The sequence below is a fragment of the Mesorhizobium sp. M0145 genome (assembly GCF_040322355.1).
Lineage (GTDB): Bacteria > Pseudomonadota > Alphaproteobacteria > Rhizobiales > Rhizobiaceae > Mesorhizobium.
In genome coordinates, this window is record NZ_JAMYTK010000005.1 from 225,573 (window position 1) to 275,386 (window position 49,814).

The window sequence follows — 49,814 nt, forward strand, 5'->3', positions numbered from 1 at the left end:
TCTCGCGCGGGCGCGGCGGCAAGGCTGGACCTCGGCCATCGGTCAACTCGGCACGATGGTGCTGACGCGCCTCGGCAAGCGCTTCTTCGCCGGCCACGCAGCACGGCTTGCCGCCGGGCAGAAGCTGCAAACCGAACCGAAGCCTGGGCAAAAGATCATTTATGTCTCGTCGGCCAACGCGCCGGAGTGCCTGCAGGCGATCGCGGAAATCCAGCCGGGTGTGGTGCTGCTCGCCGGCTGCCGCTTGCTGTCGCGGCAGACGCTGGCGAAAATCCCTTGCCCGGTCCTCAACTACCACGCCGGCATCGCCCCGAAATATCGCGGCATGAACGGCGGCTACTGGGCGCTGGCTTCAGGCGATGCGGAGAACTTCGGCACCACCGTACATCTGGTCGACGCCGGCGTCGACACTGGCGGCGTGCTGCGGCAGACGCGTGGCAAACCGCAGCCGGGCGACACAATTTCAAGCTACGCGTTGCGGCAGGCGGCCTTCTCGCGCGACATCTGCGTCGAAGCGGTCAGGGATGCGCTGGCCGGCAAGGTCGGCACGGTGGATCCCGGCCTGCCTTCGAAACAATGGTATCATCCGACGGTATGGTTTTATCTCTGGACGGGGATAAGGAACGGCGTCTGGTGACGCGCCGATTTACCGGACAGCCACCCGCCACTAACATTGCATCATGAGCGACATCGACCACCGCACCATCATTGCCGGCCTTTCGGTCGAGGACCGTCGCGACCTCACCGCCAGGGTTGACCGGCCAGGCATTGTCCGGCTGGCGGTCCATGCCGGGCTGGTTATCCTGCTAGGCGCGCTGATCGCCGCCCGCATCCCGTTCTGGCCGCTGCTCGTCTTGCCGCAGGGAATCCTGATCGTCTTCTTCTTCACGCTGTTGCACGAGACCATCCATGAAACGGCGTTCAGGACGGCGTGGCTCAATCGCGCTGTTGCCGCCGTGGCCGGCTTCCTGATCCTGCTGCCGCCGGAATGGTTCCGCTATTTCCATTTCGCCCATCACCGCCATACGCACGACCCGGACAACGACCCCGAACTGATGGCCCCGAAGCCGGAGACCATCAGCCAATATCTGCGCTATCTGTCAGGCGGCCCCTATTGGATCGCCATGGGCCGTGTGATCGCAACCAATGCGGCGGGCCGCAACCGCGACGGCTTTGTGCCGGAAAAGGGCCGCGGCAAGGTGGTTGCCGAAGCACGGCTGTTCCTGATCGGCCATGCGGCATTGCTGGCCGCATCGCTCGCCGCGCAGTCGGCGCTGCTGTTGTGGGTCTGGATCTTGCCGGTGCTGGTCGGACAGCCGTTTTTGCGTGCCTACCTGCTGGCCGAGCACGCGTTGTGCCCGCATGTCGCCAACATGCTCGAGAACACCCGCACCACCTTCACCACAAGGCTGGTGCGCTTCGTGGCTTGGAACATGCCGTACCATTCCGAGCACCATTCCTATCCGGCCGTTCCCTTCCACCGCCTGCCGCGCTTCCATGACATCGTCGCGGAGCATTTACGCACGACCGAACGAGGTTACGTGCGCTTCCACAGGAAGCTGGTCGGCAGCTACGATGGCCGCGCCGGCTGACCAGTGCTGGAAGAAACTCCGCTTTCAACCGCGGCCGTCGATTGCGTCGCTTTTGAAGGCCCCCGCGTCGTCCCATAACAAGCAGCCCAACAGCGCTTCCGGCAATGCTCGAAACCACTGCATTGGCCAAAAGATCGGAATCGATCTTCGGAGAGCACGATGCAGCGGAGTTAAATGGTAGAGCATCGTTTGTGCGTCCGATTGGACGCACGGCGCTCTGCAGGAGCAGGAAATTATGGCCGATCTGATCGTCGTCTACTGGCGCGACATCCCCGCCCAGGTCATCGTCAAGAAGGGCCGGCAGAACGCCAAGCGCGAACTGCCGCTGCGCTTCACCGAGGCGATCGACATGTGCGCCATGCGCACCGGCGCTGGCGGCACCGACGACTATCTTGCCGAATGGCGCAAGGCAGAACCCCTCCCGGTCAGTGACGATCTTGAAGCCGAGGCCGAGAAGGCTCTTCAGGAACTTGATGCGAAATACGACCGTGAGCGGCTGGTCGCTCTGGTCAAGGCGGGGGGCAAAGAAAATGTCTGATCCCCAATCAATGCCGGCGACGACGGCTCAAGCCGGCGTGACCCAGGCGACCATCGTCAAGAAGGCGGCGCCGAAATCCGACTACAAGCCGGCCGACGTGTCGCCACAGCGGCGTGTGCAGCGCTCTTTCGCGGTGCGCCTTTGGTCTGTGCGGCATTCGCGGCTGCTCGAATGGTTCTATGGCAAATTCGCCGACATGTTCCTGCTCCTCCATCCGCTGTGGAAGGGCATCGGCTACAGCCGTGTCGAAGGGCCTGTGAAATTCGTCGAAAAGCGCGTCAAGGGTTTCATGTTCGACTGCCGCATGTGCGGCCAGTGCATCCTTTCCTCGACCGGCATGTCGTGCCCAATGAACTGCCCCAAGCAATTGCGCAACGGCCCTTGCGGCGGTGTCCGCGCCAACGGCAATTGCGAGGTCGAGCCTGACATGCCTTGCGTCTGGGTCAAAGCCTGGGAAGGTTCGCGGAACATGGTGCATGGCGACAAGATTTTGGAAGTGCAGAAGCCGGTGGATCAGTCCTTGCGCGAAACCTCCGCGTGGCTGCGGGTCACCGCGCAGGCCGCGGCCGCCCGCAATGCGGCCCGGAATACTACGAAGACCGGAGCGTCGGCATGATCGGCCGTCAGCCAGACGAGAATCCGGCCGGCATCCATTTGCCGCTCGATCCCCTGCCCGGCCACACCTCGCGTGGCCGGCTGGAACGCGTCCTCAGGCGCGGCGAGTTCGCAGTGACGACCGAGCTCAATCCGCCTGACAGCGCCGATCCGGAAGACGTCTACAACCGCGCCAGGATTTTCGACGGTTGGGTCGACGCCATCAATGCCGTCGACGCTTCCGGCGCCAACTGCCACATGTCGTCGGTCGGCATCTGCGCGCTGCTGACCCGCATGGGCTATGCCCCGATCATGCAGATCGCCTGCCGCGACCGGAACCGCATCGCCATCCAGGGCGACGTGCTTGGGGGTGCTGCGATGGGCGTCGCCAACATGCTGTGCCTGACCGGCGACGGCGTGCAGGCCGGCGACCAGCCCGGCGCCAAGCCGGTGTTCGATCTCGACTGCATGTCGCTGCTCGAAACCTGCCGCGTTATGCGCGATAACGGCAAATTCCTGTCCGGCCGAAAACTCACGACGCCGCCGCAGCTTTTCCTTGGCGCGGCCATCAACCCGTTCGCGCCGCCGATCGATTTCCGGCCCTATCGGCTGGGCAAGAAGATCGCCGCCGGGGCACAGTTCGTGCAGAGCCAGTACTGCTTCGACGTACCGATGTTCCGCACCTACATGCAGAAGGTCCGCGATCTCGGCTATACCGAGAAATGTTTCATCCTGTGCGGCGTCGGGCCGCTGGCCTCGGCCAAGACGGCCAAATGGATCCGCTCCAACGTACCGGGCATTCACATTCCCGATCAGATCGTCAAGCGCCTGGAAGGCGCCCAGGATCAGAAGAAGGAAGGCAAGCAGCTCTGCATCGACATCATCAATGAGGTGAAGGAAATTCCCGGTGTATCCGGCGTCCATGTGATGGCCTACCGCCAGGAAGAATACGTCGCCGAGATCGTCGACGAATCCGGCGTGCTGAAGGGTCGCCGGCCGTGGAAACGCGAAATCCGCCGCGACGACCAGCTCGTTGCCGACCGGCTCGACCACATACTGCATGACGACCTCACTGAAACCCAGGTCGACATGGTCAAGACCGCGCATTGACAGCGCGAATCGTCAGCATTCGCTTGATCAGAAACAGATAACGATATAAAGAACTCTTTATATCACGATGGAGAGATTTCATGACCCGGACCATCGTCGCCTCGGCGACACGAGAAATCATCATCGGCTTCGATCAGCCCTTCTGCGTGATCGGCGAGCGCATCAACCCGACCGGCCGTAAGAAACTGGCCGCCGAAATGATCGCCGGCAATTTTGAGACCGTCATCAAGGATGCGCTGGAGCAGGCCGCCTGTGGGGCGACCATGCTCGACGTCAATGCCGGCGTCACTGCAGTCGATCCCAACGCCACCGAGCCGGCGCTGCTGGTGCAGACGCTGGAGATCGTGCAAGGCCTGGTCGACCTGCCGTTGTCGATCGACTCCTCCGTGACTGCGGCAATCGAAGCGGCGCTGAAGGTCGCCAAGGGCCGGCCGCTGGTCAATTCCGTCACCGGCGAGGAGGAAAAGCTCGAAGCCATCCTGCCGTTGATCAAGAAATACAACGTTCCCGTCGTCGCCATTTCCAACGACGAGACCGGTATTTCGATGGACCCCGATGTGCGCTTCGCCGTCGCCAAGAAGATCGTTCAGCGCTGTGCCGACTTCGGCATTCCGGCGCATGATGTGGTCGTCGACCCGCTGGTCATGCCGATCGGCGCGCTGGGCGATGCCGGCCGCCAGGTATTTGCCCTGCTACGCCGGCTGCGCGAGGAGCTCAAGGTCAACACCACCTGCGGCCTCTCCAACATCTCGTTCGGCCTGCCGCACCGTCATGGCATCAACGCCGCCTTCATCCCGATGGTGATCGGCGCCGGCATGACCTCGGCGATCATGAACCCGGTGCGGCCGCAGGAAATGGAAGCGGTGCGCGGCGCCAACGTGCTGAACGGCACCGACGAGAACTGCACCAACTGGATCAGGACCTACAAGGACTACAAGCCTGCTGAAGGCGGCCAGGCCGTTGCCGCCCGGACGCAGGTCAACGCGCCGGGCGATGGCAATGGCAATGGCGGACGCAGGCGCGGCGGCCGCGAAGCGCGTATGGCGCGGGGTTGAGCCAGGTCTTGGCCGACACGATATGGGGCCTAGGACTGGGGAGGAACCGAGACACAGCGGCATCGCTGCCGTGGCCAAGACCCGAGCTGCGTAGAAAGTAAAGTCTGGAACGTATGAACTCTCCCGTCAACATCACCGATCCGCTCGTGCTGTTCATGCCGTCGGGCAAGCGCGGGCGGTTTCCGGTCGGCACGCCGGTTCTGGATGCCGCGCGCCAGCTCGGTGTCTATGTCGAGAGCGTGTGCGGCGGGCGTGCCACTTGCGGGCGTTGCCAGATCGAGGTGCAGGAAGGCAATTTCGCCAAGCACAAGATCGTTTCCTCCAACGATCACCTCTCGCCCAAGGGCGCCAAGGAAGAGCGCTACGAGCGCGTACGCGGCCTGCCCGAGCGCCGCCGGCTGTCCTGCTCGGCGCAGATTCTCGGCGATCTCGTCGTCGACGTGCCGCAGGACACCGTCATCAACGCGCAGACCATCCGCAAGGACGCCGACACCAGGGTCATCGCCCGCGATGCGGCAATCCGCATGTGCTATGTCGAGATCGAAGAACCCGACATGCACAAGCCGCTCGGCGACCTCGACCGTCTGAAGATCGCGCTGATGAAGGACTGGGGCCTCAAGAGCCTCGATTTCGACTTCCATCTGTTGCCGCAGGTGCAAGGTATTTTGCGCAAAGGCAACTGGACCGCGACCGCCGCCATCCACAAGGACACCGACAGCGAGACCGCACGGGTCATCGCTTTGTGGCCCGGCCTCAAGAACGAGGCGTACGGACTTGCCTGCGATATCGGCTCGACCACGATCGCCATGCATCTGGTGTCGTTGCTGTCGGGCCGCGTCGCCGCCTCGTCGGGCACATCCAATCCGCAGATCCGCTTCGGCGAGGATCTGATGAGCCGTGTCTCGTACGTGATGATGAACCCGGACGGCCGTGAAGGTATGACGGTCGCCGTGCGCGAGGCCATTTCGGGGCTTGTGGACAAAGTCTGCACCGAAGGCAACGTCCAACGCAACGACATCCTGGATTCCGTGTTCGTCGGCAATCCGATCATGCACCATCTGTTCCTCGGCATCGATCCGACCGAGCTCGGCGGCGCCCCCTTCGCGCTAGCCGTCTCCGGCGCCGTGCACATCAAGGCATCGGATATCGGTTTGAAGCTCAACCAGGGCGCCAGGCTCTATATGCTTCCTTGCATTGCCGGCCATGTCGGCGCGGACGCTGCCGCAGTGACGCTGTCGGAAGGGCCGCACCGCCAGGACGAGATGATGCTGATCGTCGATGTCGGCACCAATGCCGAGATCGTGCTCGGCAATCGCCACCGGGTCGTGGCGGCCTCATCGCCAACTGGCCCGGCCTTCGAAGGTGCGGAAATCTCCGGTGGCCAGCGCGCCGCACCGGGTGCCATCGAGCGCGTCCGCATCGATCCTGAAACGCTGGAACCGAAATACCGCGTCATCGGCTCGGAACTCTGGTCCGACGAGCCGGGCTTCCTCGACAGCGTGCAGGCGACCGGCGTCACCGGTATTTGCGGCTCCGGCATCATCGAGGTGGTCGCCGAGATGTATCTCGCCGGCATCATCTCCGAGGACGGCGTCGTCGATGGATCGCTGAGCGGCCACTCGCCTCGCGTCGTCGCCAATGGCCGCACCTTCTCGTATGTGCTGAAGGAAGGCGAGCCCAAGATCACCATCACCCAGACTGATGTGCGCGCTATCCAGCTTGCCAAGGCCGCCCTTTATGCCGGCACCAAGCTTTTGATGGAAAAGCAGCACACCGATCATGTCGACCGCATCCACTTCGCCGGCGCATTCGGCTCGTTCATCGACCCGAAATACGCAATGGTGCTGGGCCTGATTCCGGATTGCGACCTCGACAAGGTCTCGGCCGTTGGCAATGCGGCCGGCGCCGGCGCCCGCATGGCGCTGTTGAACCGTGGCTATCGCCGCGAGATCGAGGAAACCGTTAGCAAGATCGAGAAGATCGAGACGGCGCTGGAGCCGAAATTCCAGGAACATTTCGTTTATGCCATGGCGCTCCCGAACAAGATCGACCCGTTTCCCAAGCTGTCGGCGGCGGTGAAACTGCCGCCGCGCAAGACGGTGAGCGAAGACGGCATTGCCGGCGACGCTGCCCCGCGGCGGCGTTCGCGCGAAGGCCACGCCGCGCGGCGCGGGCGGGGATGACTCGCCTCCGATAGGCCGTCAGACCTTCCATTTTTCATTTGTATGCAAATGTTTCCAGGTCGCGCCGATCTGGAAACGAAATTGCGTTTTCGTGAAATCCGCCAGATACATAGGCGGAGCATTTAACCGACATCGAACGGCAGGCGGAAACAGTTTTCGGCCACCGCAACGCTCCAAGGAGATCAAGATGTCGATGTTCGAAAGCCTCGGCCGCTATGGTGCGGCCTTCAAGAAAACACGCGAAGCGCGCAAGTCGCTGCGCATCCTCAACAGCTTGCCGCCTGAGATCCAAAAGGACATTGGCTGGCCGGTGTCGCCGCGTTCGAGCGAAAGGCAGCTTTCGGTCGGATGGGGCATGCAGCGCGGATGAAATTCATCGACAAATGCAAGCTGCTCGGTATTCGCCGGAGCCGCAATGCGGCTCCGGCTGCACCCAGCAATTGGCTGCGCGCCGCGTTGCTGCCGCGGCGTTGAGCTGCGCCGGTAGGCCAGAGACTTCATGGCCGGACGCTTTGTCGACAGCTGGGATCAAACGACCGTGTTGAGATTGCATCAATCTTGACTTTTTTGGTGGCGACACAATCTTCGAAATAGTCGGGGGTTCTCTTAATCGGCTCAGCCGAAGTCCGTGTATCTGCATGCCCAGTCTCAAAAGCCACGTCGTGTCGTTCGTCCTCAGGTACAGCCGCAAGAAGGCGTTTTCCAGCCCCGAGAACCTGCAGCGCTGGATCGCCTATGCGCGCAAGACGGAAAACCATCAGCCGCCTGCGTCGCTGCGGTCACGCCTGGAGATCACAACCCGCACGATCAACGGCTTTCCCGTCTACGAGATCGCGCCCAAGGCTGGCGAGCGGAAGCGGATTCTCTACCTGCACGGCGGCGCTTACGTCTTCGAAATCACCCCCTATCATTGGCGGCTGATCGCCGACATGGCCGACCGTCTCGGGTTCGGTATCACTGTGCCGATCTATCCCATTGCTCCCGAACACGATTTCCACGCCATGTTTGGTATGGTCGGCGCTGTCTACCGCCTGATGTTCGGCGAAACCAGCGCGAACGACATCATCTTCATGGGCGATTCCGCCGGCGGAAACATGGCCGTCGTGCTGACGATGATGGCTGCGCAAAATGGCCTGCCCTTGCCATCACGCCACGTGCTGATTTCGCCCGGTCTCGACGTGTCGCTCGCCAACCCAGAAATGTATGAGGCCGAACGCAACGATCCGTGGCTGGGCATTGCCGGCGGCCGCGAGGCGATCCGACTTTACAGCGCCGGCATAGATCCCACCGACTGGCGGATCAGCCCGGTTTACGGCGACCTGTCGGTGCTGCCCAAAACGCTGCTGCTGACCGGTTCACGCGATCTGCTCACCCCCGACAATCTGATCTTCGCGGAAAAGGCGCGCGCGGCCGGCGTCGAAATTGAGATCGTCCACGAGCAAGGCATGTTCCATGTCTGGCCGTTGATCGACATGCCGGAGGCGCGACGCGCGCGGGACAGTATAGTGGCCTTCTTGACCAACGAAACTGACAGTTACCATGCCAAGGCAGGAGAGTTGTCGCTGCAGAGGACAGACCGCGACGGAACCCCTCGCGATCTGGTTGCGCCGCTCAGGTCGTAGTTTGGGTCAGAACTTCCCAGTTTCCCTGAACATCTCAAACGTCGCGCGGATATGATCGGCGACTGCCTTCACCGGCGCGCTAGCGTCCGGCGTCACCACCATGGCCAGATTGTAGGTGCCGATGTCAGGCATGCCGTCCTTCGGGCACAGCTCGACCATGTCGCTGCCGAGGAACGATTTCGGCAGCGGCGCGACTGCAAGATCCGCCATGATCGCGGCGCGCTGGCCGGCCGTGTGTGCGCTCATATAGGCGATACGGTAGTTGCGGCCCTCGCGGCCAAGCGCCTCCAATGCCCCTGCCCGCCAGGCACACCCCTCTTCCCACAATGAGACCGGCAGCGGCTCACGCAGATGCGCGCAACCGCCCTTGGCACCGGCCCAGACGATCGGCTCGGTGAGCAGCACTTCGGCGCCAATCGCGCTGGTCTTGTAGGAGTTGGTGAGCAGCGTGATGTCGAGCGCCCGGTCGTCCATGCGCCGGCGCAGATTGACGCTCTGGTCGATGGTGACGTCGACCGCGATCGATGGATGCGACTGTGCGAACCGCTTCAGCACATGCGGCAGCACACGTTCGCCGTAATCGTCCGGCGAGCCGAGCCGCACCACCCCGACAATGTCTGGAATGATGAACTTCGACACCACCTCGCGATTGATCGACAGCAGCCGGCGCGCATAGCCGAGCAGCATCTCGCCATCGGTGGTCAGCGTCACCGAACGGGCGTCGCGCGCGAACACCGAGCGGCCGAGAATGTCCTCCAGCTTCTTGATCTGCATGGAGACGGCCGACGGCGTGCGGAAGACCGCATTGGCCGCAGTGGTGAAGCTGCCGGTCTCGGCGATTGCGACGAAAGTGCGCAAAACATCGAGATCGAGCAGCGGCAGCGGATGATTGAGTGGGGCGTTCATGGCAAGTGACCTTCAATTTTTCTGATGCAAACCATCATTCCATTTCGTTTGATTGAACATCAGTTTGGGAGGATAGTCAACTCCATCGAAGGCAGGACGCATCGAAGTGGTCCCGAAACAACCATGACACGGACCTGCAATCGACACGAAATGAAGCTGAAACAAACCCGGTGTACCGCCTGACGCTGCAAGCGCCGGGACAACCCGGCCCAACGCGAAGGAGAATGAGATGTCTATCCTGTCATCCATCGGTCGGATCGCGACCGAGTTCAGCGAGGCCCGTGCCCGCTACCAGACGGAACGCGCCATTCGCGCGCTGCCGATTGAACTGCAGAAGGATATCGGCTGGCCCGAAGCTGCCGATGCCAAGGCCGGCACTCGCCATGGTGTGGGATCCTGGGCTGGAGCAAAGTAAACCGTGTGTATCAACAGCTGAAGGCCTGCCGCGCAGATCAGCCCGGCAGGCCTTTTTGTTTGTACTCCAATGATTTTCCCGAGCCATGTCGCCGTCGCATGCCGCATATGAGCAAGTCGCATAGCAGCCCGCACTGGCAATCAACACATTGTAAATAATCGAAAATCCTGGGCAGAATGCCCAAATTTGTCGCATTCCGTGTCGCTTTTCATATCAAGTGCTTCGCTTTTGCGATTTAGTTTCCCCTCACGTAAGCCTATATCATCATCAACAAACGAGCTGCCCCACTCCATCAAGCGAAGGCGACCCGTCTGAGCAACCGAATGGAGATGATCATGAAGCTTTTTGCCCGCCTCTTTGCCCGTCGCGAAATGAACCTGACGACCGCGCTCGAGCGCCAGCGCCTGGCCAACACCATGCCTGGCCAGACCGGTGCCATGGCTGCCGCGCGCCTCGGCTTCGTCGCCTGAGACGCGGCAATCCCGGCGGAAGCAGCCTAGCGCTGCTTCGAAATCGATCCAGCGCCGCTTCGGTTTTGCCGACGCGGCGTTTTCGTGTGCGCAGACTGCGTAGGCTCGTTTGCTCGATCCGGCGGCATGTCGCGTCCTTCGCCGCATAGCGATTGCCCATTTGCGACCCGTGTCGCAAATAAAGTCGCTCCGTTGCCATCTAGCCAATTGACAGGAAACGTCTTTCCTGATGTCGCTATGCTAATCGCGACATCCTGTTCGCGCCATTGCAGCGTGAGGATCTACCCGTGAACGTCGTAAAGCACCCGATTCGGCGATCGTTCGTATTCTTCCTGGTCCCCGATTTCACCATGATCGCCTTCGCGACGGCGCTCGATCCGTTGCGTTCGGCCAACCGCATGCTCGGCTATGAAGCCTATCGCTGGCGGCTCGCCAGCATCGACGGCAAGCCGGTGCGCGCCTCGAACGGCGTCGAATGCGCCGTCAACACCTCGCTGGAGGAAGAGCGCAAGAAAATGTCCGGACCGGACCGGCCGAACATGGCCATCGTCTGCAGCGGCATCAATGTCGAGCGCTACCAGAACAAATCGGCCTTTGCCTGGTTGCGCGAGGAGTACAATCGCGGCGTTGCCGTCGGCGGCCTGTGCACCGGCGCGCATATCCTGGCCGCCGCAGGCCTGCTGTCCAACAAGCGCTGCGCCATCCATTGGGAGAACCTGCCGGGCTTTTCCGAGGCGTTCCCCAAGGCCAATGTCTTCGCCGACCTCTTCGAGATCGACCAGAACATCTACACCTGCGCCGGCGGCACCGCCGCGCTCGACATGATGCTGAAGCTGATCGGCGACGATTTCGACGAAAGCCTCGTCAACCGCGTCTGCGAGCAGGTGCTGACTGATCGCGTGCGCAGCCCGACCGACCGCCAGCGCCTGCCGCTGCGCGCCCGCCTTGGCGTGCAGAATTCCAAGGTTCTGACCATTATCGAGCTGATGGAAGCCAATCTCTCCGAGCCGCTCTCGCTGATCGAGGTCGCTGACCATGTCGACCTGTCGCGCCGGCAGATTGAGCGCCTGTTCCGCACCGAGATGGGGCGCTCCCCTGCCCGTTACTATCTGGAGATCCGCCTCGACCGCGCCCGGCACCTGCTGATCCAGTCGTCGTTGCCGGTGGTCGAAGTGGCGGTCGCCTGCGGCTTTGTTTCCGCCTCGCATTTCTCCAAATGCTATCGCGAGTTGTACGCCCGCTCGCCGCAACAGGAACGCGTCGACCGCAAGCAGCTTCTAGCGGCTTGATCCAGCACGTTTCGCGGGCGCGGCCGCATTGTCATGACATTGTCTGGCGTGGTATCCTTCAATCGAGAGGTACCAATGACCAGAACCACCAGATCGGAAAAACTGGACTTGCGCCTTACCCCCCAGGCAAAGCGTACACTCGCAACCGCCGCCGCGACTGAACGCCGTTCGCTCAGCGATTTCGTGCTTGAAAGCGCGCTTGCGCGAGCCGAAGAAACATTAGCCGACCGGCGCAGCTTCCATCTCGACGCCGAAAAATGGGTCGCGTTCATGGCAGCGCTCGACGCGCCAACGCGTGATCTCCCCCGCCTCAAGCACCTATTGAACGAACCAAGCATCTTTTCCGGTCGCGATCCAGCGTGAGCGAATTCCAGATCGAGAAACTGGCCCGCACGCATTTGGTGGACATGTTCGACTGCGGTGAAGAACCGCTCAATCGCTTTCTCGTACGCTATGCATTCCAAAACCAGCAAGCCAATGCTTCGCAGACCTACATTGGTCTCTCTGGCGAAGATGTGATCGGCTTTTATACCCTGGTCGTTGGTGAAGTTAAATATGAGGGTGCGCCCGAGCGATTGACGAAAGGTCTCGCACGCCATCCGGTGCCTGTAATGCTGCTGGCGCGTCTTGCGGTCAGTCTGGACTGGCAAGGCAAAGGCGTCGGCGGCGGACTGTTGCGCGATGCCGTCCTGCGCAGTTTGCAGGCGGCGGATATTGCAGGTATCCGCGCGGTCGTCGTCCACGCCAAGAACGACGGCGCCCGCACGTTTTACGAGCGCTACGGATTCGCGCAATCGCCGACGGACCCGCTGCATCTTTACGTGCTTATCAAGGACTTACGAAGTCTCTGAGCCGTTCAGGCGCCTTGCTGACCCGACTATATCTGCGCCGTGCGCATCGCCTCGACGCGGATATCTTCCGTCAGCCGCGCCTTCAGTGCCGAAAACTCCGGGCTGGTCTTCAGCGTGTAGTGGCGCGGATGCGGCAGGTCGACGGCAACGTCCGATTTGATGCGGCCCGGCCGTGCCGTCATCACGACCACGCGCGACGCCATGAAGATCGCCTCCTCGATGTCGTGGGTGACGAACAGCACCGTTTTTTGCCGCCGCTCCCAGATGCCGAGAAGCAGTTCCTGCATCAGCCCGCGGGTCTGGTTGTCGAGTGCGCCGAACGGCTCGTCGAGCAACAGAATCTCCGGATCGTTGGCCAGTGCCCGGGCAATCGCGGTGCGCTGCTGCATGCCGCCGGAAAGCTGCTTCGGCCAATGGTTTTCAAAACCTCTCAGCCCGACGAGATCGACGTAAGAAGCGACGATTTCGCTGCGCTCGTGCTCGGCCATTCCACGTTCGCGCAGGCCGAAGGCGATGTTCTCGGCAACCGTCAGCCACGGAAACAGCGTATAGGACTGGAAAACCATGCCGCGGTCTGGACCGGGCCGGTCCACCACCCTGCCGTCGAGCAGAACACGTCCCCCACTCGGCGCTTCGAGGCCGGCGACGATCCTGAGCAGCGTCGACTTTCCACAGCCGGATGGCCCCAGGATGGTGATGAAGTCGTTGGCGGCAACCGCCAGATCGATCGGCATCAGCGCCTTGACCGGCTGCCCACCGCCGACACCGGCGAAGGTGCGCGAGACGCCTTCGATGAGCAGCTTGCTCACGCCAGGCTCCATGGAAACAGCCAACGGTTGAGCGCCTTGAATGCGAAATCGGACAACAGCCCGATCAGGCCGATGACGATGATGCCGAAGATGATCTGCCCTGTCGCCAGCCGCGACTGGCTGTTGATGATCATGTAGCCGATGCCCGACGACGAGCCGATCAGCTCGGCGACGATGACATAGGTCCAGGCCCAGCCGAGCACCAGCCGCAGGGTCTCGGCAATCTCCGGCGCATTGGCCGGCATGATCACGCGCCGCACGATGCCGTTGTCGGACGAGCCAAGCGTGTAGGCCGCCTCGACCAGGTCGCGCCGTGTGCCGCCGACCTTGACCGCGATGATCAGGATGATCTGGAACACCGAGCCGACGAAGATCACCAGCAGTTTTTCGAGCTCGCCAACGCCCGCCCACAGGATGAGCAGCGGGATGAAGGCCGATGCCGGCAGATAGCGGGCGAAGGAGACGAACGGCTCCAGGAACGCCTCCACGGGCTTCCAGGCACCCATCACGATGCCGAGCGGCACGGCAACGATGGCCGCCATCAGGAACCCGCCGAAGACGCGCCAGATGGTGATAAGGATGTCGAGCCAGAAGCGGTCCTCGACCAGCAGCCGCCAACCGTCTCTCACCATCGACAGCGGATCGGCAAGGAAAATGCGATTGACGTGGCCGCCAAGCGTGATCCACGCCCAGAACGCCACGAACAGCACGAAGAACGAAATGCCGAGCACGGTTCGAATGCCCGGCGAGACCGGATGCAAGGGGCGCGGCATCTTCGACCGTCCTCTGATCTGAATGAAAAAGCGGCGGCGCACGCGCCGCCGCCGGGCGACAATCCTGCCGGTTAGTCGGCGACGGCGCTGGTGTCGGCCAATGTCGAGACGTCAGGCGCTTCCTTGATCAAACCCATCTGCAGCAGAAGCTCGCCGGCGGTCTTGGAAAAGTCCTGGAATTCCTTGGTGAAGAACTGCTTGTTTTCAGCCTTGTCGGCCCATTTCAGGTATTTGGCCGATTCTTCGAATTCCTTGGCCGACTGCTTCACGTCGGCACCCATCGTCTCATAGGATTTCGCCGGATCGCTCTTGATCAGGTCGAGTGCCTCGAAATAGCTGTCGGCAAGCGCCTTGCCCGCATCCGGATTGGCCTTGAGGAACTCCGGCGTGCAGCCGACCGTATCGAGCACCATCGGATAGTCGAGAGTGGTCACAAGGATATGGCCCTGGTCGGACTTTTCGCGCACCGCCGAGATGAACGGCTCATAGGTGACCGCCGCATCGTTCTGGCCGGCGAGAAACGCCTGCGCCGCCGCATCCGGCTCCAGGTTGACGACCGTCACGTCCTTGGTCGACATGCCGTTCTTGTTGAGCACCCAGGCCAGCATGAAATAGGGCGAGGTGCCCGGCGCCGAAGACGCGACCGACTTACCTTTGAGATCGGCGACGGTCTTGATGTCGTTGCGGGCGACGATGCCGTCGGCGCCGTAGGATTTGTCGAGCTGGAATATCTGCTTGGTCGTCACGCCATTGGCGTTCCAGACCAGCCAGGTCTCGACCGTGGTGGCGGCGCATTGCAGGTCGCCGCTGGCGATGGCGAGCGGCCGGCTGGCTTGCGGCACCTTCTTCAAGGTGACGTCGAGGCCGTGCTTTTCGAAGATGCCGGCCTGCTTGGCGAGCGTCAGCGGCGCAAAGCCGGTCCATCCACTGATGCCGATGCTGACCGATGTGGCGGCCATCGCCGGCGCGGACAATCCGACGGCAAGCGTCAAGCTTGCGGCAAGAATTCCGATCCTGTTCATGTCGGTTCCCCTTTTATGTGTTCGGATGGGGAATTGTGTCACAGACGCCCGCAGGCTTGTCAATGAAGCAGATGCTGCACTGCGGTATGTCACCATCGACAGCAAACTCCGCCATCAGCGGCTGTTGTACATCCAGCTGCGGTCGCGCCACATTTTTTCACCGACCAGGCAGTCGGTGACGGGGATGTCCTGTGCCAGCACCAATGGCGGATGCGCCGCCTCTTCCGCCGCTCGCTGCGGCGAGGCCGGACCGGCAAGCTCCAGCACCAGCTTGCGGCGGATGGCCTCCGGAAACTGCGTCCAGTCATTGACCGGGATCATGAAGGATCCCGGCCCGCCGATGACGCAGTCGCTGTAGTAGCGGTCGAGATTGTTGACATCGTAAGCGCTGCTGAACCCGCCCCTGGTCATCAGCGGCAGGCCGTTGACGGTGATGCCTTGCTTGATCACGGCGTCGCGGGTGATATCGACAGGTGCGCCCTGGTTGTTGGGGCCGTCACCCGAAATGTCGATCACCCGCTTGACGCCCTGGAAGCCGCTTTCAGCAAAGAGATCGCTGGCGAATTCCAGCGCGCCGGAGATCGAGGTGCGCCTGGCACTGGCCGGCGGATGAGCGGAAAGCTGCGCTGCCAGCCGCTCGGCGTCGGCACGATTGGCGATCACCGTCCACGGCACGACGACCTGCTGCCAGGTCGCGCCAGCCCATTCGACATAGGTGACGGCAATCTTGCCATGAGCGCCTTCGCCGATTGCCTGCAGGACATCGTCATGCGTCAGCGCCGCCGCATAGCCATGACGCTGGATTTCGAGCTCGTCCGGCGACATGGACAGCGAAACGTCGACTGCCAGCACCAGTTCGACGTCGACCGGCTCGGCGGCGCGGGAGTTTGCAGTCAGCCATAGCACCGACGCCAGCGCGGCGGCACCCGAGACGAGATGTCTTGCACGGGCAAAACCAGACATGCCGCACGGTAAGCGAAAATCGCCGATCGACAAAGAGAAAAGCCCGGTGGAGAGCCGGTCTCATTCGGTCACATTTTTGCGAACCGCCGGAAAACGAATTTCATTCGTGGATGCGGTGCCCGCCCCGCCCCCACCACTCCACGGCCTTCTCGACATCCGTCTCGGAGGATGGGTCCGGCTTCGGTTTTCTAGCACCGACCCCGCGCGCTGCCCTCCAGTTCGGCTTGAATGACGGCGGAAGCCACAACAGAATACCCGCGGCAGGCAAGATGATCGCAAAACGCAGAATTGAAAGTACGATGCCGCAGATGCCGACGATCTGCGCGGCCCGGCGGACGCCGAAGCGTCTCAGGAACAAATGTCTTGCAATCACGCCGCCATCCAGATCGAAGGCGGGCAGGATGTTGAGAATGATAAGTGACACGTTCAACAATGCGCCAATCCAAAGCGTCCATTCCAGAGGACCGGCCGACCTTGACGGCAGCCACCCGAATGGCCCTTCGGGCGCAAGTGGGATGAGTTCTCCAAAAACCAGATAATAGGCCGCATCGAAAAACGCGGCGAGCGCGACGTTCGCCAGGGGACCCGCTATCGCAATCCGCGCCCAGGCAGGCGATGGCGCTGCGGCGCGTTTGAAACGCGTGAGCCCGCCGAAGAGATATAATTCTATCATGTCGGTGGCGACGCCTTGTCGGCGTCCGATCCAGGCGTGTGCCAGTTCGTGCAGAAATATCGACGCAAACAGAAGCGCTGCAAAGATAGAGGTATGGATCAGTGCATCCTTGGGTCGGCTCGCCCACTCGTTCAGGAAGGGCAGCACAATGGGAATTGCGAAGGTCCAGCTGACGCGAACCGGGATATTCCGGTTCAGCTGAAACACAAGCGCATCGTTTTTTCTGTCCCAGCCGATCCGCCGCAAAGGCACCCCCCAATCGCAGCGCGACGGTAAGCGAGAATCATCGCTCCACAAAGCGAAAAGCCCGACGATGAATCGGGCTTCTGCATTCAGGTCCTGCTGGCACTGCTCGGCTTGCCTGTGTGGAGAATCGGCAGGCAAGCAACGCTTAGCTGCGCGGATTGAGGTTCTCCGGGTCGTAGAGCGGCCTGTAGCCGACGGCGGCCACTTCGACCGGGTACTTCTCGCCGAAATATTCGACGCTCAGCTTGCGGCCCTCCTGGCAATACGCCCAGGGCAGGTGGGCGAGCGCGATGTTCTTGCCGAGGGTCGGACCATAGGCCACCGAGGTCGTGAAGGAGCGGCGGCCGAGCTCGTCGACGAGCGTCTCACCGGTTTGCGGGTCCATCACCGGCATCGTGCCAACCGGATAGCGGGGAACACCATTCGAATCTGTATTGTCCGTCATGATAAGCGTGCAAAGCATGGCCGGCTGATGCACCCGGGCGCGATATTCCAGATGCTTTGCCTTGCCGCAGAAATCGGCCTCCTTGACTTTCGGACGGGCAAGGTCGGCTTCCAGCAGATTGTATTCGGTCAAGAGGTCCGCGTTTTGCAGGCGCAGGCTCTTCTCCATGCGGCGGCTGTTGGCATAGGTCTCGACGCCAAAGGCCATCACGCCGGTCGACCGCAGCGCGTCCCAGACAGCCAGGCCGTCCTCGTAGCGCATATGCAGTTCCCAGCCTTGCTCGCCGACATAGGAGATGCGGAAGGCGGTCACGTCCTTGCCGGCGATCCTGACGGGCTTGATCGCGGCAAAGGGAAAATTCTCAAGCGTCAGTCCGTCGGGGTTTTCCACGACCTTGCCCAATGTTGCCCGCGCATTCGGACCCCAGATGCCGACGGTCACATATCTCTCGGTCACATCGGTGACGGTAACGTCGAAGCCTTTGTCCTCTGCCGTCCGGCGCATGTACTGGAAGTCGCGCGGCCCGGCATCGGCGCCGTCGATGACGCGGCAGCGGTCGGCCATGCGGATGACGGTCAGGTCGGCGCGCACCATGCCTTCCTCGTCGAGGAAATGGGTATAGATGCCCTTGCCGATATTGCCGTCACCGCCGATCTTTGCCGCGCACAGCCATTCCATCAGCGCGACATGGTCCGGGCCTTCCACGTCGTACATGGCGAAATGCGACAGGTTGACGATGCCGCAATCCTCGCTCATCGCGAGATGCTCGGCGTTCGAGACGCGCCAGAAGTGGCGGTTATCCCATTCGTTTTGGCGCACCGGCACCCGGTTGCCGTATTTCTCGAGCAGATGCTCGTTGGCGGCGTAGCCATGGGCGCGCTCCCAGCCGCCGAGCTCCATGAAATAGCCGCCGAGTTCCTTCTCGCGCTCCCAGAAGGGCGAGCGGCGGACATTGCGAGCCTTGGAGAAGGGCTCGCGCGGATGGACCGCCGGGTTGTAGACCTTCATCGCGGTTTCGGTGCAGCGATCCCAGATGAACTGTTCTTTCGTCTGGTGCGGATAGAAACGCGAATAGTCGATGGCGTGGTGGTCGATCGCCGTGCGGCCGTCCGTCATCCAGTCGGCGATGAGCTTGCCCATGCCGGGGCCGTCCTTGACCCAGATCGCCACGGCATACCAGAGGCCCCTCACCTTCTGGCTTTCGCCCATCGAGGGGCCGCCGTCCGCCGTCACCTGCAGCAGGCCGTTGAAGGAATGGCTCTCATTGTAGCCCAGCTCGCCCAGGATCGGCGTCAGTTCCATGGCGCGCTCGAGCGGCGCCAGGATCTGCTCCATGTCGAGATCGCGTTGCGACGGCGAAAGCCGTGCCCGGTTTTTCTCGAGAAGATCGCGCGGATGGCAAAGGCGCGGATTGGTCTCTTCGTAATAACCCCATTCGATCTGCCCGCCTTCGGCGGTCTTAGGGTCGCCAGTATCGCGCATGTAAGCCGAGTTGCCCTGGTCGCGCAGCAGCGGCCAGCCGATCTCCTTGCCGGTGCCGGCGAACTCAGTGTACGGCCCGAAGAAGGTAAGCGGATGGTCAATCGGCATGACCGGCAGGTCCTCGCCCGCCATTTCCGCGATCAGCCGTCCCCAGATGCCGGTGCAGACCACGACATAGTCGGCTTCGATGGTGCCGCGGTCGGTCACCACGCCCTTGATGCGGCCGTTCTCGATGACGAGCGACCTGGCCGACGTATTGGCAAACGCCCTGAGTTTGCCGGAAGCTTCCGCCTGGTCGACAAGCTTGCCGGCGACGGTCTGCGAGCGCGGGATGACGAGGCCGGCGTCGGGATCCCACAGGCCGCCCTGTACCATCTGTTCTTCGATCAGCGGGAATTTTTCCTTGATCTCGGCGGGATCGATCAGGCGGGCGCGTGTGCCGAAGGCCTTCGCCGAGGCGATCTTGCGCTTGATCTCCGCCATGCGAGCGTCGTCGCCGACGCGGGCGACCTCGAGGCCGCCGATGCGCGCGTAGTGACCCATCTTTTCGTAGAAATCGATGGAATAGAGCGTCGTCCAGCACGACAGGAAATCATGGCTGGTCGTGTAGCAGAAGTCGGAGGCATGCGCCGTCGAGCCGATATCCGTCGGGATGCCCGATTTGTCGATGCCGACAATATCGTCCCATCCGCGCTCGATCAGGTGATGGGCGACCGATGCGCCGACGATGCCGCCCAGCCCGACGATGACGACCTTCGCCTTTTCCGGAAACCCTGCCATTGCCCGCGACTCCAAGATGCTATTGCGAGCAGACTATAGGGCGGCGCGGCGCCGCGCTTGCAGCCTGTTTGCGACATCGCCAAAAAAGCCCGCGCCACCAGCCCGTCGAATGCAGTTAGACCTACGCCTTCGCCCTGCTCGGTACGAAGGCGCTGCTAGAGCCCGCCCTGCGCAGCTTCGAAGAAAAGTGCATACCTTCATCGCCGATTACCGGAAGCAAATAAAAGGCCGGGCGTTTGCCCGGCCTTCAAAAATCATGGCGTCGACTTTACTTGATGCGCGCGACGCCGCCCGAGATCTCAATCGTCTCCGAACCGGTCAGCGCCTCGAGGTCGCCATTCGGCAAGGTAACAAAACAGCCGCTCGGGCAAAATTCCACGGTTTCGCCGGCGGCCAGCGCCAGCTCGGTCTTGCCGCCGCCTTCCGTCACGATCAGCGTGCGGGTCTCGGCGTCCTTGTTGACCGCGCTGGCGGCATGGGCCGAACCGCCCACGGCCAGAAAAGCGATGGCGGCGACGAGAGACTTCCACATTTTGCAGTATCGGTGTTGCCACCGCCTCTGTTGCATTTCGCAAGGCATTCTCGCCGTTTGCAGGTGAGCTTATATGCAATGCAAGCTGAACGGCAACTGAATGCCGCATTCATGCCGCAATTGGTTTCCGAAGGCTTGAAGGCAAGCTCCAAACAGCTAGTCAGGATCGGGCTTCCGCACCTTGCGTCCCGACTTGGCGAGACGTTTCGCCTCGACCGCCGCCAGTGCTTTTGCTTGTTCCCGCTCGACGAATTCGACTTCGATCTTGTCGTCGTCGATCGGCCACGCTTCGTGCTTTTTGGTCTCGACGACGGCGCGCGGTGTCGACGGAATTTCGATATGCTGGTCGGCGAACACATCGAAGATGGCAAAGCGGATGTCGTTCTGGACGATATTGCCACTAAGAACGTCTGCCAGGAATACGCGGATCTCGAATTCGAGCGCGGCCGGGCCGAAATTGGAAAACAGCACGAAGGGTTCGGGGTTTTTCAGCACCAGCGGATGACTGCGCGCGATCTCCAACAGGACGCCATGCACGTGCTTGATGTCGCTGCCATAGGCGACGCCGACCTTGATATCGATGCGGCCGAGCTTGTTGCGGTGCGTCCAGTTCCCGACCGCATTGTTGATCAGGTTTGAATTGGGCAGGATCACCGACTGCCGCTGGAACGTTTCGATCTCGGTGGCGCGCACGCTGATCTTCTTGACCGTGCCGCTGATGTCACCGGCGACGATCCAGTCGCCGACCTTGAACGGCCGCTCGGCCAAAAGGATCAGGCCCGAGACGAAGTTGGAGACGACATTCTGCAGGCCAAAGCCGATGCCGAGAGACAGGGCGCCTGCGACCAACGCGAGATTGGAGAGGTCGATACCGGCCGCCGAGATGCCGACCAGTGCCGCGACCGCGACGCCGGCATAGCCGACCGCCAGCCGGATCGAATTGCGCACACCGGTGTCGACCCGGCCGCGCGCCATCACCGAACCGTCGAGCCAGCCCTGGAACCAGCGCGTCAGGAAATAGCCGATGATGAAGACGACGACGCCAGTGAGGATGCCGGTGACCGAGATCGTCACCGAGCCTATGGTGAGGCCCGTCGCCAATTTGTAGGCCCAAGCCTGGATGTCGCCGGGCTGGAAGCCCCACATCAACAGGATCAGCGGCAGGAACACCAGCACGATCATGATGTTTATGGCGGCGCTGACGACAAGCCCGAGCTGGTCGAGCGCGGTCTCTTCGTAGCTTGAATTGGCCGCTAGCCAGCGCCCGATCGAAGTGTTGGCGAAACCACCTTCCATGCCGATCGCCCGCGCCGACAGGAAGCCGATATAGGCGGTGACCAGGATAGTGCCGGTAACCACGACCTGCACCGAGACGAAAATAGCAAGGCCGATAAAGCCGAGCAGCGCCGACGCTATGGTGAATAGCCCTAGCGCGACGGCGGTGTAGCGCAGCCATGCCGGCCACGGGCGCCAGCTCCCGTCGGCAGCCTTGAACGGCTTCAGCAGGCCCATCAGGATCAGGATGACGCCGACGCTGATGGTGGCGACAAAGCTTCTGGCGATGGTCAGCGATAGCGGCGAGCCCATCTTGTCGTTGACGACCGACAGGAAATAATTGATGCCGATGGCGACGGCCATGGCAGTCGTCAGCCGCACCAGCCAGCGCGCCGGGCCGGTTTCGACCGGGATCAGACGCCAGTTCGGTAATCGCGGTTCCAGCGCCGCATTGGTCAGCCGGTTGACGCAGAACACCACCGCGATAACGGCAACCAGCGAATTCAGGAAGATGCCGATGTCGCCGCGCAAGACATTGTAATAATTGAAGAAGAAGACCGTCGAGATAAGGAAGGCGCCAACCGCCAGCGACGGCAGCAATGTCGACCAGAACGCCACCGACAGGCGGCTGAGATAGGATGGATCCTCGACGGAAGGATCGGCTTCGAAGACGCGGCCGAACAGGCGCCGCCCGCCGACAAAAAGCACAGCGGCCAGCGCAAGCGCCATCGACGTCGCGGCAAGAATTGCCTGGAACTTGAACTTGAAGGCGAAGCTCAGCCAGGACGACACCGCCTTGTAGAAACTGGTAAATTCGTCATTGGCGTCGGAAATGACCTCCGGGCTCAATGCATCGGACAGCACGTAGCGCTTGGTGAGCTGATTGCGGAACAGCTCGCTGCGCATGTTGCCGATCTTCTCGATCAGCCCGCTGATGCGGATCGACAGGTTCTGCGCGCTGGCAATGACGGCGTTAATCTCGGCTTTTTCGGAAGCCAGCGCCTGGCGTTCACCGGTCACGATGTCCGGCTCGGCCGGCTGGCCCGCGGCCGGCGGAGGTCCCAGCGTCTCGATCCGATCGTTGATATCGCCGAGACGCGAGCGGAACGCCAGCGCGCTGGTGAGCGCCGCCCGCGACAGATCCTCCAATTGCAGGCGGATTTCCACCAGGGTGGCATCGTCTTGGCCGTCCTGCTGTATCTTCTTCTCGAGATCGTCGGTTTTGGCCGTCAGGCTCTGGATGACCTTCTGCTGGTCTGTGACCAGCCCGGCGGCACCCTGCCCGAGCGCCTGCGCCATCGCGTCGAACGACGGCGGCGCCAAGACAACAAGCGCAACGATCAGGACCAGGCGGAGTAAACGAAAGAACATGATTTTTCTGGCGACTCGCGGACGGCAGCGGCAGTTTTGAAGCACGTCCTTGATAAAGACGCTCATATCACGGGGCAAGTCATGCCAGGCGGCTCGTTTTCGAAGTCCGCCAATCGAAGTCGGCCAATCCAGTCGAAGTCGGCCAATCCAGTCGAAGTCGGGGAGTCGAAAAGCGATGGCGCAATCTTGGCTTTGCGTTGGCCGCCTGCTCTATAGTCTGCCGCAAAGCCTGAAATGGATGACAATAAGAATGGCGGAATATTCGGCCTTTTCGCTTCTCAAGAACGCGCTGACCGGAAACAAGGACTGGAGGCCGGCCTGGCGCAAGCCCGACCCGAAGGCGTCCTACGACGTGATCGTCATCGGCGGCGGCGGCCATGGCCTGTCGACCGCTTACTATCTCGCCAAGGAGCACGGCATCACCAATGTCGCCGTGGTGGAGAAGGGCTGGCTCGGTTCCGGCAATGTCGGCCGCAACACCACGGCGGTCCGTTCCAACTATCTCCTGCCGGCCAACACGCGCTTTTACGAGCATTCGATGAAGCTGTGGGAGAACCTGGCCCATGACCTCAACTACAACGTCATGTTCTCGCAGCGCGGCTGCCTGAACCTCGCCCACACACCTGCTCAGCTCGACGACTATGCCCGGCGCGGCAACGCCATGCGCCATCTCGGCGTCGACGCCGAACTGATGACCACGGCCGAAATCGCGCGCCTGGTGCCGGCGCTCGACGTCTCAGCCACCGCGCGTTTCCCGATCGTCGGTGGCCTGATGCAGCGGCGCGCCGGCACCGCCCGCCACGACGCCGTCGCCTGGGGCTATGCGCGCGGCGCAGATCGCCGCGGCGTCGACATCATCGAAAATTGTGAGGTCACCGGCTTCCTGCGCGACGGCGACCGCATCACCGGCGTCACGACAACGCGCGGCGAAATCCGCGCAAAAAAGGTAGCGGTCGCGGTTGCCGGCAGCACCGGGCGGGTCATGCGGCTTGCCGGCATCGAGACGATGCCGATCGAGAGCCACGTGCTGCAGGCCTTCGTCACCGAATCGCTAAAACCGTTCATCGATACGGTCCTGACCTTCGGCATGGGCCATTTCTATATGTCGCAATCGGACAAGGGCGGCCTTGTCTATGGCGGCGATCTCGACGGCTACAACAGCTACGCCCAACGCGGCAGCCTGCCGATCGTCGATGAGGTGATGAGCGAGATGCTGGCGCTGTTCCCTGGGCTGGCCCGTGTCCGCATGCTGCGCTCATGGGGCGGCGTCTGCGACATGTCGATGGACGGCTCGCCAATCATCACCACCGGTCCGCTGCCGGGCATGTATCTCAACTGCGGCTGGTGCTATGGCGGCTTCAAGGCGACGCCGGCTTCCGGCTGGTGCTTTGCCTGGACCATTGCCAAGGACGAGCCGCACGGTCTCAACGCGGCCTTCACGCTCGACCGCTTCTACCGTGGCCTGGTGATCGACGACAAGGGCCAGGGCGCCACGCCCCGGCTGCATTAGGTTAGAGATCCATGCTCATCACCTGCCCCTATTGCGGCCCGCGCGACGTGATCGAATTCACCTATCAGGGCGACGGCAATCGCCAGCGCCCACAGCCCGCCTCGCAGAACCTCGACGCCTGGAACGCCTATGTCTACGACCGGCTTAATCCAGCCGGCGACCACAATGAGATCTGGCAGCATTCCGGCGGCTGCCGCGCCCATCTCAGGGTCGTGCGCAACACGCTGACGCACGAGATCTCCAGCACCGCGTTCGCGCGCGGCGACCACAACTCGGTTGCGCGGCACCGGGCCGAGGACAAGCCATGAGCCCGCGCCGTACAGAGGCCGGGGGCCGCATCGACCGGCTGCGGACCATCCGTTTCACCTTCGACGGCGCGCCTTATACCGGCCATGCCGGCGACACGCTGGCTTCGGCGCTGCTGGCCAACGGCGTCACCCTGTTTGGGCGTTCGTTCAAATATCACCGCCCGCGCGGCCTGCTGACCGCCAGCGTCGAGGAACCGAACGCGCTGGTCACAGTGTTGAGGGGCGAGGTTCGCGAGCCGAACATCCCCGCCACAATGGTCGAGATTTATGACGGGCTGGCCGCAATCAGCCAGAACCGCTTCCCTTCGCTTGCCTGGGACATCAGTGCCGTGAACCAGCTCGGCGGCAAGCTTTTGTCGGCCGGCTTCTACTACAAGACCTTCATGGGACCGGTGATCGGTCCGCTGAAGGGCACTCGCTTCTGGATGTTCTGTGAGCATTTCATCCGCCGTGCCGCCGGCCTGGGCAAGGCAGGCACGGCTCCCGATACGGCGCGCTACGAACGCATGAACGCGTTCTGCGATGTGCTGGTAGTCGGCTCCGGCCCGGCGGGGCTGATGGCCGCCAGGGCGGCTGCCGATCAGGGTGCACGCGTCATCCTGGCCGAGCTCGAGCCGCATTTCGGCGGCTCGGCCAATTGGTCGGGCGAGACGATCGATGGCATGCCGGCCGCCGACTGGGCAGCGCGCGCCGCCGGCCAGCTCGAAGGCCGTGACAATGTCCGCCTGCTGCCGCGCACCACCGTCTGGGGCTATTATGACGGCAACACGCTTGCCGCGCTCGAACGTGTCACCGACCACAAGGAAACGCCCGGCAAGGGCGAATCGCGCCATCGCTACTGGACGATCCGCGCCAAGTCGGTGGTGCTGGCCACCGGATCCCTGGAGCGTCCGCTGGTCTTTCCAGGCAATGATCGGCCAGGCGTAATGCTGGCGCATGCTGCCGAGCGTTATGCCATTGAATATGGCGTGCTGCCCGGCGACAGGATCGGGCTGTTCACCAACAATGACAGCGCCTATCGCGCGGCCCTGGCGCTGAAGAAGGCCGGCGCCGTGGTCGTCGCCATCATCGACGTGCGCCCTGAGCTTTCGAGCGAAATGCGCAAGCTGGCCGGCGAGACCGAGGCCGAGATCCTTTCTGGCCACGCGGTGATCGCCACCGAGGGCGGCAAGGCGCTTTCCGGCTTCAAGGTGCAGCGCTTCGACATGGTCAACGGCGCGCTTTCCGGCGATGCGCGCAGCATCCACGCCGATTGCCTATTGATGTCGGGCGGCTGGTCGCCGACCATTCATCTGGCCAGCCAGGCCGGAGCCAAAGCGGAATGGAACGAAGCATTGCAAGCGTTCCTGCCGCCCAAGCCGACGACACAGCAATGGATCGGCGCCGGCGCCTTCACCGGCAGTTTCTCCACCGCCGAGGCGATCGCCGAAGGTCGCGCCGCCGGTCTTTCCGCTGCGGGCGCAACCGCCACGCCGGCGGCCTTGCCTGCCGTCGAAGCAGCACCTGGCGATCCCGATCCGGCGCCGGTGTTCGAGATCAAGGCCGAAGGAAAAAGCTTCGTCGACTTCCAGCATGACGTGACGGCGGATGACGTGCGGCTGGCGCATCGCGAAGGCTTCGTCTCGGTCGAGCATCTGAAGCGCTACACCACGCTCGGCATGGCAACCGACCAGGGCAAGAGCTCCAACATACCCGGCCTGGCCATAATGGCCGAGGCGCTGGGCAAGCCGATCCCGCAGGTCGGCACGACGCGCTTTCGCCCGCCCTTTTCGGCGGTGTCGATCGGCTCGCTAGCCGCCGAACGCTTCGGCGATCTGAAGCCCGAGCGGCTGACGCCGATGCATGACTGGCACGTCGCCAACGGCGCCACCATGTATTCCGCCGGCCTGTGGTATCGGCCGATGATCTACGGCCATCCCGGCGAGACGATCGAGCAGGCCTATGTCCGCGAAGCGAGAGGCACGCGCGAGAGCGCCGGCATCGTCGATGTCTCGACACTGGGCAAGATCGCGGTGCAAGGCCCCGACGCGGCGGAATTCCTCGACCGCCTATACACCAACATGTTTTCGACGCTGGCCGTCGGCAAGGCGCGCTACGGGCTGATGCTGCGCGAGGACGGTCTCGCCTTTGACGACGGCACCACGTGGCGCCTCGGCGAGCAGGATTTCCTGATGACCACCACCACCGCCAATGCCGGCAAGGTGATGCAGCATCTGGAATATTTCCTCGACGTGATCTGGCCGGCGCTGAAGGTCCACGTCACCTCGGTGACCGACCAATGGGCCGGTGCCGCCATCGGCGGGCCGAAGGCAAGGCAGATACTGGCTGCTTGCGTCAGCGGCACTGCCGTCGACAATGCCGCCCTGCCCTTCATGGGCATCGTCCACGGCGAAATCGCCGGCGTGCCGGTGATGATCTGCCGGCTGTCCTTCTCCGGCGAAATGGCCTTCGAGGTCTATTCCGGCGCCGGCTACGGCACCCATGTCTGGGAGGCGCTGATCGAAGCCGGCAAGCCGTTCGGGCTGGTGACCTACGGGCTGGAGGCGCTGGGCACCATGCGCATCGAGAAAGGCCACGTCACCGGTGCCGAGATCGACGGCCGTACCACGGCACGCGACCTGCATCTCGACTGGATGCTGTCGAAGAAGAAGCCGTTCATCGGTTCGGCGATGATGGACCGCGAGGGGCTGATCGCGCCCGACCGCCTGGAACTCGTCGGTATTGTTTCGCTCGACAACCAGCCGCTCAATGGCGGCGCACACATCGTCGAGGAGCTTGACGAAGCCAATCCGCACGGCTCGCTTGGCCACATCACCGCTTGCTGCTATTCGCCGGCGCTGGGTAAATATATCGCGCTTGCCCTGGTCAAGGGCGGCAAGGCGCGGCGCGGCACGCGCGCTTATGTCTCCGACCCGCTGCGCAACCGGTTCGGGCCGGTCGAGATCGTCTCCAACCATTTCTTCGATCCGGACGGGAGCCGCATGCATGGTTGAACGCCAATCGCCGCTTGAGCCGGTGCTGCATCCGGGCTCGCATGGCAATTTCGAGCATGGTGTCGAAATCATCCTCTCCGAAACCAGGCCGGGTTCGATCCTGCAGCTCGCCGCCTGGCCCGGCGAGGAGAAGAAGTTGATGGCCGGCATCCATGCGGTCACCGGCCTGGCTTTGCCCGACGGCGCCGGTGGCGGTGTGACGAACGGCGCCAGGTCGGTGTTCGGCTTTGCGCCGGGAAAGTTCACTGTGGTCGATGAAGCCGAGGGATTGGCGCCGGCCTTTGCCAGTGTCGTCACTTCGGCCATCGGTACGGTGACCGACCTTTCGCACGGCCGCACCGCGATCCGTATCGCCGGGCCGAAGGCCGAGTGGGTGCTGGCGAAATTCTTCGCCATCGACTTCGCGCTGCCGGCCTTCCCGATCGGCGCCGGCCGCTCGACCATGCATCACGACATCTTCGCGCAGATCCAGCGCACCGGCGCCGATCAGTTCGACATCTATGTGTTCCGCTCGTTTGCCCGCTCGTTCTGGAAAGCGCTCTGCCATGCGAGCGAGGAAGTCGGCTACGAAGTGCAGTAGAGCCGGACGGCGCTTCACGTCACTCCGCGAACGTCACCCACTCTTCCAGCGGCGCGCGGTCGGTGCGGAAGGCATTTTCGGGCTTGGACGTATCCTCATGGCCGAGCGCCATGCCGCAGACGACGATCTCCTCGTCGGGAATGTTGAGCACCGGCCTGATCTGCCGGTGATAGGGCGCGAAGGCAGCTTGCGGACAGGTGTGCAGGCCCCTGCCCCGCGCGGCGACCATGATGTTTTGCAGGAACATGCCGTAGTCGATCCACGACCCCTTGTTCAGCCGCCGGTCGACGGTGAAGATCATGCCGACCGGCGCGTCGAAGAAGACGAAGTTGCGGTCGTGCTGCGCACGCATCCTGTCGACCTCGCGCCGGCCGATGCCGAGCACGCCGTAGAGGCCGAAGCCGTTGGCCCGCCGTCGCGTCAGATAGGGTTCGAAGAACTGGTCGGGATAGTAGCGGTACTCGTCCCACTCGGCCTTTTCGGCGCGGATGCCCGAGCTGAGGATGGCGTCGGTGATGCGCTGCTTGACCTCGCCCTTGGTCACATAGACTTTCCAGGGTTGCATATTGGTGCCTGAGGGCGCGCGCGCGGCAACGGCGAGAATATCGCGGATGGTCTCGTCGTCGACCATATCGGGCAAGAAGGCGCGTACCGACCGCCGCGAGGTGATCGCGTCATCGACGATCGCCGCCGCAATCCGGGAGTTGTTTTCCAGCATGGGCCGTCCTTTTGCGTATGATCCCGAACCCGATTTTCCGGAAGGATCATGCGCCGACTAGAAGTGATGGGGAGCATCCTTGCGCGTCTTTTTGAACGCCCGATAGCCTACCCGCCTCGACCGGGCGCCCCACTCGCCGCTCGTGCGCCGAGCCTTTGCCCGAACCGTCAAAATGGCGCAAGTAAATCTTGTGGTTGCGTGAAAATCCTCTTGATTTTTTCATGAACCCGCCATCAAATGAAATTTGCTGGGAATTTTTCACCAAGACAGGGATGGCTTTGCCCTCAACCGCCGCCAGATCGGAACAGGACAGCGGCGAACGGCTGCTGGCCGGCGACATTCGCGCGTTGCGCAAGGCGCGCGGCTTGACGCTTGCTGAAATCGCACTGAAGCTCGGCCGTTCCGTCGGCTGGGTCAGCCAGGTCGAGCGCGGTCTGTCGGTCCCGTCGCTCGGCGATCTCAGGGCCTTCGCCGAATTGTTCGGCGTGCCGGTCAGCCTGTTCTTCAGCCATGACGTGCCTGTCGAGACCGAGCGCGGCGTGGTCGTGCGCGCCGGCAACCGGCGCACGCTTGGCACAAGCGATTCCGGCCTGGTGGAGGAGCTTCTGTCGCCCGATCTCGGCGGTAGCTTCGAGATGCTGCGTTCGGTCTTCGCTCCGGGTGCCGAGATGAAGGCCGAGGCGCGCCGGCCGACCGAGGAAGCCGGCTACGTCGCTTCGGGCAGTTTCGACATCGAAATTGCTGGCATCTGGCACCGGCTTGGCGAAGGCGACTCCTTCCGCTTCGACGGCAAGCCGTTCCGCTGGCGCAATCCTGGAGCCGAGCCGGCTGTCGTCATCTGGGTGGTTTCGCCGCCTGTCTATTGAACGAATGCATGTCGCCCAAAAGTGCGTGGCGGTTTTGGGACAACGACATGCATCAAAACAAATAGTCGGAGAAGAACATGGCCGGTTTGCCGACCACGGCACGCGTTGTGATCATCGGAGGCGGTGCCGTCGGCGCCTCCTCGCTCTACCATCTCGCCAAGGCGGGCTGGACCGACTGCGTGCTTCTGGAGAAGAACGAGCTGACCTCCGGCTCGACCTGGCATGCCGCCGGCAACGTGCCGACTTTCTCCTCGTCATGGTCGCTGATGAACATGCAGCGTTATTCGACCGAGCTCTATCGCCGGCTGGCCGACGAGGTCCGCTATCCCATGAACTACCACGTCACCGGCTCGCTCAGGCTGGCCCATAGCGCGGAGCGCATGCAGGAATTCCAGCGCGCCAAGGGCATGGGCCGCTACCAGGGCATGGATATCGACGTGGTCGGGCTCGACGAGATCAAGCGCCGTTACCCCTTCATCGAGACGCATGAGCTGAAAGGCGCGCTCTACGATCCGAATGATGGCGATATCGACCCCGCGCAGCTGACCCAGGCACTAGCCAAGGGCGCGCGCGACATGGGCGCGAAGATCATCCGCTTCTGTCCGGTCACCGGCGTGAGCCGAGACAATCACGAGTGGGTGGTCGAGACGGCGCAAGGCGAGATCCGCTGCGAGATCGTCGTCAACGCCGCCGGCTACCGCGCCGCCGAAGTCGGCAGGATGTTCGGCCGCGAGGTGCCAATGATGGTGATGAGCCATCAATATATCCTGTTCGAGGAAATCCCCGAACTGGCGGCGTGGTCGAAGGAACAGGGCAAGAAGCTGCCGCTGCTGCGCGACGTCGATACGTCCTATTATCTGCGCCAGGAAAAGAACGGCATGAATCTCGGCCCCTATGAGCGCAATTGCCGCGCCCACTGGGTCGGCCACAACGACCCAATGCCCGACGACTTTTCGTTCCAGCTGTTTCCCGACGATCTCGACCGGCTGGAACATTACCTGGCCGATGCTGTCGCCCGCGTGCCGATCCTCGGCACCGCCGGCCTTTCAAAGGTCATCAACGGGCCGATCCCCTATGCGCCGGACGGCAACCCGCTGATCGGCCCGATGCCCGGCGTGCCCAACGCCTTCGAGGCCTGCGTCTTTACCTTCGGCATCGCCCAGGGCGGCGGCGCCGGCAAGGTGCTGGCCGAATGGGTGACCGAGGGCCAGACCGAATGGGACATGTGGTCGTGCGATCCGCGCCGTTTCACCGCCTTTGCCTCGGCCCCGGATTATTGCGTCGCCAAGGGCATGGAGATCTACGGCAACGAATATGCCATCCAGTTTCCGCGCCATGCCTGGCCGGCCGGGCGCGACCGCAAGCTGTCGCCGCTCCACGACCGCATCAAGGCACTCGGCGCCCGGTTCGACGCCTATAATGGCTGGGAACGCGCCACCTGGTATGCGAAGCCAGGCGACGACATCTCCGAAGAATCCACGCTGACTTTCCGCCGCGACGGGCCGTGGCAGCATCGTGTGCGCGAGGAATGCCTCGCCGTCCGCGATGCCGCCGGCATTCTGGACCTGCCGGGGTTTTCCCGTTTCAATCTCGATGGTCCGGGTGCCGCCGAATGGCTGAGCCTCCAGGTGACAGGCCTGGTGCCGAAACCCGGCCGCATCGGCCTCGTCTATTTTGCCGACGACAAGGGCCGCATCGTCACCGAAATGTCGGTGGTCCGCCACGACGAGAACCTGATGACGCTGATCACCGCCGCTGTGGCTCAGTGGCATGATTTCGAATGGCTGAAATCGCGCATCCCGAAGGACGCCACATTCAAGCTGGTCGACCGGACGGAGGAATACTCCACCCAGATCCTCGCCGGCCCCAACTCGCGAAAAATCCTCGCCGAACTCTGCGCAGCCGACCTCACCCTGCCCTGGCTGACGCATCAGGAAACCAGTATCGCCGGACGTTGGGCAAAGCTGGTGCGCGTGTCCTTCGCGGGCGAGCTCGGCTGGGAAATCCACAGCAAGGTCGACGATACCGCAGCCATCTTCGACGCCATCTGGGCGGCCGGGAAGAGGCATAGACTAAAACCGTTCGGCATGTACGCGCTGGATTCGCTCCGGCTCGAAAAAGGTTACCGCACCTGGAAGGGCGACCTGTCGACCGACTATTCGATCCTGGAGGGCGGGCTGGAGCGCTTCGTCAGATGGGACAAGCCCGACTTCCGTGGCAAGGCGGCGCTGCAGAACGAAAGGCAGCAGGGCGTAAAGAAACGCTTCGTCACGCTGGTCGTCGAAAACCCCGGCGACTGCGATGCGCCCACCATGTCGACGCTGTGGCATGACGGCCGGATCGTCGGCGAGACGACATCCGGCGGCTGGGGTCATCGCATCGACAGGTCGATCGCGCTCGGCATGCTGCGCGCCGACCTCACCGAGCCGGGAACCGCGGTCGAGATCGAGATCTTCGGCGAACGTTTTCGGGCGGTCGTGCAGAAGGATGAGCCGTTATGGGATCCAAAGAACGAGAGGCTCAGAGCATGAAGACTGTCATCCTTACCGATGGCGGCATGGGCCAGGAGCTGGTCCGCCGTAGCAGTTCCGAGCCGACGCCGCTGTGGTCGGCCAGGGTGCTGATCGACGAACCGGATCTGGTGCGCGACCTGCATGCGGAATTCATCCGCGCCGGCGCCCGCGTCATCACCATCAACACCTATTCAGCCACGCCGGAGCGGCTGGCACGCGAAGGCGCGGAAGAGCTGTTCAAGCCGCTGCAGAAGCGCGGCATCGAACTGGCAAGGCAAGCCCGCGACCAGGCCGGCGACGCGGCGATCGCCGGCTGCCTGTCGCCGCTGTTCGGCAGCTATGCGCCGGCGCTGACGATATCCTTCCACGATACGCTCGACATCTATCGCCGTATCGTTGCCGAGCAGGCGGACGGCGTCGATCTGTTTCTGTGCGAAACCATGGCGTCGGCCGAAGAGGCGCGCGCCGCCGTCACCGCGGCGTCGGAAAGCGGCAAGCCCGTATGGGTGTCGTGGACGCTTGCCGACCACGGCACGCCGCGCCTGCGCAGCGGCGAAGCCATTGCGGCGGCGTCGGGCGCTCTTGCCGGCCTGCCCGTCGCGGCCCGGCTGATCAATTGCTGCCGGCCCGAAGCGATCGCTGCAGCGCTGCCCGAACTGATCGCTCTCGGCGGTCCAGTCGGCGCTTATGCCAACGGCTTCACCTCGATTGAGGCGCTCAAGCATGGCGGTACCGTGGACGTGCTGCACGCCCGCCACGACCTTGATCCGGATGCCTATGCCGGCCAGGCGGTCGGTTGGGTCGAGGCCGGCGCCGGCATCGTCGGCGGCTGCTGCGAAGTCGGACCGGCCCACATCGCCGCGCTGCGCGACCGGCTCGAACAGGCCGGTTATGAAATTTCGGGAGCAGCATAATGCCCAGGCCATCATCGCGCATTTCCGGCATCGTGCCTTCGGGCAAGGATGGCTGGGAGGTTCATTCCGCTGCCTGGGCGCGCAAGCAGGCCGGCGAGGACATCATCATGCTGTCGGTCGGCGACCATGATTTCGACACGCCGAGCGAGACGATCGAAGCCTGCGTGACGGCCGTCCGCGCCTGCAATCACCACTACACGCCGCTTGCCGGCGTTCCACGCCTGCGCAAGGCGATGGCGGCGGCCTCGATGCGGTGCACCGGCGTTGCGACAAATCCCGACCAGGTCATCGCCACGCCGGGCGGGCAGGCCGCGCTTTACGCGGCCATTCAAGCGGTTCTCGACCAGGGCGACCATGCTATCGTCGTCGCGCCGTATTACGCCACCTATCCCAACACCTTCAGTGCGGCGGGCGCCGAGTTCAGCGTCGTCGAGACCCCCGCCGAGGATGGCTTTCAGCCGCGCGCCGCCGACATTCGCGCCGCCCTTCGGCCGAACACCCGCGCCATCCTGATCAACACGCCCAACAACCCCACGGGCGCCGTCTATTCGCGAGAGCGCCTGGAGGATCTGGCGCAGATCTGCCGCGAGCATGACCTATGGCTGCTGTCGGACGAGGTCTACTGGACGCTGGTCGGCGGCGAGCACGTCTCACCACGCTCGCTGCCCGGCATGGCGGAACGCACGCTGGTCATCAATTCGATGTCGAAGAGCCACGGCATGACCGGCTGGCGCATGGGCTGGCTGACCGGGCCCGAGGAGATGGTCTCGCTGCTGACCGACCTCAATCTGGTGATGACCTACGGCCTGCCGGCCTTCATCAGCCTCGCCTGCGCTGAGGCGCTCGAAAATGGTTACGGCGTCAAGGAGATCGCCGAGCGCTATGCCGCAAGGCGCGCCGTCGTTCTCGATGCCATGCGCGGTATGAACAACGTCACCGTGCGCGGCTCCGAAGGCGGCATGTATGTGATGCTCGACATATCGGCGATCGAGCCGGACGACGAAAAATTCGCCTGGGCTTTCCTCGACCAGGAGAAGGTCGGCGTCATGCCCGGCTCGAGCTTCGGCGAGGCTGCAGCCGGCCACATCCGCTTCAGCCTCTGCCAGCCTGAGCCGGTGCTGATGGAGGCCGCCACACGCCTGCGCCGCTTCGCCTCCTTCTATCGCCGTGAGGCCGCATGAGCGCCTCACCCACCAAAACCATTCCGACCAAGGCCATTCCTCCCAAAGCGAGGGCGGTCATCATCGGCGGCGGCGTCTCCGGCTGCTCGGTCGCCTATCATCTGGCCAAGCTCGGCTGGACCGATATCGTGCTGCTCGAGCGCAAGCAGCTGACCTCGGGCACGACATGGCACGCCGCCGGCCTGATCGGCCAATTGCGCGGTTCGCAGAACATGACGCGGCTGGCGAAGTACTCGGCCGACCTCTACGTCAAGCTGGAGGCCGAGACCGATGTCGGCACCGGCATGCGCCAGGTCGGCTCGATCACGGTGGCGTTGACCGAGGAGCGCAAGCACGAGATCTATCGGCAGGCGTCTCTCGCCCGCGCCTTCGATGTCGATGTGCGCGAGATTTCGCCTAGTGAAGTCAAGCAGATGTACCCGCATCTCAATGTGTCAGATGTGGTCGCCGCCGTGCACCTGCCGCTCGACGGCCAGTGCGATCCGGCCAATATCGCCATGGCGTTGGCCAAGGGCGCGCGCCAGCGCGGTGCAACGATCGTCGAGAACGTCAAGGTGACCAAGGTGCATACCAGGGCCGGCCGCGTCGCCGGCGTTTCCTGGGCGCAGGGCGACGAGCAAGGCCTGATCGAAGCCGATATCGTCGTCAACTGCGCCGGCATGTGGGCACGCGAACTTGGCGCCCAGAACGGCGTCACCATCCCGTTGCACGCCTGCGAACATTTCTATCTCGTCACGGAACCGATCCCCGGGCTTTCCCGCTTGCCGGTGCTGCGCGTGCCGGACGAGTGTGCCTACTACAAGGAAGATGCCGGCAAGATGATGCTCGGCGCTTTCGAGCCAGTGGCCAAGCCTTGGGGCATGAACGGCATAAGCGAGGATTTCTGCTTCGACCAGTTGCCGGAGGACATGGACCATTTCGAGCCGATCCTCGAAATGGGCGTCAACCGCATGCCGATGCTGGCCACCGCCGGTATTCACACCTTCTTCAACGGTCCCGAGAGTTTTACGCCCGACGACCGCTACTATCTCGGCGAGGCGCCGGAGCTTTCCGGCTACTGGATGGCGACCGGCTACAATTCGATCGGCATCGTCTCCTCCGGCGGCGCCGGCATGGCGCTGGCGCAATGGATCAATGACGGCGAGGCGCCCTTCGACCTCTGGGAGGTCGACATCCGCCGCGCCCAGCCGTTCCAGAAGAACCGCCGCTATCTCAAAGAGCGCGTCTCCGAAACGCTCGGCCTGCTCTACGCCGATCATTTCCCCTACCGCCAGATGGCAACCTCGCGGAACATAAGGCGTTCGCCGCTGCACGAGCATCTGAAGGTGCGCGGCGCCGTGTTCGGCGAGGTCGCCGGCTGGGAGCGCGCCAACTGGTTTGCGCGGGAGGGCCAGGAGCGCGAATACCGCTATTCCTGGAAACGGCAGAACTGGTTCGATAACCAGCGCGAGGAGCATCTGGCGGTCCGAAACGGCGTCGGCCTGTTCGACATGACCTCGTTCGGCAAGATCCGCGTCGAGGGCCGCGACGCCTGCGCCTTCCTGCAAAGGCTCTGCGCCAACGACATGAACGTGACGCCGGGCAAGATCGTCTACACCCAGATGCTCAACCAGCGCGGCGGCATCGAGAGCGACCTCACCGTCTCGCGATTGTCCGAAACCGCCTTCTTCCTCGTCGTGCCCGGCGCCACGCTGCAACGCGACCTGGCCTGGCTGAGAAAACATCTTGCCGACGAGTTCGTCGTCATCACCGATGTGACCGCTGCCGAAGCGGTGCTTTGCCTGATGGGCCCGGATTCGAGGAAGCTGATCCAAAAGGTCAGCCCGAATGATTTCTCCAATAACAACAACCCGTTCGGCACGTTTCAGGAGATCGAGATCGGCATGGGCCTGGCCCGCGCCCACCGCGTCACCTATGTCGGCGAGCTCGGTTGGGAGCTTTATGTCTCGACCGATCAGGCTGCCCATGTCTTCGAGGCCATCGCGGAAGCCGGCACTGACGCCGGCCTGAAGCTATGCGGCCTGCATACGCTGGATTCCTGCCGCATCGAAAAGGCCTTCAGGCATTTCGGCCACGACATCACCGACGAGGACAATGTGCTGGAGGCCGGGCTGGGTTTCGCGGTGAAAACGGCCAAGGGCGACTTCCTTGGCCGCGATGCGGTGCTGAAGAAGAAAGAAACCGGCCTGTCACGCCGGCTGGTGCAGTTCCGCCTGAATGACCCCGAGCCCCTGCTCTTCCACAATGAGGCGATCCTGCGCGACGGCACGATCGTCGGCCCGATCACCTCGGGCAATTACGGCCATCATCTCGGCGGCGCGATCGGGCTTGGCTACGTGCCGTGCCAGGGCGAGAGCGAGGCGGACGTGCTGGCGTCGTCCTACGAAATCGAGATCGCCGGCGAGCGCTTTGCGGCGGAAGCGTCGCTTAAGCCGATGTACGATCCGAAATCTGAGCGGGTGCGGATGTAACTCTTTTCCTTCTCCCCTTCTTGTGGGAGAAGGTGGCCGAGCGAAGCTCGGTCGGATGAGGGGTGTTGGAAGGATCGCTACCTCAACGGAATTAGCGTTTAGCGCTCCCGTCCCAATCTTCCCACGCCGCGTTTCTTCCAGCACCCCTCATCCGGCTCGGCGCTACGCGCCGATCCACCTTCTCCCACAAGGGGAGAAGGAAAAGTCCCCTCCCGCGTCAGAACGCGTCCATCTTGGCAGCGACCTTCGCGATGAATTTCGTCCGCGTCTCGTTCGTCGACAGGTTCATCGAGTAATGCGCGAGATAGGAGACCGACCCGCCAGGCTTGATGGTGGCGCGCAGCACCCGATTGACCAGCTTGCGCGGCGGGTCGCCCATCAGCATGGCGCGGAACCGGCTGCCGCCATAGGTGGTGACCGCCGCGACCTTGTGAATGTTGTGCAGCGACGGCTGCACCTTGCCGTTGACCAGCTTGAACGACACGCCGGGCAGGAAGACGCGATCGAAAAAGCCTTTCAAAATGGCCGGATAGCCGAAGTTCCACACCGGAAACGACAGCACCAGCGCCTCGGCCCGCAGTAAGCGCTCGACATAGGCTGACGCCGGATCGCCGTCGCTGCGTTCGTCGTGATAGGACAGCCGTTCGGCCCGCGTCAGCCTGGGATCGAAACCCTCCGCATAGAGATCGCAGTCGTCGACGACATGGCCGGCGGCCTTCAGCCGCTCGATGATCGTCCGGTGCAGATCGGCGTTGAAGCTGGTCTCCACAGGATGAGCGTAGAGGACGAAGACGTTCACAGGAGAACATCTCGCAAGTCGGCACCAAGCACCCCCCTCTGCCCTGCCGGGCATCTCCCCCTCAAGTGGGGAGATCGGCTGTCAGTATCGCTTTCGCCAGTTGACGACGTTGGAAGATGGTCGAGACGATGGAACTGCCAATCTCCCCCCTTGAGGGGGAGATGCCAAGTGGTGGCAAAGAGGGCAGGCCAGAGGGGGGTACAGCGCCACACGCCCGTCATCGTCTCAACCCGCCTTCTCCAGTCCCTTGAACAGGAACGACTTGCCCGAGCGATAATCATAGTCCGGGTTCTCCCAGGCGATCATCTTGCCCGGATTGAGCAGCCCTTGCGGGTCGGTCTCGCGCTTGAAGGCGAGCTGCACCTCGTCGGTGCGCTTCATGCCGCCTTCTTCCAGCGTGTAGCGGTGCGGGTTGAAGATCCAGCAGCCATTGTCCTCGTGGATGCGGATGATCTCGTCCAGCCGCTCCGCCGTGGTGAAGCGGACCAGCGGCAGCCCTGCGATGCCGATGGCGCCATCGAAGCGGATAAATTCAAGGTGTGCCGGCACCTCGTCGCCGAAGCGGTCGACCATCGCCTTGACGTGGCCGAGGTGGTCCGGCGACGGATAGCGGGTCTGCAGATAGGTGATCGTCGGATCGACCCGGATGGCACGCAGCGTCGTGTGGTTCCAGGTCAGCTCATAGGCCGGCGGCAGCCCTTTGAGATCGGCCTCCTTGTCGGCACGAAAGACGATCTCGCCCTTGCTGCGCGCCGTGAAGGCGAGGAAGGCATCCATCGCATGCGGCGCGATCATCAGGACGACGATGCTTTGGCCGCGCCGGAAAAACCGTTGGTGGCGCTTGAAGTAATCGTAGGGGATGGGTGCTGCGATCGGTGTGATCAGTTTCGCCAGGATACCGTCCTGGATGGCGAGATCGTTGCCGAAGCCGGCCGCATCCATGAAATCGTCGAAGCCGACGATGACGTCGATCCAGTCATAGCTGGCGGTCAGCGGCATCTCGACTTCGGTGATGATGCCGTTGGTGCCGTAGGCGTGCATGACCTTCAGCACGTCCTCGCCGGTGAGCTCCATGACCCGCGGCTCAGCCTCCATCGTCACGGTCCTCAGCCGGATGACGTTGCCGAGGTCGCGCAGTCCGCCCCAGCGGATCGAACCGATGCCGCCGGAGCCGCCGGCGACGAAGCCGCCGATCGATGCGGTGTTGTAGGTCGACGGCGACATGCGGAGCTCCTGGCCGGAATGCGCCCGCGTCGCTCTGTCGATGTCGGCGAGCACGGCGCCGGGGCCGGTGACGACACGGCCCGGCGCGATCATCTTGACCGCGTTCATCTCGGCGAGATTGAGCACGACGCCGCCGGACAGCGGCATCGCCTGCCCGTAATTGCCGGTGCCGCTGCCGCGCGGCGTCACCGGGACGCCGTGCCGGTGGCAGGCGGCGAGAATGTGGACGACCTCGTCTTCGGTTTTCGGCGTCACGATCAGGTCACCGGTGACGTGCTCGAGCTGCTGCTTCAGCACCGGGCTGTACCAGTAGAAGTCGCGGCTCTTCTGCTGGACGATCGCCGGATGGTCATCGACCTTGAGGCCGTCCAGGTCGCGCTTGAGCGCCGCAATATCCATCATTCCACCATCAGATCATCGAGTTCGGCATAATCGGGCAGCTGGCGCTCGATCGCCTGGCCGTCGCGCACGACGATGCGATCCGATTCGGGCCGTGACAGCAATTCCGTCCAGCTTCGCCCCCTGAAGACGACGAAATCGGCCGGCGCTCCGGCGGCAAGCGTGCCGAAATTATCGAGCCGCATCACCTTGGCCGGCGTTGCGGTGACAGCTTGCGGCCAGTCCGCGACGGGATGGTCTAGATGCAGGACACGCGTCGCCATGCGATAGACCTCCAGCATGTCGAGATCGCCATGGGCGTAGAACGGGTCGCGCGTATTGTCGGAGGCGACGGCGACGGCAATGCCGCGCGCCTTCATCTCGTGCAGCAGCGTCACCCCGCGCCAGCGCGGCGTTGTCCTGTCGCCTCGCCGGTCCTGCAGATAGAGATTGCACATCGGCAGCGACACCACCGCCAAGCCGGCCTTGGCGACCTTATCCAGCGTGTCGAGCACGTCGAGATCGGGCTGGCGTGCCAGCGAGCAGCAATGGCCGACCAGGATGTTCCCGTCAAAACCGTTCCAAAGGGCTGCTTCGGCGATTTTCTTCAGCGAGATCGCAGAGACATCGTCGGTCTCGTCGGCGTGGAAATCGAGGTCGAGGCCATGCTTGATCGCCTGCGCAAACACCTGGTCGAGCAGTTCTTCGAGATCCGGCACCATGTAGGTGACGACGCCGAGGACACCCTTGGCGGCAGCCACCCGTTTGGCCAGCCTCTCGAACCATTTCCTGTCGCGCACGCCCTCGATGCCGAGCAGGCAGGCCGCCTGCAGCTCGATGCGGCCGCGCCATTTCTCCCGCATCGTCTCGAACACCGGCCAGGAGATCTCTTCCTGCGGCGCGACGCTGTCGAGATGCGTGCGCAGCGCCCTGGTGCCGTGCGCGTAGGCGCAGCGCAGCGAAAAATCCATGCGGCGGGCAACGTCGTCGGCGCTCCAGCGCGCCGCGCGGTCGGCGCCGGTGGCGTTCAAAGCGGCCATGAAGGTGCCGTCCGGGTTGGGCTTTCGGGGCCAGATATGGCCCTTGTCGATATGGGTGTGGCAGTCGACAAAGCACGGCAGCACGATGCGGCCGCCGAGATCGGTGGCGTCCGCCGGTGCGTTGGATCGATGCGCCGTAATCCCGGAGATCTTGCCATCGGCGATTGCGATATCGGCGAGCCCAAACCCGTCGGTATCGAAGGCTCCGGAAAAGCCCGGCGTAAGTGAAGCATGAAGCCGAACCTTGGCGAGATGGTAGGAACCAGAAGCTGCTATCAAAGCCTACCCCCCTCTGTCCTGCCCTCTTTACCACTACTTGGCATCTCCCCCTCAAGGGGGGAGATTGGCAGCCTCGCCCATGGCGCTCGTCTTGCAACGTTGGCGATTAGCGAAATCCTGGATAGCATCCAATCTCCCCCCTTGAGGGGGAGATGTCCGGCAGGACAGAGGGGGGTGCTGGCGCTGCCCACCATCACCGCTCCTGCCTCAGCGCGCTCTCGTGCCAGCGCCGCAAAAGGAGATGCGATACCAGCGACAGCACCAGGAAGATCAGGATGCCGGTGAGCGAGATCAGGATCAGCGCCGCGAACAGCCTTGGTGCGTTGAGCCGGTAGCCGGCCTCGATGATGCGCGAGGCGAGGCCGGACGACTGGCCGGTGGCGCCGGCGACGAACTCGGCCACCACCGCGCCGATCAGCGACAGGCCGCCGGCGATCTTCAGCCCGCCGAGGAAATAAGGCATCGCCGCCGGCAGCCGCAGATAGCGCAATTGCTGCCAGCGAGTGGCGCCGTTGAGCTTGAACATGTCGCGCAGATTGCGGTCGACGGAGTTGAGGCCGAGCGTGGTGTTGGAGAGGATCGGAAAGAAGGCGACGATCCAGGCGCAAAGCAAAAGCTTCGTCGTCTGGTTGTCGACATAGATATTGATCAGCGGAAAGATCGCGACGATCGGCGTCACCTGCAGCACGATGGCGAACGGAAAGAACGACATCTCCACCCATTTCGACTGAGCGAACAGCACTGCCAGCCCGACACCGCCGACCACGGCGAGAAGCAGGCTCAAGAAGGTGATCCTGAGTGTCACCAGCAGCGAGGAGAACAGCAGCCCGGCATCGTCGTGCAGCGTCTGCAACACCACGCCGGGGCGCGGCAGGATGTATTTCGGAATGTCGTTCCAGACACAGACGCGGTCCCACAGCCAGATGGCCAGGATCATGATCGCCAGCGGCAGCAGCCATCTGCCGATGCGCTCGAAGCGCTCCTGGCGGACGCGGCGCGCCTCCTCCGGGTCGAGCGCCAGGACTGGTTCTTCAATGGCCGTCATGATGCGGTCCGGCAGTTGAGTTGATGGCGCCGATCAGCACGTCGGATGCCTGGCGGCAGAGCGCGGCATAGTCGGGCGAGGTGCGAAACGCCTCGTCGCGCGGATAGGATGCATCGACGGCAAGCTCGGCAAACACCCGGCCCGGCCGCGCCGCCATGACGACGATGCGGTTGGAGAGGAATACGCTTTCGAAGACGCTGTGGGTGACGAAAACGACGGTAAAACGCTCATCCTGCCATAGCTCGAGAAGGTCGTTGTTGAGCTTGAAGCGGGTGATCTCGTCGAGTGCGGCGAACGGCTCGTCCATCAACAGAATGCGCGGCTTGGTTACCATGGCGCGGGCGATAGAGACGCGCATCTTCATGCCGCCGGACAGTTCGCGCGGCACCGCATTCTCGAAGCCGGTCAGGTGAACCCGCGCCAGCATCTCCATCACCGCCGGCGCCGCCTTGGCACGCGACACGCCCTTCAGCCGCAGCGGCAGCCAGACATTGTCGAAGACGTCGGCCCAGGGCAGCAGCGTCGGCTCCTGGAAGACGAAGCCGATATTTGAACGGTCGCCGATAGTCGAACGCTCGAGGGCGCCGCTGCCGCGCCAGTCGAGCACGCCCGAGGTCGGCGTCGACAGGCCCGCAATCAGCCGCAGCGCCGTCGATTTGCCGCAGCCCGACGGCCCGAGCAGGCTGAGGAAATCGCCCTCCCGGATCGTCAGCTCGACATTGCTGAGCGCGGTGACGCCGTTGGAAAAAACCTTGCCGACGCCACGCAGCGCCAACAGCGTCGGCCCCGATACGCTTCCTGGCTGTTGCGCCACTTTCTCCAGCTTCACGGCCTACTTCTTCAGGTCGAGCCCGACGCTCTTGTTGACGAAGGCCAGCGTGTAGGCCTTCTTGATGTCGATGCCCGCCGGTGTGACCTTGGCCTTGACCATCTTGTCGTAGAAACTCTGGATGCGCGCATCGGTCATGGCGCCGATGCCGAGCTTTTCGCTGTCGCCGGAATCGACCACGCCGAACTTCTTCAGCTGCTCGATCGAGAAGGCGATCTGCTCATCCGTCATGTCCGGATTTTCCTTCTTGATCATCTCGTTGGCGGCCTTGTTGTCGCCGTAGAGATAATTGTACCAGCCCTTGGCCGAGCCATCGACGAAGCACTGGACCACCTCGGGCCGCTTGTCGACCGTCTCCTGCATGGTCTCGACCGTCGTTGCATATGTGTCCCAGCCATAGTCGGCCAGCAGGAACTGGTTCGGCGTGAAACCGCCCTGCTTCTGGACGGCGAATGGCTCCGAGGTGACGTAACCCTGCTGGATCGACTTCTTGTTGGCGATGAACGGCGCCGGGTTGAAGGTGTAGGGCGCGCGCTTGGCGGCGTCGAAGCCGAGGTCGGTGACCATCCACTGGAAGAAGGTCTGCGCACCTTCGTCGCCGAGGATGTACTGGTCGGCGTTCTTCAGGTCTTCCCATTTGTCCAGCCCCTGCCCGGGATGGGACATGATGACCTGCGGGTCCTTCTGGAAGTCGGCCGCCACGACGCGCATCGGTATGCCTTGCTGCACGGCATCGAAGGCCGACAGCAGATTGCCGCCCATGTAAAAATCGATCTTGCCGGCCAGCAGCAGCGGCCGGCCGCTGACCTGTGGGCCGCCCTGCATGATCGTCACGTCGATGCCGCAGGCCGCATAGGTGCCGTCCGCCACGGCCTGGTAGTAACCGCCATGCTCCGGCTCAGCCAGCCAGTTGGTGCCGAAGGTGACTTTTTCGTTCGCTGCCGCGGCAAGCGTGCCTGCGCCAAGCAGCACGATCACGCCCGCCGAAATCTTGAGTTTTCCGTACATCCACACCACCCTTTGTTCGCTCCGGCGCGTCACGCGCCGGGCTCGACACCATTGTTTCAAGAAGCAAGACACATGCCACCGGCGCGTTGCGCCGGGACCGCCCGCTTGTGCAATGCCCGCCTGAGCAATGGCGGCGCGAAGGCCGGACGGGTCATGCTGTACGAAAGGCATCGTGCCTATTTTTTGATCGCCTGTCCACAATCGCCCTCGTGACATGCACCGCCATCTTGATGCCCGCATCGATCCCGCTTTAGGCTGCCGTGAACGGAGATTGCCATGTTCAAATTTCTCACGCCGAAGTCGATCAAGCCGCCCTTCGCCCGCTACAGCCATGGCGTCGAACTGCCGCCCGGCAAGCGGCTGGTGCTGTGTTCGGGCCAGGTCGCAATCACCCCGGACGACCAGATCCCCGAGGAGGCCGGCGCACAGGCCGAGCTTTGTTTCCGGAACATATCGGCGATTCTCGGCGAGGCCGGGCTCGGCCTGTCCGACATCGTCCGCATCAACACCTACGTCACCGACCGCGCCTTCCTGCGGCCCTATATGGAGGTTCGCGACCGGCTGTTCGCCAGCCCGGCGCCGGCCTCGACGCTGATGATCGTGTCCGGTTTTGCCCGGCCGGAATTCAAGGTCGAGATCGAGGTCATTGCGGCGGGATGATCGACAGCCGATCGTTCCCGCGTTAGGTCTGGGCTTGTCGGTTCAAGAGGGCATGACATGACCGCTGCAAAAAAACGCGTATGGTGGGGTGACTACCGGACCACCGAATACGCGACCGTCGATCCTGAAGCGACCATTGCCGTTCTGCCGCTGGCGGCGATTGAGCAGCACGGCCCGCATCTGCCGGTCTCGACCGACACCTCGATCATGAACGGCATGCTGGAAACGGTGATCGCGCGCCTGCCCGGCGATCTCGACATCCGCATCCTGCCGGTCCAGGCGGTGGGCAAGTCGAACGAGCATTTGCACGCACCGGGCACCCTCACCCTGCCGGCGACGACCTTGGTCGAGGCGTGGACCGAACTTGGCCTGTCGGTCGCGCGCGCCGGCGTCCGAAAACTGATTGTCGTCAACTCGCATGGCGGCAATGAGGAGATCATGGGCATCGTCACCCGCGAATTGCGTGTGCGGGCAAAGATGCTGGCGGTAAAGACCAGCTGGCAGCGCTTTGGCCGGCCGGCCGGCATGTACACCGAGCTCGAAGACCGCCACGGCATCCATGGCGGCGACGTCGAGACCTCGCTGATGCTGCACTTCCGGCCCGACCTCGTCGATATGGGGAAGGCCGACAATTTCGTGTCCAAGGTCGCCCGCGCCGAAAAGGAATTTTCGCTGCTGCGCCACACCGGAACGCACGCCTTCGCCTGGATCGCCAGCGATCTCAACCCGAATGGCGTGGTCGGCGACGCCAGCATTGCCACCGCCGAAAAAGGCAGGCTCACCGCCGAACATCAGGCCGACGGCTTCATCGGCCTGCTGAGGGACGTGGGCAAGGCAAAGCTGGCGGATTGGTTGGCGTAGGTGTTTGATCCCACCAGCTCAGGCCTCGCTCACGAGGGGCGATTCCATTCGCGCGCGAGGATCCTCACTTCACCTCTTGAAGCGGCGACACCGTGTAGATTTCGTCCAGTATCTTCACCATCAAGGTGTTGGCGGTCGCCTGGCCGTCGAGCGCGAGAGTCAGGTTGGTCCATATGACCAGGGTGACGTCATTGGCCGGATCGTAGCCCATGAAGGACTGGTAACCGGGCATCTCGCCTTCGTGATAGTAGATTTCGTTAGGCCCGAAGGTCAGCGTTAGGATGCCATAGCCGTATTTTTGCATGGCGGGTTCGCCCGGCTCCGGCGCCTCAGGGCTTGCAAGCCACTGCCGCTGGAAGTCGGCATTGAAGAGCTTGCCCCCGACCAGCGCGCGCATCCAGGTCGCGAGGTCATCCGCGGTGGAGATGACTCCGCCAGCCGCAAAATAGGCGGACGGGTTCTGCCATGTGTCGTCGTTGGGCTTGAGCGTTCCCGCCCTGGCCGCAGCCTGGAGGTCGTCCGGATAGGGCGCATCAGCCAGGGCGTACGAAGTACTGCCGTAGAGATAGCCGTTTGAGTATGGCTCGGGGATGGCGTTCGACGTGCTCGGCGGCAACGCCGTGTTCTTCATGCCGAGCGGCCCGAACAGGCGGTCCCGGAAGATGGTCGAGAGCGGCTTGCCGTCGATCTTCTCGGCAACAAGGCCGAGCAGATAGTAGTTGGTGTTGTTGTACTCGAATTCGGCACCCGGCGCGAAGTCCGGCGGCCGTTTGAACGCCATGCCGAGTACTTCATCAGCGGTCCATACCCTGTAAGGATACTTGTCCAGGCTTTCGGCAAGTTCCGGCGCATTGGTGAAGTTAGGGAGGCCGCTCCGCATTGTTATGAGCTGCCGAATGGTTATCTCGTCGCCGTTGGGAACGCGCTGGACGTATTTCGAGATCAGATCGGCGAAGCTCAGTTTCCCCTCCTGCACCAGTTGCACGATGACAGCGGCGGTCATCGTCTTGGTGTTCGAGGCCGCATGGAAGTGGGTATCGGCGCGCGGCGGGTTCGTGGCACCCAGTTCAGTCGTACCGTAGCCGAAGACGAGGTTGCCCCGCGGAGTCTTGAGCAAAACCATGGCACCGGGCAGCATAAGTTCCTTGGCCAAACCCTCGACAGTGGCTTGGAGCGCTGCCAGGTCGATCGACTTGAGAGCCGGCATGGACGCGGCCATGGCGCTGCCTGTCGCGCAGACCACGCCAACAACGATGGCCAAAAGTCTCCCGATCATCATTCGCCCCTTGGCCGTGTCCTAGAACTCCTGCGCACTTTTGCTGGAATTTGTTTTTAGGCTCAGATTTTCAATTCGAACGGCGTGCCTTCGAAAGCATCCGCGCCGCGCCCGATCGCCTGGATCGCTTCGATCATCCGGCCCCTGCGATCGAGCAGTGCGTCGGCAATTGCGATCAGCCGCGGATTGGGTGTCGCCGTGGGCGACAGCGCGCGCAGCGTCTCGGCCAACTCGGCCTCGTCGCGCTTCGGCGCCAGCGCTGCCGCGATGATATAGGCCGAGGCTGTCGAGCGGCTGATGCCCGCATAGCAATGCACAACCAGCGGCCGCGAGCGATCCCATTGGCGGGCGAAATCAAGCAGGTTCAGGACATGCTCCTCGCCCGGCATCGTCATGCCCTCCTGCGCTACCGCAATGTCGTGCATGACCAGATGCAGATGGTTTTCCCTGGTGATCGAGGCCGGTCGCATCACCTCCGTTCCGGCGGCAAGCAGCGAAAGCAGCCGGCCGGCCCCGGTCTTCGTTACCGTTTCCTCGACTTTGGACAGCGAACAGACGTGGATCATTGGGTAGTTTCTCCCTTGGCATCATCGTCGCGCCGCGAGGCCCAGCCGGCAAGTGCGGATTCGAGCCGCCGCCATTCTTCGTCGGCTCCCGGCAGGCCGACGCGCAGCACATCCGGACGATCGGCGAAATGCCGAAGCAGGATGCCGCGCTGGCCGAGCACCGAAAACAGGCCGGCGGCGCCCGCCAGCCTGATATAGCGGAACAACGCGGTGCCACCGGCGACAGGCACGCCGAAGCAGCCGAACAGCGTATCGAGCCGTGCGGCATCCTCGGCCAGACGGCGCCGCATCCCGGCCTGCCAGCCGGTATCGGCAAGCGCCCTTATGCCATATTCGAGCGCCGGCCCGGCAACCGCCCATGGCCCGAATTGCGCCTCCAGCCGCTCGACCGTCAGCGCATCGGCCAGTGCAAAGCCAAGCCGCAGGCCGGCCAGGCCGAAGAACTTACCGAACGAACGCAGCACGACGATGCCGCCCTGGTCGACGTCGCCGGCCAGGCTTTCGCTGCGCGGGCCGACATCCATGAAGGCCTCGTCGACCACCAGCAGCCCACCTCTGGCGCGTAATGTCCCGGCAAATCGAAGCAATCTTTCGCGCTCGACGACGCGCCCGTCCGGGTTGTTGGGATTGACGACGACGGCAAGATCGGCCGCCGCCAGGGCTTCGAAATCATCGACTTCAGCCGCCGCATGGCCGGCGATCGCCGCTGCCCGCCGATGCTCGGCATAAGTCGGCCCGAGCACCAGCGCCGTGCCCGGGCTGACCAGCGAAGCGACGCGCGGCAACAGGATCTGCGTGCCGGGCGCCGCTGCGACATTCGCCGCCGACGGGGCGCCATAGGCGCTTGCCGCGCGTTCAGCCAAGTCGCGGCTGCGCGCTGTTTCCGGCAATCGCGACAGGGCGGTGGCGGGCAAATCGAAAAGCGGATAGGAGTGCGGATTGATCCCGGTCGAGAGGTCGACGAAAGGCAGCGGCGCGTGAGGGAAAAGCGCCCTCGCCCGGCCAAGGCTTCCGCCGTGGTCCACTGCCGCCGTCACTCCATCAAGAGACTTCATGCCGATCCTGATCACTTTCCTGTCGCTGGCCATCGAACTTGTACTCGGCTACCCGGCCCGGCTCTTCGATGCCATTGGCCATCCCGTCACCTGGTTCGGCAGGCTGATATCCTTTCTCGACCGCAGGCTCAACCGCGCCACTGATTCCGACGCCCACCGTCGCGGCTGGGGCGTCGTCGCGCTGCTGGTGATCGTGCTGGTGCCGGCCGCCCTCGCCCTCTGGCTCGAAACCTTGCTTTGGAGCATTCCCCTCGGCTTGTTGGTCACCGCAATCCTGGCGACGTCGCTGCTGTCGCAGAAGAGCCTGGCCGAGCATGTCGAAGCGGTCGCCGACGCACTCGACAGCGGCGGACTGGATATGGGCCGCATTGCCGTCTCGCGGATCGTCGGTCGCGACCCGGAAAAGCTCGACAGGGCCGCTGTCTGCCGCGCCGCGATCGAAAGCCTGGCCGAGAATTTCTCCGACGGCGTCGTCGCTCCGGCCTTCTGGCTCGGTATCGGCGGGCTCGCCGGCGGCGTCGCCTACAAGGCCGCCAACACCGCCGATTCGATGATCGGCCATCGCACCCCGCGCCACGAAGCCTTCGGCTGGGCGGCTGCGCGCTTCGACGATTGGATCAATCTGCCGGCGTCGCGGCTGACGGCGCTGCTGATCGTACTCGCCGCTTTTCTGGTCAAGGGCGCCGACGCCAAGGGCGCCTGGCACGCCGTGCGGCGCGATGCGAAAAAACACCGCTCGCCCAATGCCGGCTGGCCGGAAGCAGCGATGGCCGGCGCGCTCGGCCTGGCGCTCGCCGGCCCCCGCTCCTATGACGGCGTCATGGTCGAAGACGCGTTGATGGGCGAAGGCGGCCGGCGCGATGATATCGAGAGCACCGACATCCGACGGGCGCTGAAACTCTACCGCGTCGCCGACTTACTGCTGATCGCGCTGTTCGGCGTGATCGCGGTGATCGTCATCGCCGCGTGAACGTCCGAATGGGTCGGCAAACCCGACCTACCAGGTAACACGGACTTCCTTTGCGCTCGGATCGGCTTCCACGCCAAACCTTTTGATCGCGTACCCACCGGCAGCTACGGGAGAAGATTTCAATAAGGGTTCGACTACGACAAAAAGTCGTTCAGCGTTTGGCCCATACATGTAGAGGATGCATTCGCCTTCACCAAACAAGTCACCGTCAAACTCGCCGACCGATGCATCCTCGATAGCTTTCTCTAGCCGATTCTCGAGCGCATAAATGGATTCGCGTTCGTCAGCGGCACCAAACTGACCATCATTGAGAATAAGATAGACGATTACCGCCTGGTCCACGAACAATCTCCAGCTTCGCAAGCGACCAGAACTCTATCCCTGACATCCGGCGGCACTGAAACTCTACCGGATCGCCGACTTTCTGCTGATCGCACTGTTTGGGGTAATCTCGACGGTCGTAATTCTGTTGTGAACTTCGCCCGATCTCAGGCGAAACAAAAAAACCCGCCACGCGGCGGGTCGTTGGAGCCAATTAGCACCATACCGAAATTAGTAGCATAGCTGCCGGCACAAAGCAAGAACAAAATAAGGCTACGCCTCAAATAATCGCGTCAGGTCGGCGCCGCCCCTCACCCTTACCATTCCAGGGGCGAGCCGCTTCGTGCGGCTTTCCCTTCTCCCCTTGTGGGCTAGCGTGCGCACACATCTGCTTCGGAGAGGTGTCAAGGGAGTTTTGGTTGGGTAGCAGGTTTGGCTTGCGGGGTTGGAATC

General features: G+C 63.1%; 46 protein-coding genes (1 of these 46 only partly in view). 26 read left to right on the forward strand and 20 right to left on the reverse strand.

Annotation, left to right across the window (positions count from 1 at the left end; translation table 11 throughout):
• The 9 genes from NKJ28_RS11710 to NKJ28_RS11750 form a co-directional block, all read left to right on the forward strand.
• A protein-coding gene (locus tag NKJ28_RS11710; protein ID WP_352587656.1) for a formyl transferase crosses the window boundary here: on the forward strand, positions 1–637 show its 3' portion. 146 nt of this gene lie to the left of the window's left edge; the window shows 637 of its 783 coding nt (coding positions 147–783); its start codon lies beyond the left edge, outside the window; it ends in the stop codon at positions 635–637.
• A gap of 43 nt (positions 638–680) precedes the next feature.
• Positions 681–1,592: a fatty acid desaturase gene (locus NKJ28_RS11715; protein ID WP_352587653.1), complete on the forward strand. Its 912-nt coding sequence runs from the start codon at positions 681–683 to the stop codon at positions 1,590–1,592.
• A 235-nt stretch (positions 1,593–1,827) separates the two neighbouring features.
• On the forward strand, positions 1,828–2,130 hold the full coding sequence (locus tag NKJ28_RS11720; protein ID WP_352452105.1) for a virulence factor: 303 nt from the start codon (positions 1,828–1,830) through the stop codon (positions 2,128–2,130).
• The gene (locus NKJ28_RS11725; RefSeq protein WP_352454616.1) at positions 2,123–2,746 is read left to right on the forward strand and encodes a methylenetetrahydrofolate reductase C-terminal domain-containing protein; all 624 of its coding nucleotides are present in this window, start codon (positions 2,123–2,125) and stop codon (positions 2,744–2,746) included. Before NKJ28_RS11720 ends, NKJ28_RS11725 begins: the two co-directional genes overlap by 8 nt.
• Positions 2,743–3,834, forward strand: coding sequence for a methylenetetrahydrofolate reductase (locus NKJ28_RS11730; RefSeq protein WP_023676515.1), 1,092 nt, complete (start codon positions 2,743–2,745; stop codon positions 3,832–3,834). The genes NKJ28_RS11725 and NKJ28_RS11730 overlap by 4 nt, the downstream gene beginning before the upstream one ends.
• A gap of 80 nt (positions 3,835–3,914) precedes the next feature.
• A complete protein-coding gene (locus NKJ28_RS11735) occupies positions 3,915–4,889 on the forward strand; it encodes a methyltetrahydrofolate cobalamin methyltransferase (protein ID WP_023676516.1) in 975 nt (324 codons plus the stop codon).
• A gap of 113 nt (positions 4,890–5,002) precedes the next feature.
• Positions 5,003–7,072, forward strand: a complete 2,070-nt coding sequence (locus tag NKJ28_RS11740; protein WP_352452107.1) for an ASKHA domain-containing protein — start codon at positions 5,003–5,005, stop codon at positions 7,070–7,072.
• A 187-nt stretch (positions 7,073–7,259) separates the two neighbouring features.
• Positions 7,260–7,442: a hypothetical protein gene (locus NKJ28_RS11745; RefSeq protein WP_023676518.1), complete on the forward strand. Its 183-nt coding sequence runs from the start codon at positions 7,260–7,262 to the stop codon at positions 7,440–7,442.
• A gap of 268 nt (positions 7,443–7,710) precedes the next feature.
• Complete coding sequence (locus tag NKJ28_RS11750; protein WP_352635637.1) at positions 7,711–8,694, forward strand: alpha/beta hydrolase; 984 nt, start codon at positions 7,711–7,713, stop codon at positions 8,692–8,694.
• Between the two features lie 6 nt (positions 8,695–8,700).
• Here the strand turns inward: NKJ28_RS11750 and NKJ28_RS11755 are convergent, their stop codons facing one another.
• Positions 8,701–9,600, reverse strand: a complete 900-nt coding sequence (locus tag NKJ28_RS11755) for a LysR substrate-binding domain-containing protein (RefSeq protein ID WP_023676521.1) — start codon at positions 9,598–9,600, stop codon at positions 8,701–8,703.
• A 229-nt stretch (positions 9,601–9,829) separates the two neighbouring features.
• Here NKJ28_RS11755 and NKJ28_RS11760 point away from each other — a divergent pair, with 229 nt between their 5' ends.
• The 5 genes from NKJ28_RS11760 to NKJ28_RS11780 all read left to right on the forward strand — a co-directional run bounded on the left by NKJ28_RS11760 (position 9,830) and on the right by NKJ28_RS11780 (position 12,625).
• Positions 9,830–10,015 (forward strand): hypothetical protein, encoded by a 186-nt coding sequence (locus tag NKJ28_RS11760; RefSeq protein ID WP_352452109.1) that lies wholly within the window; start codon positions 9,830–9,832, stop codon positions 10,013–10,015.
• 335 nt (positions 10,016–10,350) lie between these two features.
• Entirely contained in the window at positions 10,351–10,485 is a 135-nt protein-coding gene (locus NKJ28_RS11765) for a hypothetical protein (protein ID WP_013894968.1), read from the forward strand.
• Positions 10,486–10,835: 350 nt separating this feature from the next.
• Complete coding sequence (locus NKJ28_RS11770) at positions 10,836–11,774, forward strand: GlxA family transcriptional regulator (RefSeq protein ID WP_348625928.1); 939 nt, start codon at positions 10,836–10,838, stop codon at positions 11,772–11,774.
• Between the two features lie 75 nt (positions 11,775–11,849).
• On the forward strand, positions 11,850–12,137 hold the full coding sequence (locus NKJ28_RS11775) for a type II toxin-antitoxin system TacA family antitoxin (protein WP_023676524.1): 288 nt from the start codon (positions 11,850–11,852) through the stop codon (positions 12,135–12,137).
• Positions 12,134–12,625: a GNAT family N-acetyltransferase gene (locus NKJ28_RS11780; protein WP_352635640.1), complete on the forward strand. Its 492-nt coding sequence runs from the start codon at positions 12,134–12,136 to the stop codon at positions 12,623–12,625. The genes NKJ28_RS11775 and NKJ28_RS11780 overlap by 4 nt, the downstream gene beginning before the upstream one ends.
• A gap of 26 nt (positions 12,626–12,651) precedes the next feature.
• Here NKJ28_RS11780 and NKJ28_RS11785 read toward each other — a convergent pair whose 3' ends face one another.
• From NKJ28_RS11785 to NKJ28_RS11820, 8 genes are all read right to left on the reverse strand, one after another.
• Positions 12,652–13,434 (reverse strand): ABC transporter ATP-binding protein, encoded by a 783-nt coding sequence (locus tag NKJ28_RS11785; protein ID WP_352452112.1) that lies wholly within the window; start codon positions 13,432–13,434, stop codon positions 12,652–12,654.
• Positions 13,431–14,207 (reverse strand): ABC transporter permease, encoded by a 777-nt coding sequence (locus NKJ28_RS11790; protein WP_023676527.1) that lies wholly within the window; start codon positions 14,205–14,207, stop codon positions 13,431–13,433. The genes NKJ28_RS11785 and NKJ28_RS11790 overlap by 4 nt, the downstream gene beginning before the upstream one ends.
• A gap of 71 nt (positions 14,208–14,278) precedes the next feature.
• The gene (locus NKJ28_RS11795) at positions 14,279–15,229 is read right to left on the reverse strand and encodes an ABC transporter substrate-binding protein (protein WP_352452114.1); all 951 of its coding nucleotides are present in this window, start codon (positions 15,227–15,229) and stop codon (positions 14,279–14,281) included.
• A gap of 114 nt (positions 15,230–15,343) precedes the next feature.
• Positions 15,344–16,192 carry a DUF1194 domain-containing protein gene (locus tag NKJ28_RS11800; RefSeq protein WP_023676529.1) on the reverse strand — a complete coding sequence of 283 codons (849 nt, stop codon included), beginning with the start codon at positions 16,190–16,192 and terminating at the stop codon, positions 15,344–15,346.
• A gap of 100 nt (positions 16,193–16,292) precedes the next feature.
• Entirely contained in the window at positions 16,293–17,249 is a 957-nt protein-coding gene (locus NKJ28_RS11805; RefSeq protein ID WP_352635643.1) for a site-2 protease family protein, read from the reverse strand.
• A 7-nt stretch (positions 17,250–17,256) separates the two neighbouring features.
• On the reverse strand, positions 17,257–19,818 hold the full coding sequence (locus NKJ28_RS11810) for a GcvT family protein (protein ID WP_352635645.1): 2,562 nt from the start codon (positions 19,816–19,818) through the stop codon (positions 17,257–17,259).
• Positions 19,819–20,086: 268 nt separating this feature from the next.
• Positions 20,087–20,350 (reverse strand): hypothetical protein, encoded by a 264-nt coding sequence (locus NKJ28_RS11815; protein WP_023676533.1) that lies wholly within the window; start codon positions 20,348–20,350, stop codon positions 20,087–20,089.
• Positions 20,351–20,506: 156 nt separating this feature from the next.
• A complete protein-coding gene (locus NKJ28_RS11820) occupies positions 20,507–22,996 on the reverse strand; it encodes a mechanosensitive ion channel family protein (RefSeq protein WP_352635647.1) in 2,490 nt (829 codons plus the stop codon).
• Positions 22,997–23,246: 250 nt separating this feature from the next.
• Between NKJ28_RS11820 and NKJ28_RS11825 the strand changes: the two genes are divergently transcribed.
• The 4 genes from NKJ28_RS11825 to NKJ28_RS11840 are packed head-to-tail and all read left to right on the forward strand — an operon-like array spanning position 23,247 to position 28,387.
• On the forward strand, positions 23,247–24,506 hold the full coding sequence (locus tag NKJ28_RS11825) for a sarcosine oxidase subunit beta (RefSeq protein WP_352635649.1): 1,260 nt from the start codon (positions 23,247–23,249) through the stop codon (positions 24,504–24,506).
• Between the two features lie 11 nt (positions 24,507–24,517).
• The gene (locus tag NKJ28_RS11830) at positions 24,518–24,814 is read left to right on the forward strand and encodes a sarcosine oxidase subunit delta (protein WP_023676536.1); all 297 of its coding nucleotides are present in this window, start codon (positions 24,518–24,520) and stop codon (positions 24,812–24,814) included.
• The gene (locus tag NKJ28_RS11835; RefSeq protein WP_352623287.1) at positions 24,811–27,807 is read left to right on the forward strand and encodes a sarcosine oxidase subunit alpha; all 2,997 of its coding nucleotides are present in this window, start codon (positions 24,811–24,813) and stop codon (positions 27,805–27,807) included. The genes NKJ28_RS11830 and NKJ28_RS11835 overlap by 4 nt, the downstream gene beginning before the upstream one ends.
• On the forward strand, positions 27,800–28,387 hold the full coding sequence (locus NKJ28_RS11840) for a sarcosine oxidase subunit gamma (protein WP_023676538.1): 588 nt from the start codon (positions 27,800–27,802) through the stop codon (positions 28,385–28,387). Before NKJ28_RS11835 ends, NKJ28_RS11840 begins: the two co-directional genes overlap by 8 nt.
• Before the next feature lie 19 nt (positions 28,388–28,406).
• On the opposite strand, the gene NKJ28_RS11845 is transcribed toward NKJ28_RS11840, so the two are convergent.
• Complete coding sequence (locus tag NKJ28_RS11845) at positions 28,407–29,105, reverse strand: nitroreductase (protein ID WP_352452121.1); 699 nt, start codon at positions 29,103–29,105, stop codon at positions 28,407–28,409.
• 272 nt (positions 29,106–29,377) lie between these two features.
• On the opposite strand from NKJ28_RS11845, the gene NKJ28_RS11850 reads away from it, so the two are divergent.
• The 5 genes from NKJ28_RS11850 (at position 29,378) to NKJ28_RS11870 (ending at position 37,050) form a co-directional block, all read left to right on the forward strand.
• A complete protein-coding gene (locus tag NKJ28_RS11850) occupies positions 29,378–29,971 on the forward strand; it encodes a helix-turn-helix domain-containing protein (protein ID WP_031211731.1) in 594 nt (197 codons plus the stop codon).
• 77 nt (positions 29,972–30,048) lie between these two features.
• A complete protein-coding gene (locus NKJ28_RS11855) occupies positions 30,049–32,502 on the forward strand; it encodes a GcvT family protein (RefSeq protein ID WP_352635652.1) in 2,454 nt (817 codons plus the stop codon).
• On the forward strand, positions 32,499–33,398 hold the full coding sequence (locus NKJ28_RS11860; RefSeq protein WP_352635654.1) for a homocysteine S-methyltransferase family protein: 900 nt from the start codon (positions 32,499–32,501) through the stop codon (positions 33,396–33,398). Before NKJ28_RS11855 ends, NKJ28_RS11860 begins: the two co-directional genes overlap by 4 nt.
• A complete protein-coding gene (locus NKJ28_RS11865) occupies positions 33,398–34,579 on the forward strand; it encodes a pyridoxal phosphate-dependent aminotransferase (protein WP_352635656.1) in 1,182 nt (393 codons plus the stop codon). Before NKJ28_RS11860 ends, NKJ28_RS11865 begins: the two co-directional genes overlap by 1 nt.
• Positions 34,576–37,050 (forward strand): GcvT family protein, encoded by a 2,475-nt coding sequence (locus tag NKJ28_RS11870; protein WP_352635658.1) that lies wholly within the window; start codon positions 34,576–34,578, stop codon positions 37,048–37,050. Before NKJ28_RS11865 ends, NKJ28_RS11870 begins: the two co-directional genes overlap by 4 nt.
• Positions 37,051–37,267: 217 nt before the next feature.
• On the opposite strand, the gene NKJ28_RS11875 is transcribed toward NKJ28_RS11870, so the two are convergent.
• The 6 genes from NKJ28_RS11875 to NKJ28_RS11900 all read right to left on the reverse strand — a co-directional run bounded on the left by NKJ28_RS11875 (position 37,268) and on the right by NKJ28_RS11900 (position 43,652).
• Positions 37,268–37,849: an NAD(P)H-dependent oxidoreductase gene (locus tag NKJ28_RS11875; protein ID WP_023676544.1), complete on the reverse strand. Its 582-nt coding sequence runs from the start codon at positions 37,847–37,849 to the stop codon at positions 37,268–37,270.
• A 225-nt stretch (positions 37,850–38,074) separates the two neighbouring features.
• Positions 38,075–39,472: an FAD-binding oxidoreductase gene (locus NKJ28_RS11880; protein WP_352635688.1), complete on the reverse strand. Its 1,398-nt coding sequence runs from the start codon at positions 39,470–39,472 to the stop codon at positions 38,075–38,077.
• Positions 39,472–40,770: a cytosine deaminase gene (locus NKJ28_RS11885; protein ID WP_352635660.1), complete on the reverse strand. Its 1,299-nt coding sequence runs from the start codon at positions 40,768–40,770 to the stop codon at positions 39,472–39,474. The genes NKJ28_RS11880 and NKJ28_RS11885 overlap by 1 nt, the downstream gene beginning before the upstream one ends.
• Positions 40,771–40,963: 193 nt before the next feature.
• A complete protein-coding gene (locus NKJ28_RS11890; RefSeq protein ID WP_352635662.1) occupies positions 40,964–41,815 on the reverse strand; it encodes an ABC transporter permease in 852 nt (283 codons plus the stop codon).
• Positions 41,802–42,644 (reverse strand): ABC transporter ATP-binding protein, encoded by an 843-nt coding sequence (locus NKJ28_RS11895; protein ID WP_352617546.1) that lies wholly within the window; start codon positions 42,642–42,644, stop codon positions 41,802–41,804. The genes NKJ28_RS11890 and NKJ28_RS11895 overlap by 14 nt, the downstream gene beginning before the upstream one ends.
• A gap of 3 nt (positions 42,645–42,647) precedes the next feature.
• Positions 42,648–43,652 carry an ABC transporter substrate-binding protein gene (locus tag NKJ28_RS11900; RefSeq protein ID WP_352617544.1) on the reverse strand — a complete coding sequence of 335 codons (1,005 nt, stop codon included), beginning with the start codon at positions 43,650–43,652 and terminating at the stop codon, positions 42,648–42,650.
• A 276-nt stretch (positions 43,653–43,928) separates the two neighbouring features.
• Between NKJ28_RS11900 and NKJ28_RS11905 the strand changes: the two genes are divergently transcribed.
• Complete coding sequence (locus NKJ28_RS11905; RefSeq protein ID WP_352617542.1) at positions 43,929–44,312, forward strand: RidA family protein; 384 nt, start codon at positions 43,929–43,931, stop codon at positions 44,310–44,312.
• 57 nt (positions 44,313–44,369) lie between these two features.
• Positions 44,370–45,173 carry a creatininase family protein gene (locus NKJ28_RS11910; RefSeq protein ID WP_352454642.1) on the forward strand — a complete coding sequence of 268 codons (804 nt, stop codon included), beginning with the start codon at positions 44,370–44,372 and terminating at the stop codon, positions 45,171–45,173.
• A 64-nt stretch (positions 45,174–45,237) separates the two neighbouring features.
• On the opposite strand, the gene NKJ28_RS11915 is transcribed toward NKJ28_RS11910, so the two are convergent.
• From NKJ28_RS11915 to cobD, 3 genes are all read right to left on the reverse strand, one after another.
• Complete coding sequence (locus NKJ28_RS11915; RefSeq protein ID WP_352635664.1) at positions 45,238–46,449, reverse strand: serine hydrolase domain-containing protein; 1,212 nt, start codon at positions 46,447–46,449, stop codon at positions 45,238–45,240.
• A 62-nt stretch (positions 46,450–46,511) separates the two neighbouring features.
• Positions 46,512–47,015, reverse strand: coding sequence for a tyrosine phosphatase family protein (locus NKJ28_RS11920; protein WP_352635666.1), 504 nt, complete (start codon positions 47,013–47,015; stop codon positions 46,512–46,514).
• Positions 47,012–48,070 carry a threonine-phosphate decarboxylase CobD gene (gene cobD / locus NKJ28_RS11925; RefSeq protein ID WP_352635668.1) on the reverse strand — a complete coding sequence of 353 codons (1,059 nt, stop codon included), beginning with the start codon at positions 48,068–48,070 and terminating at the stop codon, positions 47,012–47,014. Before cobD ends, NKJ28_RS11920 begins: the two co-directional genes overlap by 4 nt.
• Between cobD and cbiB the strand changes: the two genes are divergently transcribed.
• The gene (gene cbiB, locus NKJ28_RS11930; protein WP_352635670.1) at positions 48,069–49,040 is read left to right on the forward strand and encodes an adenosylcobinamide-phosphate synthase CbiB; all 972 of its coding nucleotides are present in this window, start codon (positions 48,069–48,071) and stop codon (positions 49,038–49,040) included. The genes cobD and cbiB overlap by 2 nt on opposite strands.
• 27 nt (positions 49,041–49,067) lie before the next feature.
• Here cbiB and NKJ28_RS11935 read toward each other — a convergent pair whose 3' ends face one another.
• On the reverse strand, positions 49,068–49,382 hold the full coding sequence (locus tag NKJ28_RS11935; protein WP_051406122.1) for a hypothetical protein: 315 nt from the start codon (positions 49,380–49,382) through the stop codon (positions 49,068–49,070).
• Between the last annotated feature and the right edge of the window lie 432 nt (positions 49,383–49,814).

Coding starts and splice junctions, on each gene's coding strand:
- NKJ28_RS11820 (WP_352635647.1), bottom strand. CDS start 22,996: ATGTTCTTTCGTTTACTCCGCCTGGTCCTGATCGTTGCGCTTGTTGTC.
- NKJ28_RS11715 (WP_352587653.1), top strand. CDS start 681: ATGAGCGACATCGACCACCGCACCATCATTGCCGGCCTTTCGGTCGAG.
- NKJ28_RS11825 (WP_352635649.1), top strand. CDS start 23,247: ATGGCGGAATATTCGGCCTTTTCGCTTCTCAAGAACGCGCTGACCGGA.
- NKJ28_RS11850 (WP_031211731.1), top strand. CDS start 29,378: ATGGCTTTGCCCTCAACCGCCGCCAGATCGGAACAGGACAGCGGCGAA.
- NKJ28_RS11855 (WP_352635652.1), top strand. CDS start 30,049: ATGGCCGGTTTGCCGACCACGGCACGCGTTGTGATCATCGGAGGCGGT.
- NKJ28_RS11770 (WP_348625928.1), top strand. CDS start 10,836: ATGATCGCCTTCGCGACGGCGCTCGATCCGTTGCGTTCGGCCAACCGC.
- NKJ28_RS11755 (WP_023676521.1), bottom strand. CDS start 9,600: ATGAACGCCCCACTCAATCATCCGCTGCCGCTGCTCGATCTCGATGTT.
- NKJ28_RS11815 (WP_023676533.1), bottom strand. CDS start 20,350: ATGTGGAAGTCTCTCGTCGCCGCCATCGCTTTTCTGGCCGTGGGCGGT.
- NKJ28_RS11905 (WP_352617542.1), top strand. CDS start 43,929: ATGTTCAAATTTCTCACGCCGAAGTCGATCAAGCCGCCCTTCGCCCGC.
- cbiB (WP_352635670.1), top strand. CDS start 48,069: ATGCCGATCCTGATCACTTTCCTGTCGCTGGCCATCGAACTTGTACTC.
- NKJ28_RS11775 (WP_023676524.1), top strand. CDS start 11,850: ATGACCAGAACCACCAGATCGGAAAAACTGGACTTGCGCCTTACCCCC.
- NKJ28_RS11740 (WP_352452107.1), top strand. CDS start 5,003: ATGAACTCTCCCGTCAACATCACCGATCCGCTCGTGCTGTTCATGCCG.
- NKJ28_RS11830 (WP_023676536.1), top strand. CDS start 24,518: ATGCTCATCACCTGCCCCTATTGCGGCCCGCGCGACGTGATCGAATTC.
- NKJ28_RS11845 (WP_352452121.1), bottom strand. CDS start 29,105: ATGCTGGAAAACAACTCCCGGATTGCGGCGGCGATCGTCGATGACGCG.
- NKJ28_RS11920 (WP_352635666.1), bottom strand. CDS start 47,015: ATGATCCACGTCTGTTCGCTGTCCAAAGTCGAGGAAACGGTAACGAAG.
- NKJ28_RS11865 (WP_352635656.1), top strand. CDS start 33,398: ATGCCCAGGCCATCATCGCGCATTTCCGGCATCGTGCCTTCGGGCAAG.
- NKJ28_RS11735 (WP_023676516.1), top strand. CDS start 3,915: ATGACCCGGACCATCGTCGCCTCGGCGACACGAGAAATCATCATCGGC.
- cobD (WP_352635668.1), bottom strand. CDS start 48,070: ATGAAGTCTCTTGATGGAGTGACGGCGGCAGTGGACCACGGCGGAAGC.
- NKJ28_RS11795 (WP_352452114.1), bottom strand. CDS start 15,229: ATGAACAGGATCGGAATTCTTGCCGCAAGCTTGACGCTTGCCGTCGGA.
- NKJ28_RS11745 (WP_023676518.1), top strand. CDS start 7,260: ATGTCGATGTTCGAAAGCCTCGGCCGCTATGGTGCGGCCTTCAAGAAA.
- NKJ28_RS11760 (WP_352452109.1), top strand. CDS start 9,830: ATGTCTATCCTGTCATCCATCGGTCGGATCGCGACCGAGTTCAGCGAG.
- NKJ28_RS11720 (WP_352452105.1), top strand. CDS start 1,828: ATGGCCGATCTGATCGTCGTCTACTGGCGCGACATCCCCGCCCAGGTC.
- NKJ28_RS11790 (WP_023676527.1), bottom strand. CDS start 14,207: ATGCCGCGCCCCTTGCATCCGGTCTCGCCGGGCATTCGAACCGTGCTC.
- NKJ28_RS11810 (WP_352635645.1), bottom strand. CDS start 19,818: ATGGCAGGGTTTCCGGAAAAGGCGAAGGTCGTCATCGTCGGGCTGGGC.
- NKJ28_RS11730 (WP_023676515.1), top strand. CDS start 2,743: ATGATCGGCCGTCAGCCAGACGAGAATCCGGCCGGCATCCATTTGCCG.
- NKJ28_RS11860 (WP_352635654.1), top strand. CDS start 32,499: ATGAAGACTGTCATCCTTACCGATGGCGGCATGGGCCAGGAGCTGGTC.
- NKJ28_RS11765 (WP_013894968.1), top strand. CDS start 10,351: ATGAAGCTTTTTGCCCGCCTCTTTGCCCGTCGCGAAATGAACCTGACG.
- NKJ28_RS11910 (WP_352454642.1), top strand. CDS start 44,370: ATGACCGCTGCAAAAAAACGCGTATGGTGGGGTGACTACCGGACCACC.
- NKJ28_RS11835 (WP_352623287.1), top strand. CDS start 24,811: ATGAGCCCGCGCCGTACAGAGGCCGGGGGCCGCATCGACCGGCTGCGG.
- NKJ28_RS11880 (WP_352635688.1), bottom strand. CDS start 39,472: ATGGATATTGCGGCGCTCAAGCGCGACCTGGACGGCCTCAAGGTCGAT.
- NKJ28_RS11725 (WP_352454616.1), top strand. CDS start 2,123: ATGTCTGATCCCCAATCAATGCCGGCGACGACGGCTCAAGCCGGCGTG.
- NKJ28_RS11915 (WP_352635664.1), bottom strand. CDS start 46,449: ATGATCGGGAGACTTTTGGCCATCGTTGTTGGCGTGGTCTGCGCGACA.
- NKJ28_RS11890 (WP_352635662.1), bottom strand. CDS start 41,815: ATGACGGCCATTGAAGAACCAGTCCTGGCGCTCGACCCGGAGGAGGCG.
- NKJ28_RS11900 (WP_352617544.1), bottom strand. CDS start 43,652: ATGTACGGAAAACTCAAGATTTCGGCGGGCGTGATCGTGCTGCTTGGC.
- NKJ28_RS11800 (WP_023676529.1), bottom strand. CDS start 16,192: ATGTCTGGTTTTGCCCGTGCAAGACATCTCGTCTCGGGTGCCGCCGCG.
- NKJ28_RS11750 (WP_352635637.1), top strand. CDS start 7,711: ATGCCCAGTCTCAAAAGCCACGTCGTGTCGTTCGTCCTCAGGTACAGC.
- NKJ28_RS11870 (WP_352635658.1), top strand. CDS start 34,576: ATGAGCGCCTCACCCACCAAAACCATTCCGACCAAGGCCATTCCTCCC.
- NKJ28_RS11840 (WP_023676538.1), top strand. CDS start 27,800: ATGGTTGAACGCCAATCGCCGCTTGAGCCGGTGCTGCATCCGGGCTCG.